Raw genomic sequence first — 56,646 nt, 5'->3', positions numbered from 1 at the left:
CCGGACGGCGGAGAGCGGCGAGGTACAGCTCGTACTCCAGCTCCACGCCGGTGCGTTCGCCGCCGAGCCACTCCCCGGTGAGCCGGGCGAGCTCCGCGGCGAGGTCGGCCCCGGGGTCGGTGAGCGCGCCGCTGGTGCGGACGGCGGCGGCGAAGTTCTCGCCGGTGCGGCGCAGCGCGGCGACGAGCAGTTCGTCGAGGGAGGCGAAGTGGTACGTCGTGGAGCCGAGCGGCACGTCCGCCTCCGCGGCCACCGTGCGGTGGCTGAGCCCGGCGATGCCGCCGCGTCCGACGACCCGGATCGCGGCGTCGATGATGCGGTCGCGCCGGCCAGGGTCGTAGCGGCGCGGCGCCATCAGTGGGCTCCGCCGATGTTGAGGACGACGACCCCGGCGATGACCAGGAGGATGCCGGCGATCTTGACGAGGCTGGTCGACTCGTCGAGGAAGACCATTCCGATGGCGGCGACGGCCGCCGTGCCCGCGCCGGCCCAGATCGCGTAGGCGGTGCCGACGGAGAGCGTCTTCAGTGTCTGCGCGAGGAGGGTGAAGGCGAGCAGGTAGCCCGCGACGGTGATGAGCGAGGGCCAGAGCCGGGTGAAGCCCTCGCTGTACTTCATGGCGGTCGTCCCGGCGACCTCCGCCACGATCGCCGCGGTGAGCAGTCCGTATCCCATGTGTACGAGTGTACGCATCGAAGCCGGATAACGTGTCCACGTCAGGAGTCACACACCAGTACGAGGGGGACGGGCACGCATGTCGCAGCACACCGGGTGGGGGCCGCCGACGGGACCACCGCCGGGACCGCCGGGAGGGCCGTACGGCTGGGGCGGCGGCTGGGCACCTCCGCCTCCGCCCAAGCCGGGGGTGATCCCGCTCGGGCCGCTGGGCGTCGCGGAGGTGCTCGGGGGCGCGTTCGCCACCCTGGGCCGGCACTGGAAGCAGTTCCTCGGCATCGCGCTCGCCGCCTACGCCGCCGCGCTCGTCCTCTTCGGCGGGGTGCTGCTCCTCGCATACCTGGCCACCCGGGAGGACATCGACCGCCTCGTGGACGGGTCGCCGCGCGACTTCAGCGGGCCCGACGCGTACCTGCCGCTCCTGGCGACGTTCGTCGGCGTCTACCTGTTCGGCATGCTCGTCCTGCTGCTGGCCAACGCGGTCGTCTGCGCGAGCTGCCCGGCCGTCCTCCAGGACGCCGTCCTCGGCCGGCCCGTGACCATCGGCACGGTGTGGCGCCGGGCCCGGTCGCGGTTGGGCGCCGTGCTCGGCAGCCTCCTGCTCGTGTGGCTGATCGCGGCCGTGCCGATGCTGCTGATGCTGGTGGCGCTCGTGACCTCGATGGTGTCGCTGTTCGCCGTGGCCGTGGGTGAGAGCAGCGGTATGGGGTGGCTGCTGGTGCTGTCCGCACTCGGCGTGCTGGCGACCGCCCCGGTGGCGGTCTGGCTGTGGGTGCGGTTCAGCTTCGCGCCCGCCGTCGCGGTGTTCGAGGGCCGGGGCGCCCTCGACTCCATGGCGCGGTCGGCGCAGCTGGTGCGCGGCGACTGGTGGCGCGTCCTCGGCATCTCGCTGCTCGGTTCCCTGATCGCGTGGATGGCGAGTTACGCGATCCAGATGCCGTTCTCCTTCGTGCAGCGGTTCGCCGGGGACGGGTTCGGCGAGGGCGCCCCCAGCGCCGAGGCCGCGGTGGCGATCGTCGTGACGTCCCTGGCGTTCGGTGTGATCGCCCAGATCGTCGCCCAGGTCTTCACGGCCGCCTTCCCGCAGCTGGTCGTCGCCCTGCTCTACGTCGACCAGCGCATCCGGCGGGAGAACCTGGCCGCGACCCTCGCCGCGGCCGCGAACGCTCCGCGGCAGGAGCGACCCCTCGGGACGTGAGTAAACGGCCATGCCCTCCCCGCCGCTCCGAAGAGCAGGGGGAGGGCATGGCCGTCGCAGCCCGCGCGGGGCGAGGCGTCAGACGTTGAAGCCGAGCGCGCGGAGCTGCTCCCGGCCGTCGTCCGTGATCTTGTCCGGGCCCCACGGCGGCATCCAGACCCAGTTGATCTTCAGCTCGTTGACGATGCCGTCCGTCGCGGCCTTCGCCTGGTCCTCGATCACGTCGGTCAGCGGGCAGGCCGCCGACGTCAGCGTCATGTCGAGGGTGGCGACGTTGGAGTCGTCGATGTGGATGCCGTAGATGAGGCCGAGGTTGACCACGTCGATGCCCAGCTCGGGGTCGACGACGTCGTACAGCGCCTCGCGGACCTCCTCCTCGGAGGCCGGCTTCGTCCCGGTGGCCGCACCGCCGGGCGCCGCGGCGACCGGAGCGGCCCCGTCGGTCCCGGCGCCGGCTGCCGGCTGCGTCTCCACGGACTCGGCGGTCTCGCCGCCGGCCGCCAGTTTCCCGGCCGTGTCGTTCTCAGTCATGCCGTGTTCCTCTCCGCGCCGTCGCCCATCGCCTGGGCGGTCGCGTCCTTCCAGGCCATCCAGCTCAGCAGGGCGCACTTCACCCGGGCCGGGTACTTGGAGACACCGGCGAACGCCACCGCGTCCTCCAGCACCTCCTCCATCGCGTCATCGGGCTCGACCTTGCCCTTGGACTGCATCAGCTCCAGGAAGGTGGCCTGGATCGCCTGCGCCTCGGCGAGTTCCTTGCCGACGAGGAGTTCGTTCAGCACGGAGGCGGACGCCTGGCTGATCGAGCAGCCCTGGCCCTCGTACGACACGTCCGCGATGCGCGTCCCGTCGTACTTCACGCGCAGCGTGATCTCGTCGCCGCACGTCGGGTTGACGTGGTGCACCTCGGCGTCGCCGTCCCGCAAGCCCCGCCCGTGCGGGTTCTTGTAGTGGTCCAGGATGACGTCCTGGTACATCGAATCCAGCTTCACACCCGCTCCTAGCCGAAGAAGTTCCGGACGTGCTCCAGCCCGTCGACCAAGGCGTCCACCTCGGCCGGCGTGGAGTACAGATAGAACGACGCCCGCGTGGTCGCAGGAATTCCGTACCGGAGGCACACCGGCCGTGCGCAGTGGTGGCCCACCCGCACGGCGATGCCCTGCTCGTCGAGGACCTGGCCCACGTCGTGCGGGTGGATGTCGCCCAGGACGAACGAGATCGCCGCACCGCGGTCCTCGGCCGTCACCGGGCCGATGATCCGCAGGTCGGGGACCTCCTGGAGGCGGCGGACCGCGTACTCCGTGATCGCGTGCTCATGCGCGGCGATCTTGTCCATGCCGATCGACGACAGGTAGTCCACCGCCGCGCCGAGGCCGACGGCCTGCGCGATCGGGGGCGTACCCGCCTCGAACTTGTGCGGCGCCGGGGCGTACGTCGACGAGCTCATCGACACGGTCTCGATCATCTCGCCGCCGCCGAGGAACGGCGGGAGGTCCTCCAGCAGCTCCTGGCGGCCCCACAGCACGCCGATGCCGGTCGGGCCGCACATCTTGTGGCCGGTGAAGGCGACGAAGTCGGCCTGGAGGGCCTGCACGTCCAGCGGCATGTGCGGGGCGGCCTGCGAGGCGTCGAGCAGCACGAGGGCGCCGACGTCCTGGGCGCGGCGCACTATCGCCTCGACCGGGTTGACGGTGCCCATGATGTTGGAGACCAGCGTGAAGGAGACGATCTTCGTCTTCTCGGTGATGACCTCGTCGATGTTCGACAGGTCGAGGCGGCCGTCGTCGGTGAGGCCGAACCACTTCAGCTTCGCGCCGGTGCGCTGCGAGAGCAGCTGCCACGGGACGATGTTGGAGTGGTGCTCCATCTCCGTGATGACGATCTCGGTCTCGCTGTCGACGCGGTAGGGCTCGTCGGCCCAGCCCAGCATGTTGGCGACGAGGTTGAGCGACTCCGAGGCGTTCTTGGTGAAGATCACCTCGTCCCGGCTGGGCGCGTTGATGAAGGCGGCGACCTTGTCACGCGCCCCCTCGTACAGCGCCGTGGCCTCCTCGGCCAGCACATGCACGCCGCGGTGCACGTTGGCGTTGTGCCGCTCGTAGTACTCACTGACGGCGTCGATGACCTGGCGCGGCGTCTGCGAGGTCGCCGCGTTGTCCAGGTACACGAGCTTCTTGCCGTCGTGCAGCACCCGGTCGAGGATCGGGAAGTCCTTGCGGAGCGCCTCGGTGTCGAGGAGGCCCGGCAGCTGTGTCACACTGTGCCCCTTTCGTGAGCTTCTCCGCCCGCGAGGCGCACCTGCGAGTCGCAGGTCGTCTGCGGGCCGGTGGCCTCGCGCGCGTCGCTCACTGGGATGCGCCACCCTTCGTGTCGTCGCGGTTCGTGTACGACGCGTAGCCCTCGGCCTCGAGCTTGTCGGCCAGCTCGGGGCCGCCCGACTCGACGATGCGGCCGCCGGCGAAGACGTGGACGTGGTCCGGCTTGATGTAGCGCAGGATGCGCGTGTAGTGCGTGATCAGCAGGGTGCCGACCTCGCCGGTCTCGCGGACGCGGTTGACGCCCTCGGAGACGATGCGCAGCGCGTCGACGTCCAGGCCGGAGTCGGTCTCGTCGAGGATCGCGATCTTCGGGCGGAGGAGCTCCAGCTGGAGGATCTCGTGGCGCTTCTTCTCACCGCCGGAGAAGCCCTCGTTGACGTTCCGCTCGGCGAAGGAGGGGTCCATGTTGAGGCGCTGCATGGCCTCCTTGACCTCCTTCACCCAGGTGCGGAGCTTGGGGGCCTCGCCGCGGACGGCGGTGGCGGAGGTGCGCAGGAAGTTGCTGACGGAGACGCCGGGGACCTCGACCGGGTACTGCATGGCGAGGAAGACGCCGGCGCGGGCGCGCTCGTCGACGGACATCTCCAGGACGTCCTCGCCGTCGATGGTGACGGTGCCGCCGGTGATCGTGTACTTGGGGTGGCCGGCCAGCGAGTAGGCGAGCGTGGACTTGCCGGAGCCGTTGGGGCCCATGATGGCGTGGGTCTCGCCCTGCTTCACGGTCAGGTCGACGCCCTTGAGGATCTCCTTGGTGGCGTTGTCGGCCTCGACGGAGACGTGCAGGTCGCGGATTTCAAGCGTTGCCATGGGTGACTCAGGACTCCTGGGTGACGGAGACGAGCACATCGTCCCCTTCGATCTTGACGGGGTATACGGGGACGGGGCGCGTCGCGGGAAGGCCGGACGGCTTGCCGGTGCGCAGGTCGAAGGCGGACCCGTGCAGCCAGCACTCGATCTGGCAGTCCTCGACCTCGCCCTCCGACAACGAGACGTTCGCGTGCGAGCAGATGTCGTGGATCGCGAACACCTCGCCCTCGGTCTGGACGACGGAGATGGGCGTGCCGTCGAGTTCCACCCGCTTCGGGGTGTCCTCCTCCAGCTCGCTCAGCCCGCAGGCTCGGACGAAAGGCATCAGACGGACGCCTCCAGCTCGGCCTCGATCTTGGCCATGAGGCGCTCCTCGACGTCGGGGAGCCCGATCTGCTGGACCAGTTCGGCGAAGAAGCCGCGGACGACGAGGCGGCGGGCCTCGGTCTCCGGGATGCCGCGGGCCATCAGGTAGAAGAGCTGCTCGTCGTCGAAGCGGCCGGTGGCGGAGGCGTGACCGGCGCCGGCGATCTCGCCGGTCTCGATCTCCAGGTTGGGCACGGAGTCGACGCGGGCGCCGTCGGTCAGAACCAGGTTGCGGTTCATCTCGTACGTGTCGGTGCCCTCGGCGGCGGCCTGGATGAGCACGTCACCGATCCACACGGCGTGGGCGTTGTCGCCCTGGAGCGCGCCCTTGTAGGCGACGTTCGACTTGCAGTGCGGGGTGTTGTGGTCGACGAGGAGGCGGTGCTCCTGGTGCTGGCCCTTCTCGGTGAAGTACAGGCCGAACAGCTCGGCCTCGCCGCCGGTGGCGGCGTACGTCACGCGCGGGTGCAGGCGGACGAGGTCACCGCCGAAGGTGACGACGACCGACTTGAAGGAGGCGTCGCGGCCGACCAGCGCGTTGTGCTGGCCGACGTGGACGGCCTTCTCGTCCCAGTCCTGGATGGAGACGACGGTGAGCTTGGCGCCGTCGCCGAGGACGTAGTCGACGTTGGCGGCGAGCACGGCGTCACCGGTGTGGTCGATGACCACGACGGCCTCGGCGAACGCGCCGAGTTCGATCAGCTGGTGGCCGAAGGCGGTGCCGCCCTGGCCGTACACGGAGATGCGGACCGGCTCGGTGAGCACGGTCTCCTTGGGCACGGTGACGACCGAGGCCTTCTCGAAGGCGGAGTACGCCTGGGCGGCGACCCGGTCCACCGGCGTGCCGGCCCGGCCGAGCCGCTCGTCGTCGCGGCCGACGGTCTCGACGGTGACGCCCTCGGGCGCCTCCACGTCGACGCGCACGCCGTCGCCGGTGGCGATCGCGGTGCCGTCGTGCAGGCCCCGCAGCCGCTCCAGCGGCGTGAACCGCCACTCCTCCTCACGACCGTGCGGGACGGGGAAGTCCGCGACGTCGAAGGACGGGGGGGCGCTCATGCGGGTCGCGACGGTGGACTCGGCGGCCACCGCGATGGAGCCGGCGGTGGTGGAGCCCGCCGGGAGATTCTGAGCCTCAGCCATGGCTGTCGGTCTGCTCGCTTTCTGCGTTCGGTGCGTTCGCCGCGCGGGGCGGGTCCGGCCGGGGCCGGTCGCCCCGCGGGCGGCTCGCTGGACTCACCCGGTCTCACACCTGGTGGGCCCGGGGACGTGATCGACGGTGCCGGGGGGCGGTCAGCCCACCGCGCCTTCCATCTGCAGCTCGATCAGCCGGTTGAGCTCGAGCGCGTACTCCATGGGCAGCTCCTTGGCGATCGGCTCGACGAAGCCGCGCACGATCATGGCCATGGCCTCGTCCTCCGACAGGCCGCGGCTCATCAGGTAGAAGAGCTGGTCCTCGGAGACCTTGGAGACGGTCGCCTCGTGGCCCATGGACACGTCGTCCTCGCGGACGTCGACGTACGGGTACGTGTCCGAGCGGGAGATCGTGTCGACGAGCAGCGCGTCGCACAGCACGTTCGACTTGGAGCCCGGGGCGCCCTCGCCGATCTCGATGAGACCGCGGTAGGAGGTGCGGCCGCCGCCTCGCGCCACCGACTTGGAGACGATGTTGGAGGAGGTGTTCGGGGCCATGTGGACCATCTTGGCGCCGGCGTCCTGGTGCTGGCCCTCGCCCGCGAAGGCGATGGACAGGGTCTCGCCCTTGGCGTGCTCGCCCATCAGGTAGACGGCCGGGTACTTCATGGTCACCTTGGAGCCGATGTTGCCGTCGACCCACTCCATGGTCGCGCCCTCGTAGGCCACGGCGCGCTTGGTGACCAGGTTGTAGACGTTGTTCGACCAGTTCTGGATCGTCGTGTAGCGGCAGCGGCCGCCCTTCTTCACGATGATCTCGACGACGGCGCTGTGCAGCGAGTCCGAGGAGTAGATCGGGGCGGTGCAGCCCTCGACGTAGTGGACGTAGGCGTCCTCGTCGACGATGATCAGCGTCCGCTCGAACTGGCCCATGTTCTCGGTGTTGATGCGGAAGTAGGCCTGGAGCGGGATCTCGACGTGCACGCCCTTGGGGACGTAGATGAACGAGCCGCCGGACCACACCGCGGTGTTCAGCGACGCGAACTTGTTGTCGCCGACCGGGATGACCGTGCCGAAGTACTCCTGGAAGAGCTCCGGGTGCTCCTTGAGCGCGGTGTCGGTGTCCAGGAAGATGACGCCCTGCTCCTCCAGGTCCTCGCGGATCTGGTGGTAGACGACCTCGGACTCGTACTGGGCCGCGACACCGGCGACGAGGCGCTGCTTCTCCGCCTCGGGGATGCCGAGCTTGTCGTACGTGTTCTTGATGTCCTCGGGCAGGTCCTCCCAGGAACCGGCCTGCTTCTCGGTGGAGCGGACGAAGTACTTGATGTTGTCGAAGTCGATGCCCGACAGGTCGGAGCCCCAGTTCGGCATGGGCTTCTTGTCGAAGAGGCGCAGACCCTTCAGCCGCAGCTTCAGCATCCACTCGGGCTCGTTCTTCTTCGCGGAGATGTCGCGGACGACAGCCTCGGAGAGACCGCGCTTGGCGGCGGCACCGGCCGCGTCCGAGTCGGCCCAGCCGTACTCGTACCGACCCAGGCCCTCAAGCTCGGGGTGGCTGATCTCGGTGGTCATGCGGGGTTCCTCCCGGCCGTGCTTGCGGATGCTGATGGTGTGGTGTGCGGGATGTACGTCGTGCAGACCCCGTCGCCGTGGGCGATCGTCGCCAGTCGTTGCACGTGGGTGCCGAGCAGGCGGCTGAAGACCTCGGTCTCCGCCTCGCACAGCTGCGGGTACCGCTCGGCCACATGGGCGACCGGGCAGTGGTGCTGGCACAGCTGCTGTCCGACCGGCGCGTTGCGCGCCGTGGCAGCGTACCCGTCCGCGCTGAGGGCCTTGGCGAGCGCCTCGGCGCGGTCCTCCGGCGCCGCCGCCTCGACCGCCTCGCGGTAGGCCTCCGCCTGGGTCTCGATCCGGTCGCGCGCGAAGGCGGCGACGGCCGCCTCCCCGCCGGCGTTCTCCTCGATCCAGCGGAGGGCGTCCACGGCGAGCGAGTCGTACGACTGGTCGAAGGCGTCCCGGCCGCAGTCGGTCAGGGCGAACACCTTGGCCGGGCGGCCACGGGTGCGGGCCCCGTACACGCGCTGTTCGCGGGCGGCGACGACGTCGTCGGAGACCAGGGCGTCGAGGTGCCGGCGTACGGCGGCCTGCGTGAGTCCGAGCCGCTTGGCGAGCTCGGCCACGGTGGACGGGCCGTGATCCAGGATGGACCGCGCGACCCGGTTGCGCGTGGAGCGCTCCCCGGTCGCGAGTTCCTCCGCTGGAGCCGCGGGAGCCTCACCGACGTTTTTCACAACGCCATTGTTGCGTAATTCCTCAGAGCCTGACAAGCGAGGTCCGACGCGCGGACGGTGCCGTACATCACTAAGGGAAACCTAACCTGACCTGCGGAAACGATCAGGGCCGACGGCACCGTGAACGGCCCGCACCCCCGCCTGACCTGCCCGTTTTGCCCGTTCGCGGTCTCCGTCCCGCTCCGGTGGCGTCCTTCCTGACGATCTTGCCGGCCGCCCTTCCCGCGCCTCCGCGGATCTCCGGATCGCACCCGCCGAACGGGGTGCGCCGCGCGGCTCTCTAGACTTCGTTGCCATGCGATACGAGTCCGTCGTCCAGGTCCGGGGCCTGGTCAAGCGGTACGGGACCAAGACCGCGGTGGACGGCCTCGACCTCGACGTCCGGGCGGGCACCGTGACCGCCGTCCTGGGACCCAACGGGGCCGGCAAGACCACCACCGTCGAGACCTGCGAGGGCTACCGCCGCCCCGACGCCGGCAGCGTCCGCGTCCTGGGCCTCGACCCGGTCGCCGACGCGGCCCGCCTCCGCCCCAGGATCGGCGTGATGCTCCAGTCCGGCGGCGTCTACTCCGGCGCCCGCGCCGGCGAGATGCTCCGCCACATGGCGAGGCTGCACGCCCACCCCCTCGACGTGGACGCCCTGATCGAGCGCCTCGGGCTCGGGTCCTGCGGCCGGACGACCTACCGGAGGCTCTCCGGCGGCCAGCAGCAGCGCCTGGCGCTCGCCCTGGCCGTGGTCGGCCGGCCCGAGCTGGTCTTCCTGGACGAGCCGACCGCGGGCCTCGACCCGCAGGCCCGCCGCGCCACCTGGGAGTTGATCCGCGAGCTGCGCGCCGACGGGGTCACCACCGTCCTGACCACCCACTTCATGGACGAGGCCGAGGAGCTGGCCGACGACGTCGCGATCATCGACGCCGGGCGGGTGGCCGTCCAGGGCAGCCCCGAGCAGCTGTGCCGGGGCGGCGCCGAGAACACCCTGCGCTTCACCGGGCGGCCCGGTCTCGACCTCGGCTCGCTGCTCAAGGCGCTGCCCGACGGGACGGCCGCCGCCGAGCTGACGCCAGGCGCGTACCGCATCAGCGGCACGGTCGACCCCCAGCTGCTGGCGACGGTCACCACCTGGTGCGCGCAAGCCGGTGTGATGCCCGACGGCATAGCGGTCGAGCGGCACACCCTCGAGGACGTCTTCCTGGAACTGACCGGCAAGGAGCTGCGTTCATGAGCGCCGGGACCCACACGCCCCAGCCCGGTGCGGCGCCGCTCGGGCGGATGATCGCCGCGCAGGCCGCGTTCGAGACGCGGATGCTGCTGCGCAACGGGGAGCAGCTGCTGCTCACCGTGATCATCCCGTCGCTGCTGCTCGTGCTGTTCTCGACGGTCGACATCGTCGACACCGGCGACGGCAGGGCCGTCGACTTCCTGGCCCCGGGTGTCCTCGCGCTCGCCGTGATGTCGACGGCCTTCACCGGCCAGGCGATCGGGACCGGCTTCGAGCGGCGGTACGGGGTGCTCAAGCGGCTCGGCGCGTCCCCGCTGCCCCGCTGGGCGCTGATGACGGCGAAGACCCTCTCGGTCCTGGTCACCGAGGTGCTCCAGGTGGCCCTGCTGACGGTGATCGCGCTGGCGCTGGGCTGGTCGCCGCGGGGGAACCCCTTCTCCGTGCTCCTGCTGCTCCTGCTCGGCACCGCGGCCTTCTCCGGGCTCGGACTGCTGATGGCCGGCACCCTGCGGGCCGAGGCGACGCTGGCCGCCGCGAACCTGGTGTTCCTGCTGCTCCTGGTGGGCGGCGGGGTGATCGTGCCGCTGGAGCGGTTCCCCGGCGCGGCGCGCGCGGCGCTTGAGCTGCTGCCGATCTCGGCGCTGTCGGACGGCCTGCGGGACGTGCTCCAGGGCGGGGCGTCCCTGCCGTGGGGCGCGGCGGCGGTCCTGGCGGTGTGGGCGGTGCTCGGACTGGGTGCGGCGGCCCGCTTCTTCCGCTGGGAGTAGCCCCGGGGCGCCCGGCGGGGGGCCTCGTGAATCGGTGCACAAGCGGACGCTTACGATGGTGTCCGTGTTGACCCCCCTCGCCTACATCGCCCAGCGCTGGACCCCCTCCCCCAAGACGGTCCGGCGCGCCGCGCTCTCCGCCGTGGTGATGACCGTCGTCATCATCGTGACGGGCGGCGCCGTCCGGCTGACCGGTTCCGGCCTCGGCTGCGACACCTGGCCCAAGTGCACGGACGACAGTCTGTTCACCACGTCCGAGCAGGGCATCCACGGCGCCATCGAGTTCGGCAACCGGATGCTGACGTATGTGGTGTCGGCGGCCGTGGGCTGGTTCATCGTGGCGGCCCGGGCGGCGAAGCCGCGGCTACGCGGGCTGAGCCGGCTGGGCTGGCTCCAGTTCTGGATCGTGGCGCTCAACGCCGTCATCGGCGGCATCACGGTCCGCCTGGAACTGAACCCGTGGACCGTGGCCGTCCACTTCCTCGCCGCCAACGCGCTGCTGACGGTGACCACCGTCAGCTGGCTGCGCACCCGGGAGGGCGACGGCGCCCCGCGCCCGCGCGTCCCGGGGCCGGTGCGGAAGCTGGGCTGGACGCTGGTCGTCGTCGCCGGGCTGCTGGTCGCGGCGGGCACGACGGTGACGGGTTCCGGTGAGCACGCGGGCGACAGCAGTGACGTGCCGCGCATGCCGTTCGACTACGCCTCGGTCGCCCAGATCCACGCGCTCTTCGCGTGGGCGGTGTGCGCCCTGGCGCTGGCCATGTTCTTCGTACTGCGCGTGGTGGACGCCCCGGACGACGTCCGGGCGCGCGCCCGCGACCTGCTGCTGGTGCTGCTGGCGCAGGGCGCGATCGGGTACGTGCAGTACTTCACGGGCGTGCCGGAGGTCCTGGTGGGCCTGCACATGCTGGGCTCGTCGCTGATGTGGATCGCGGTGCTGCGGCTGGCCCTGAGCCTGCGCGAGCGGCCGCTCGCGGAGCCGGGCGCCGGGATCCCGGCGCAGTCCCCGGAGGCGGCGGCGGTCCCCACGGCGTAGGTCAGGCGCCCTCGGCCAGCCGGTAGACCCGCCGGGCGTTGCCCGCCGCGATCATCCCGGCCACGCGCTGGGCGTCGGGGCGGGACCAGGAGCCGTCGCCCACCCAGTCGGCCAGCACGCGGCCGAGCGCCTCGCGGAACACGGTCGCGCCCACCACGTGCAGTTCGGGCAGCCCGCGCGCGCCGCTGGAGAACAGCAGCTTTCCGAACGGGGCCAGCTCCAGGGTCTCGGCCAGGACGGCCGCCGCCCGCGCGCCCGTCCGCGCGAGCGCGGGGCCCAGGTCGGCGTAGACGTGGGGGAAGACGCTCGTCAGGTGCGCGGCCTGCCGGTGGTACGGGTAGCCGTGCAGCAGCACCAGGTCGGTGCCGAGTCCCGCGGTGGCCGCCGCGAAGTCGCCGAGCGTGGTGGGGTCGTCGTCGCCGAGGTGCAGCTGGAGCGGGCGCCCCGACGAGACGGCGATCCACAGCAGGTGCCGCAGCAGGACCGGGTCGGTGAGCGCCCCGCCCGTCCGGCGCCCGGCGAGCCAGCGCCCCGCCGCGCCCCGCACCTCGCCGGGTCCGGGCGGCTCGGGGGCCAGGGCGAGCCCGTGGCGTACCGCTGCCACGGAGGTGAAGGCGACGGCGGAGACGGCCGCCCCGTGCACGGCTTCGGCGAGGTTGGCGAGCAGGGCGTCGACGGTGCCGGACGTGTCGGCGACCTGCTGCGCGAGCAGTTCCAGGCGGGCGATCTCGTGGGCGCCGGCGCCGCCGGCCGCGGCGAGTTCGACCGGGCCGGTGAGGTCGCCGGGCAGGCCGGTCTCGACCAGGTAGGTGGAGATCCCGGTGGCGCGCAGCAGCCGGCGGCCCGCTTCCAGGACGCCCAGCTCGCGGCGGCGGGCCAGGTAGCGGGCCGGCGGGCAGTGCGGTTCGAGCCCGAGCAGGGGCGGGCACCAGCGCCGTACGGCGAAGCCGGTCTGGGTGTCGAAGAACGTCGTCCCGGCGGCGGGTGGCCCGCCGGTGCGGCCGAGGAGGGTCTCGAAGGTGCCCAGGCCCAGCTCGGTGCGGAGCACCCCGTGGCAGTACTGGTCCACCAGCGTCGGGGTGTCGATCATGAAGGGGCTCCCTGCGATGGACGAACCGTCACAGGTCCTAACGGGTGAACCCCTCCCAAGGTGTTGCCTCAGTCGTTCGAGGGGCCGCCGACCTGGATGCCCGCCATGCGGGTCCACTCGTAGGGGCCGGTGCGGACCTTGGCGGCGAAGTCGCCGTCGAACTCCTCGTGGAGGGTGAGGCCCGCCTTCTCCGCGGCGCTCTTGGCGACCGCGTGCGTGGGTGCGACGAGGTCGCCCCAGCCGCCGTCCTCGCCGACGAGCACGATGCGGGTGCCCATCTGGCCGATGTAGGCGAGCTGGCCCTCGGCGCCGCCGTGCTCCTTGGAGAACGCCTGGATCTGCTTGGCGAGCTTCGCGACCCTGCGCTCGTCCTGCTGGGTGCCGCCCTGCGTGGTGTCTGCCATGAACAGGATGCTACCCACCAGTAGTAAAACTCGCCAGAGTCGGCCTACCGCAGGAAGGGATCCACCGCGACGGCCACGAACAGCAGCGACACATAGGTGATCGACCAGTGGAACAGCCGCATCTCCTTCAGCTTGCCGCCCGTCTCGCCCGCCTTGGCGCGGTTCTGGAGGGCGTGCGCCTCCCACAGCCACCAGCCGCCGGTGGCCAGCGCCACGGCCGTGTAGAACCAGCCGGTGTAGCCGAGCGGCGTCAGCAGCAGGGAGACGGCGACCATCACCCAGCTGTAGAGGACGATCTGGCGGGCCACCACCTTGTTGGAGGCGACCACGGGCAGCATGGGCACGCCCACGCGCGCGTAGTCCTCCTTCACCTTCATCGACAGCGGCCAGTAGTGCGGCGGCGTCCAGAAGAAGATGACGAGGAAGAGGATGACCGCGGCCCACGACATCGAGTTCGTCACCGCGGACCAGCCGATGAGCACCGGCATGCAGCCGGCGATGCCGCCCCAGACGATGTTCTGCGCGGTACGCCGCTTGAGGATCATCGTGTAGACGACGACGTAGAAGAGGAGCGCGCCGAGCGACAGCCAGGCGGACAGCCAGTTGACGAGCAGTCCGAACCAGAGCGTGGAGACGACGGCGAGGGTGAGGCCGAAGACCAGGCCCTCGCGCGGCGAGACCATGCCGGTGACCAGCGGCCGCTGGGACGTACGGTCCATCAGGGCGTCGATGTCGCGATCGATGTACATGTTCAGCGCGTTCGCGCCGCCGGCCGACAGGTAGCCGCCCAGGCAGGTGGCGAGCACCAGCCACAGGTCGGGAACTCCCTGCTCGGCCAGGAACATCACGGGGACCGTGGTGATCAGGAGCAGTTCGATGATCCGCGGCTTGGTCAGCGCCACGAACGCCTTGACGCGGGCCCCGAATGGCCGCTTCCCCGTGCTCGCCCCGAGCACACCCGCCGGACGGGATTCGACGGCCGTCACGCACACCCCTGACAGAGACTCCCAGCGAGTCGCACCCGGACATGGGGCCTGGTGGCCGTGAAGGCCCGGTAAAGACTCGCGCGTACCACGCCACTCTAGACGTTGCCCATACCTCGCCCTCCCCGGGGGTGGGTCGTGTTGGAGAGGGCACCGCAAAGGGTGGTTTCCACGCTCGGATGAGCGATCGGATGAGCGCCTCCGTATTCACTTGCCAAAGGCCGTGGAGCCCAGTCAGGAGGCGGATCCCGACGGATCCCGGCACTCTGGAATGACTCGAAAAATTGCACGTTCTCACGGGGGTAGGCTCAACAACGGCCGGTGGGATCTACGCCACCGGCATTCGACATGTGGAGAGGAGCCCTGACCCAGGGTGAGCACCAAGCCGACCACCACAGACCTCGAGTGGACCGAGTTGGACCAGCGGGCCGTCGACACCGCCCGCATCCTGGCCGCCGATGCCGTACAGAAGGTCGGCAACGGCCATCCCGGTACGGCGATGAGCCTGGCCCCGGCCGCGTACACCCTCTTCCAGAAGGTGATGCGGCACGACCCGGCGGACGCCGACTGGACCGGGCGCGACCGTTTCGTGCTGTCCGCCGGCCACTCGTCCCTGACGCTGTACACACAGCTGTACCTGGCCGGCTTCGGCCTGGAGCTGGACGACCTGAAGGCCTTCCGGACCTGGGGCTCGAAGACCCCGGGCCACCCGGAGTACGGCCACACGGTCGGCGTCGAGACGACGACCGGACCGCTGGGCCAGGGTGTCGCCAACGCCGTGGGCATGGCGATGGCCGCCCGTTACGAGCGGGGCCTGTTCGACCCGGAGGCCGCTCCCGGCACTTCGCCGTTCGACCACTTCGTCTACTGCATCGCCGGTGACGGCTGCCTCCAGGAGGGCATCTCCGCCGAGGCGTCCTCGACGGCCGGCCACCAGAAGCTCGGCAACCTGATCCTGCTGTGGGACGACAACCACATCTCGATCGAGGGCGACACCGAGACGGCCGTCTCCGAAGACACGATGCAGCGGTACGAGGCGTACGGCTGGCACGTGCAGCGCGTGGAGCCCAAGGAGAACGGCGACCTCGACCCCGAGGCCCTCTTCCGTGCCCTCCAGGCCGCCAAGGCCGAGACCTCGCGCCCGTCGTTCATCGCGATGCGCTCGATCATCGCCTGGCCGGCGCCGAACGCGCAGAACACCGAGGCCGCGCACGGCTCGGCGCTGGGCGACGACGAGGTGGCGGCGACCAAGCGCGTCCTGGGCTTCGACCCCGGGAAGTCGTTCGAGGTTTCGGACGAGGTGATCGGCCACACGCGCCAGGCCCTCGACCGCGGCCGCGAGGCGCGCGCCGAGTGGGAGAAGCGGTTCCAGGAGTGGCGTACGGCCAACCCGGAGCGCGCCGCCGAGTTCGACCGCGTCGCCGCGGGCGAGCTGCCCACCGGCTGGGAGGAGAAGCTCCCGGTCTTCGAGCCCGGCAAGGGCGTCGCGACCCGCGCCGCCTCGGGCAAGGTGCTCCAGGCGCTGGGCGCGGTCATCCCCGAGCTGTGGGGCGGCTCCGCCGACCTCGCGGGCTCGAACAACACGACGATCGACAAGACGTCGTCGTTCCTGCCCGTGGGCAACCCGCTGCCGGAGGCCGACCCGTACGGCCGCACCATCCACTTCGGCATCCGTGAGCACGCGATGGCCGCGGAGATGAACGGCATCGCGCTGCACGGCAACACCCGCATCTTCGGCGGCACCTTCCTGGTGTTCTCCGACTACATGCGCAACGCGGTGCGCCTCTCCGCGCTGATGCACCTGCCGGTGACGTACGTGTGGACGCACGACTCCATCGGCCTGGGCGAGGACGGCCCGACGCACCAGCCGGTCGAGCACCTGGCCTCGCTGCGCGCCATCCCGGGCCTGAACGTGGTCCGCCCGGCCGACGCCAACGAGACGGCGATCGCCTGGCGCGAGGTCCTGCGCCGCTGGACCAAGGAGTTCGGCAAGGGCGCCCCGACGGGCCTGGCGCTGACCCGCCAGGGCGTGCCGACCTACGAGTGGAACGACGACGCCGCCCGCGGCGGGTACGTGCTGTTCGACGCGCAGGGGGCCGACGGGCAGGACGCCGAGCCGCAGGTCGTGCTGATCGGCACGGGCTCCGAGGTCCACGTGGCCGTCGAGGCGCGTGAGCAGCTCCAGGCCGCCGGTGTTCCGACCCGTGTGGTGTCGATGCCGTGCGTGGAGTGGTTCGAGCAGCAGGACCAGGGGTACCGGGATGCGGTGCTGCCGCCGTCGGTGAAGGCGCGCGTCGCGGTCGAGGCCGGCATCGGGCTCACCTGGCACCGGTACGTCGGTGACGCGGGCCGCATCGTTTCGCTGGAGCACTTCGGCGCTTCGGCCGACGGCAAGGTCCTCTTCCGGGAGTTCGGCTTCACTCCGGAGGCGGTCGCCGCCGCCGCCCGGGAATCCCTCGAAGCCGCAGCGCGCTGACGCCGGTATACGAACAAGTAGGAGATGCATTTCTCATGACAGACGCACTCAAGCGCCTCTCCGACGAAGGCGTCGCGATCTGGCTGGACGACCTGTCCCGCAAGCGGATCACTTCCGGCAATCTCGCCGAGCTGATCGACCAGCAGCACGTGGTGGGTGTCACCACCAACCCGTCGATCTTCCAGAAGGCGATCTCGCAGGGCGACGGCTACGACCAGCAGCTGTCGGACCTGGCCGCCCGTGAGGTGACGGTCGAGGAAGCCATCCGCATGATCACGACGGCCGACGTCCGGGACGCCGCCGACATCCTGCGCCCGGTGTTCGACGCGACCGAGGGCCAGGACGGCCGGGTCTCGATCGAGGTCGACCCGCGCCTGGCGCACAACACCAAGGCGACCGTCGCCGAGGCCAAGCAGCTGGCGTGGCTGGTGGACCGGCCGAACACGCTCATCAAGATCCCGGCCACTGAGGCGGGTCTGCCGGCGATCGCCGAGGTCATCGGCCTCGGGATCAGCGTCAACGTGACGCTGATCTTCTCGCTGGAGCGCTACCGCCGGGTGATGGAGGCCTACCTCACCGGCCTGGAGAAGGCCAAGGAGCGGGGCCTGGACCTGTCGAAGATCCACTCCGTGGCGTCGTTCTTCGTGTCCCGGGTGGACACCGAGATCGACAAGCGGCTGGACGGCATCGGCACCGACGAGGCCAAGGCGCTGCGCGGCAAGGCCGCCCTCGCCAACGCCCGGCTGGCGTACGAGGCGTACGAGGAGGTCTTCTCCTCCGACCGCTGGGCGGCCCTGGACCGGGCGCAGGCCAACAAGCAGCGTCCGCTGTGGGCCTCGACGGGCGTGAAGGACCCTGCGTACAAGGACACGCTGTACGTCGACGAGCTGGTCGCGCCGGGCACGGTGAACACCATGCCGGAGGCCACCCTGGAGGCGACCGGCGACCACGGTGCGATCACCGGCAACACCATCGCCGGTACGTACGACCAGGCGCGGGCCGACCTCGCGGCCCTGGAGAAGCTGGGCATCGGCTACGACGAGGTCGTGCAGCTGCTGGAGGACGAGGGCGTCGACAAGTTCGAGGCGTCCTGGAACGACCTGCTCAAGTCGACCGAGGCGGAGCTCAAGCGCCTCGCCCCTTCGGAGGCGTAAACCTTGAACGCAGTTCATGGAGCGAATCCGCTCCGTGACGCCGCAGACCGACGGCTCCCGCGCATCGCGGGGCCGTCGGGCCTGGTGATCTTCGGCGTTACGGGCGATTTGTCCCGGAAAAAGCTGATGCCCGCCGTCTATGACCTCGCCAACCGGGGCCTGCTGCCGCCGGGCTTCTCGCTGATCGGGTTCGCCCGGCGCGAGTGGCAGGACGAGGACTTCGCCGACGAGGTGTACCAGGCCGTCAAGCAGCACGCCCGCACGCCCTTCCGGGAGGAGGTGTGGCAGCAGCTCAGCCAGGGGATGCGGTTCGTCCAGGGCAACTTCGACGACAACGAGGCGTTCGAGACCCTGAAGAAGACGATGGAGGAGCTGGACCAGGCGCAGGGCACCGGCGGCAACTTCGCCTTCTACCTCTCCGTGCCGCCCAAGTTCTTCCCCCTCGTCGTCCAGCAGCTCAAGAAGCACGGGCTGGCCGACGAGAAGGGCGACGCCTGGCGGCGCGCGGTCATCGAGAAGCCGTTCGGGCACGACCTGACCTCCGCCAAGGAGCTCAACGAGATCGTCCACGAGGTCTTCTCGCCCGACCAGGTCTTCCGCATCGACCACTACCTGGGCAAGGAGACCGTCCAGAACATCCTGGCGCTGCGCTTCGCCAACACGCTCTTCGAACCGATCTGGAACCGGTCCTACGTGGACCACGTGCAGATCACCATGGCCGAGGACATCGGCATCGGCGGGCGCGCCGGGTACTACGACGGCATCGGCGCCGCCCGTGACGTCATCCAGAACCACCTCCTCCAGCTGCTCGCGCTGACCGCGATGGAGGAGCCGGCCTCCTTCGACGCGGACGCGCTCGCGGCCGAGAAGACCAAGGTGCTGGGCGCGGTGAGGCTGCCCAAGGACCTCGGCAAGTCCACCGTGCGCGGCCAGTACGCGGCCGGGTGGCAGGGCGGCGCGAAGGCCGTCGGCTACCTGGAGGAGGACGGCATCGACCCGCAGTCGAAGACCGACACCTACGCCGCGATCAAGCTGGGGATCGACAACCGCCGCTGGGCGGGCGTCCCCTTCTACCTGCGCACCGGCAAGCGGCTGGGCCGCCGCGTCACCGAGATCGCGGTCGTCTTCCAGCGCGCCCCGCACTCCCCCTTCGACCACACGGCGACCGAGGAACTGGGCCAGAACGCGCTGGTCATCCGGGTCCAGCCGGACGAGGGCGTGACGCTGCGGTTCGGCTCCAAGGTGCCCGGCACCTCGATGGAGGTCCGGGACGTCTCGATGGACTTCGCGTACGGCGAGTCCTTCACGGAGTCCAGCCCCGAGGCGTACGAGCGGCTGATCCTCGACGTCCTGCTCGGGGACGCCAACCTCTTCCCCCGCACGGAGGAGGTCGAGCTGTCCTGGCAGATCCTGGACCCGATCGAGCAGTTCTGGGACCGGCACGGCAAGCCCGCGCAGTACGAGTCCGGGACCTGGGGTCCGGTCGAGGCGGACGAGATGCTCGCACGAGACGGACGGAGCTGGCGCCGGCCATGAAGACCGACCTGACGGACACCACGTCCAGCAAGATCAACAAAGCCCTGGTGCTGGGGCGCCGCGCCATCGGCACACCCGCCATCGGCATGGTCCTCACCCTGGTCATCGTCACCGACGAGGAGAACGCCTACGACGCGCTGAAGGCCGCCAACGAGGCGTCCCGCGAGCACCCCTCGCGCACCCTGGTGGTCATCAAGCGCCCCTCGCGTTCGCCGCGCGACCGGGCCAACGCCCGCCTGGACGCCGAGGTGCGCCTCGGCGCCGACGCCTCGACCGGCGAGACGGTCGTGCTGCGGCTGTACGGCGAGGTCATCGACCACGCCCAGTCGGTGGTCCTGCCGCTGCTCCTCCCCGACGCCCCGGTGGTCGTCTGGTGGCCGGTGCAGGGCCCGACCGACCCGGCCAACGACCCGCTGGGCGCCCTCGGGCAGCGGCGCGTCACCGACAGTTACGCCTCCGAGCACCCGGTGCGGGACCTGACCGCGCGCGCCGCCGCCTACACGCCCGGCGACACCGACCTGTCCTGGACCCGGATCACCCCGTGGCGCTCGATGCTCGCGGCGGCCCTGGACCAGGTCACGTGCGAGGTCACCGCGGCCGAGGTGGAGGGCGAGGAGTTCAACCCGAGCGTCGAGCTGCTGGCCATGTGGCTGGCGGACCGGCTGAAGATCCCGGTCAAGCGCTCGGCCTCCGCGGGCCCCGGCCTGACCGCCGTACGCATGGAGACCACCTGCGGGCCCATCGTGCTGCACCGGCCGGACGCCACCCTGGCCACCCTGTGCATCGAGGGCCAGCCGGACCGGTCGGTCGCGCTCAAGCGCCGGGAGACCTCGGAGCTGATCGCCGAGGAGCTGCGGCGGCTCGACCCGGACGACACCTACGCCTCGGCGCTGCGCTACGGCGTGGACCGGCTCGGCGAGGCGGCACGGCCCGCCGGCGGCGGTGCGGCGGAACCGGACGAGCGGTCCGGCGAGGACCGGTCCGCCGAGGAGAAGCCGGCGGCGAAGAAGGCCGCGACAAAGTCCCCGGCCAAGAAGGCGGCGGCCAAGTGACCGGACCGGAGCTCGTCGTCCACCGCGACAAGGAGCTGATGGCCCGGGCCACCTCGGCCCGGCTGATCACGGCGATCGTGGACGCCCAGGCCGCGCGCGGCACCGCCTCGGTCGTCCTCACCGGCGGTCGCAACGGCAACGGCCTGCTGGCCGCGCTGGCTTCGGCGCCGGCCCGGGACGCGGTCGACTGGTCGCGCCTGGACCTGTGGTGGGGCGACGAGCGGTTCCTCCCGGAGGGCGACCCCGACCGGAACGACACCCAGGCGCGGGCGGCACTGCTCGACGGCGTTCCGCTCGACCCGGCGCGGGTGCACACCATGCCGGTGCTCGACGGCAGACACGGCAAGGACGTGGACGCCGCGGCCGACGCGTACGCGGCCGAACTGGCCGCCGCCGCGGGGCCGGACGACGAGGGCCCCGTCCCCGCGTTCGACGTCCTGATGCTGGGCGTCGGCCCGGACACGCACGTCGCCTCCCTGTTCCCGGAGCTTCCGGCGGTACGGGAGACGGAGCGCACGGTGGTCGGTGTGCACGGTGCGCCCAAGCCGCCGCCGACGCGGATCTCGCTGACGCTCCCGGCGATCCGGGCGGCGCGCGAGGTGTGGCTGCTCGCGGCGGGCGAGGACAAGGCACAGGCGGTGGCGGTCGCCCTGTCGGGCGCGGGCGAGATGCAGGCCCCGGCCGCCGGCGCGTACGGCACGTCGCGGACGCTGTGGCTGCTGGACGAGGCGGCCGCGGCGCGGCTGCCGGCCGCTCAGGAACGGCCGTCGGTTTCCTGACGCTTCGTCACGTCACGTTGTGGAGGGCCCGGTTCACCCGCTGACGCGGGGGTGCCGGGCCCTCGGCGCGTTCGGTCGGTGCCCGGTGCGTCGTCCGGTACCGAACCGGGGGCGCGCTCCAGGAACGGCTCCAGGAGCCCCGGTACGGCCGCCGCGGCGAACGTGAGCCCTTCGGACCGGTCCGCGTCGTGGACGTGGTACGCGCCCGCGCCCGCCGCCGTCGTGGCCGTCAGCGTCACGAGGCCCGCGCGGCGCTGGAAGTACGACTGCCGCACCGTCCAGCCGATGACGCCACCCCGCTGGAGGGCGACCGTGGCGCGGCGTACGGTGCCGGAGCGGGCGACCACGTAGTCACCGCTGGTCCCGTGGCCCAGGCTGCGGTAGGCGTCGAGGGCGAGGAGCACCGCGAGCGGCGGCAGCAGCAGGGCGCAGGCCACGGCGGCGTGGAGCAGCACTGTGCTGAGGGCGGCGCCGAGGACGGCGAGGACCAGGACCGGCACCGTCGCGGCGCCCACGGCCCACCTCAGCCGCCGGGCCCGGGCCGCGCGGGGGTGGGCGGTGAGCGGCGCGCCGGTCGGGGGGCCCGCCTCCCGGAGGACCTGTGCGGCGACGGCGTCCGCCAGCGGGCGGGGCGCGGGGGGCAGCAGCGTCTTGTGGTCGGCGTGCCGGTCGTCGCCCGCCGCGGCGAGCCCGGTGGCCACGGCGTCCACCCGGGCCGCGCCGCAGAGCCGCACGCCGAGCGGTTCGACCAGCTCCACTCCGCGCAGGCGCCGCTCCTCGATGGAGACGGAACGGGTGGTGAGCAGACCGCGCCGCACCCGGAGGGTGCCGCCGGGCTCGCGCTCCAGCCGGTAGTTCCACCACATCTCGACCCACAGGCCGAGGGCGCCGACGACGCCGGCGAGCAGGGCGGCGGCCGCGAGCGCGAGGACGACCCCTAGGACGGGGGTGTCCCGGAACCGGTCACCCACCCAGTCGATCACGTCGTCCTGGGCGCCGAACCACTCGCTGACCTGCATCAGACCGCCCGCCGCCGCGCCTCCGAGCAGCGGGGCGACGAACGACAGGGGCGCGTACCGGATCCAGCGGGGGTCCAGGGCGGCCAGCTCGCCGTCCGGGTGGGCGCGCCGGGCGGGCTCCGGGGGCCGGGCGAGCAGTTCACGCCGGAGCCGTTCGCCCTCCGCCCTGCTGACCGGGTGGAGCTCCAGCGTGGACTCGCCGCCCCCGGTGTGCTCGCCGGTGCCTATCCGGACCTTGACCAGGCCGAGGACGCGCAGCAGCGGGTGGGCCGTCAGGTCGACGCTGCGGATGCGTTCCCGCGCCAGCGACCGGCGCTTGACCAGCAGCAGTCCGCTGTGGAGCTCGGCACGCTCGGGCCCGATGCGGTACCGGGTGCGGGTCCAGCGGACGTACTCCAGCGCGGCGCCGCCCAGCACGAAGACCACCGCCGCGGCGAGCAGCAGCAGGGCGCGGGCGCCCCGCAGCGGCCCCTCCCGGAGCCAGGTGCCGCCGCTGAGGCCGAGCAGCACCGGCACACAGACGCCCCAGGCGACTCCGGCGGCGACGAGGGCGGTCACCAGGACGGCCCGCTTGTCGAGCCGCAGCCACCCGTCGTTGTGGGTGGTGTGCGTGGTGGTGCCGGGGGTGTCGGCGTCCCCGGCGCGGGGACCGGAGCCGCTGCTCACGTCGCGTCCCCGGGCGTGTCCCGGGTGATGCGGGTCAGCCGTTCGGCCAGGTCCGCGGCCAGCTCGTGGTCGAGGCCCTCGATGCGGACGGCGCCCTTGGAGGACGCGGTGGTCACGGTGACCGTGGCGAGGCGGAACGCCTGCTCCAGCGGCCCGCGCACGGTGTCGACCGTCTGGATCCGGGACATCGGCGCGATACGCCACTCCTGCCAGAACGCCCCCGTCCGGACGTAGACCGCCTCGTCGGTGACCTCCCACCGGTGGACCCTGAACCACCAGCGGGGGAGGAACGCGGCGCAGCCGAGCCCGGTCACGGCCAGGGCCGCGGCGGGCCCCCACAGCCAGGGCCTGGCCGGCTCGAGCAGCGCGCCGAGCACAGCCGGCACGAGCACGGGCACCCCGGTCAGCAGCAGCAGCCGCGTACGCCACCAGCCGACGGCCCGCTCGTTGAGCGCCCGGTCCGGCGGCCGCAGCCGCACCGCGTCCTCCCCCGTCATCCGGTCACCTGCCCCGGAGGGTCCGGTACCGGTCAGCCAGTGCGGCGGTCGAGCTGTCGAGCTGGTCGCCGCCCTCGCCCCGGGTCAGGACGGGCTCGATCTTCTTGGCGAGCACCTTGCCGAGTTCGACGCCCCACTGGTCGAAGGAGTCGATGTTCCAGACGGCGCCCTGGACGAACACCTTGTGCTCGTACAGCGCGATGAGCTGGCCGAGGACGGCAGGGGTCAGCTCGTCGGCGAGGATCGTGGTGGTGGGGTGGTTGCCGCGGAAGGTCTTGTGCGGCACCAGCTCCTCCGCCACACCCTCGGCACGGACCTCGTCGGGCGTCTTGCCGAAGGCCAGCGCCTGGGTCTGGGCGAAGAAGTTCGCCATCAGCAGGTCGTGCTGGGCGACCAGGCCGGGCCGCAGGTCGTCGACCGGCTTCGCGAAGCCGATGAAGTCGGCCGGGATGAGCTTGGTGCCCTGGTGGATCAACTGGTAGTACGCGTGCTGCCCGTTGGTGCCCGGCGTGCCCCAGACGACGGGGCCGGTCTGCCAGTCGACCGGGTTGCCGTCGCGGTCGACGGACTTGCCGTTGGACTCCATGTCGAGCTGCTGGAGGTAGGCGGTGAACTTCGACAGGTAGTGGCTGTAGGGCAGGACGGCGTGGGACTGGGCGTCGAAGAACGCCCCGTACCAGACGCCCAGCAGACCCAGCAGCAGTGGCGCGTTCTCCTCCGGCGGGGCCGTGCGGAAGTGCTCATCGACCAGGTGGAAGCCGTCGAGCATCTCCCGGAACCGCTCCGGCCCGATGGCGATCATCAGGGAGAGGCCGATGGCGGAGTCGTAGGAGTAGCGGCCGCCCACCCAGTCCCAGAACTCGAACATGTTGGCCGTGTCGATGCCGAAGTCCTCGACCTTGCCGGCGTTGGTCGACAGGGCGACGAAGTGCTTGGCGACGGCTTCCTGACCGGCCCTCAGCTCGGTGAGGAGCCAGTCGCGGGCGGAAGTGGCGTTGGTGATGGTCTCGATGGTGGTGAACGTCTTGGACGCGATGATGAACAGCGTCTCGGCCGCGTCCAGGTCGTGGATCGCCTCGTGCAGGTCGGCGCCGTCCACGTTGGAGACGAACCGGAAGGTCAGGTCCCGCCGGGTGTAGGCGCGCAGCGCCTCGTACGCCATCGCCGGGCCCAGATCGGAGCCGCCGATGCCGATGTTGACGACGTTCTTGATGGGACGGCCGGTGTGGCCGGTCCACTCGCCGGAGCGGATCCGCTCCGAGAACGCGGCCATCTTGTCGAGCACCGCGTGCACACCCGGCACCACGTTCTCGCCGTCGACCTCGACCACGGCCTCGCGGGGGGCGCGCAGCGCCGTGTGGAGGACCGCCCGGTTCTCGGTGGTGTTGATCTTGTCTCCGCGGAACATGGCGTCCCGCAGCTCCGCCACTCCGGTCGCGGCGGCCAGCTCGCGCAGCAGCCGCAGCGTCTCGTCCGTGACGAGTTGCTTGGAGTAGTCCAGATACAGGTCGCCGACCCGCAGCGTGTACGCGGTGCCGCGCGCCGGGTCGGCCGCGAACAGTTCACGCAAGTGCGTCTGCCCCAACTGCTCCCGGTGCTTGCCGAGCGCCGTCCACTCGGGCATCCGGTTGAGCCTGGTGCGGCTTGCTGCGTTCATCTCGGACATCAGCCCACTTTCTCGTGCCTGCCTGCTTGCCCCGCTGCCCTTCCAACCTAATTGATCTGCGGCGCCGGGGTGGCGAAGGCAAGCGCGGACCGAGCATCGGCGATGCCGCGCACAACACAGCGGGCCCTGCCGGTGGATTCCACCTACAGGGCCCTCGGTCGCTCAGATCTCGCCGCGGAGTTTGGCCAGCGCCTCGGCCAGGATCGCCTCGCCGTCCGCGTCGCTGCGCCGCTCCCGTACGTACGCGAGGTGCGTCTTGTACGGCTCGGTGCGCGGCGGGTCCGGCGGGTTGTCCCGGTCCTGGCCGGCCGGGAACCCGCACCGCGGGCAGTCCCAGGTGTCGGGGACCTGCGCGTCACTCGCGAAGCTCGGCTGCGTCTCGTGCCCGTTCGAGCACCAGAAGGAGATGCGGAGTCGCGGCGCGGACTCGCCCCGCTCGGCCTCCCCCATCGGCCCCGCGCCGACCCGGCTTCCCCGGATCGCGTTGCCACTTGCCACGGTTGTAACTCCCTGCGTGATGGTGCTCGAAGATGCCCCAGTCTACGTAAGGCCCAACGCGCGTCCAGTGATTGGAGTTACACCCCTTCCCGGGACGCGGAACCGAGACGTCAGTTGTCCAGCTTGATCAGGAGAGCAAGTACGACAATGCACGCGAACCACAGCAAACCGACGACCACGGTGATGCGGTCCAGGTTGCGCTCGGCGACGGAGGACCCGCCGACGGACGACTGCATGCCGCCACCGAACATGTCGGAGAGGCCGCCGCCCTTCCCCTTGTGCATCAGCACCAGCAGCATCAGCAGCGCGCTGAAGACGATGAGGGCGATCGAGAACCCCATAACCACGGCTGGACCCTACTTCCTGGCAATTCTCGGACTACACGGACTGTCGACACGACTGTCGGACGTCGGACGTCTGCGGACGACGGGGGCCCAGGCTCGCTCCTGGGGAAAGAGCCTCGGCCCCCGCAAGGGTACGACGATTCCGCCCTACCGCATACTCACCGGCAGGGGGACCCTACTCACTGGTCGCGGAACCGGACGATCTTGACGAACTCGTCCGCGTCCAGCGCCGCGCCGCCCACCAGGGCGCCGTCCACGTCGGGCTGCGCCATGATCGCGGCCACGTTCGAGGACTTCACGGAGCCGCCGTACTGGATGCGGACCTTGTCGGCCAGCTCCTTGGAGTACAGCTCGGCGAGCCGCCCGCGGATGGCCCCGCAGACCTCCTGGGCGTCCTCGGGTGTGGCGACCTCGCCGGTGCCGATGGCCCACACCGGCTCGTAGGCGATGACGATGGTCTCGGCCTCCTCGGCCGGGACGTCCTTCAGGCCGCCGTCGAGCTGGGCGAGCGTGTGGGAGACCTGCTCACCGGCCTTGCGGACGTCCAGGCCCTCGCCGACGCAGAGGATCGGGACCAGGCCGTTGCGGAAGGCCGCCTTCACCTTGGCGTTGCAGACCTCGTCGGACTCGCCGTGGTACTGCCGTCGCTCGGAGTGGCCGACGGCCACGTACGCGCACTTCAGCTTGGCCAGCATCACGCCGGAGATCTCACCGGTGTACGCGCCGGAGTCGTGCGCCGAGATGTCCTGGGCGCCGTACTTGATCTTCAGCTTGTCGCCGTCGACCAGGGTCTGGACGGACCGCAGGTCGGTGAAGGGTGCGAGGACGGCCACCTCGACGGCCTCGTAGTCCTTGTCGGTCAGGGCGAAGGCGAGCTTCTGGACGTGGGCGATGGCCTCGAGGTGGTTGAGGTTCATCTTCCAGTTGCCCGCCATCAGCGGGGTGCGGACGGTCATTGAGGGTCAGTCCTCCAGTGCGGCGAGGCCGGGAAGCGTCTTGCCTTCGAGGTACTCGAGGCTCGCGCCGCCGCCGGTCGAGATGTGGCCGAATGCGTTCTCGTCGAAGCCCAGGGTCCGGACGGCCGCGGCGGAGTCGCCACCGCCGACGACCGTGAAGGCCGGGGAGTCGACGAGCGCCTGGGCGACGGCCTTGGTGCCCTCGGCGTAGTCGGGGTGCTCGAAGACGCCCATGGGGCCGTTCCAGAAGACGGTGGCCGCGTCGGCGAGCTTCGATGCGTACAGCTTGCGGGTCTCGGGACCGATGTCCAGACCCTCCTGGTCGGCCGGGATCGCGTCGGCGGCGACCAGCGTCGGGTTGGCCGGGGCCTTCGTCTTCAGGTCCGGGAACTCGGCCGAGACCAGCACGTCGACGGGGAGCACGAACTCCACGCCCTTGGCCTCGGCGCGCGCCAGGTACTCCAGGCAGGCCGGGACCTGGTCCTCCTGGAGCAGCGAGATGCCGACCTCGTGGCCCTTGGCCTTGAGGAAGGTGTACGCCATGCCGCCGCCGATGAGGATGCGGTCGGCCTTGTCCAGCAGGTGGTCGATGACGCCGAGCTTGTCGGAGACCTTGGCTCCGCCGAGGACGACGACGTAGGGGCGCTTGACGTCGTCGGTGAGCTTCCTCAGGACGCCGACCTCGGTGGCGATGAGGTATCCGGCGTAGGCCGGCAGCAGGCGCGGCAGGTCGTACACGGAGGCGTGACCGCGGTGCACGGCACCGAAGCCGTCACCCACGTACACGTCGGCGAGGGCGGCGAGGCGGGCGGCGAACTCGGCGCGCTCGGCGTCGTCCTTCGACGTCTCGCCGGCGTTGAAGCGGAGGTTCTCCAGGACGGCGACCTGACCGTCGGCCAGGCCCTCGACGGCCGCGTGGGCCTCGGAGCCGATGGTGTCGCCGGCGAACGAGACGGGGCGGCCGAGCAGCTCGCCGAGGCGCGCGGCGGCGAACCGCAGCGTGAAGGCCGGGTCCGGGGCGCCCTTGGGGCGGCCGAGGTGCGAGGCCACGACGACCTTGGCACCGGCTTCGGTCAGCGCCTTGACGGTGGGCAGGACGGCGCGGATGCGGCCGTCGTCGGTGATGGTGGTGCCTTCCTGCGGCACGTTGAGGTCGGCGCGGACGAACACCCGCTTGCCTTCGACCCCTTGACGCAGAAGCTCGTCGATCGTCTTCATCTGTCCTCTTACTCCGTACTCCTTGGAAGATCGACGCAAGCGTCAGGGCCCGTGCAGCGCGGCGTTGCGCTGCCCGAGCCCTGCGCTCACATCGAAGTGCCTGCCCTGCTGCCCGGTTTCTTAGAGCTGGCCGCCGACGAAGACGGTGAGGTCGACGAGGCGGTTGGAGTAGCCCCACTCGTTGTCGTACCAGCCGACGACCTTGACCTGCTTGCCCTGGACCATCGTCAGCTGGGAGTCGAAGGTGCAGGAGGCCGGCCAGTTGACGATGTCCGAGGAGACGATCGGGTCCTCGGTGTACTCGAGGATGCCCTTGAGCTGGCCCTCGGCGGCCTTCTGGAAGGCGGTGTTGATCTCGTCCCTGGTGACCTCGCGGTCGAGCTCCAGGACCAGGTCGGTGACCGAGCCGGTCGGGACCGGGACGCGCATGGCGATGCCGTCGAGCTTGCCCTTGAGCTGCGGCAGGACCAGGGCGGTGGCCTTCGCGGCGCCCGTCGAGGTCGGGATGATGTTCTCCGCGGCGGCGCGGGCGCGGCGGAGGTCCTTGTGCGGGAAGTCCAGGATGCGCTGGTCGTTGGTGTACGCGTGGACCGTCGTCATCATGCCCTTGACGATGCCGAAGTTCTCGTCGAGGACCTTGGCCATCGGCGCCACGCAGTTGGTGGTGCAGGAGGCGTTGGAGATGACGTGGTGGTTGGCCGCGTCGTACTTGTCCTGGTTGACGCCCATGACGATGGTGATGTCCTCGTCGGTGGCCGGAGCCGAGATGAGGACCTTCTTGGCGCCACCGGCGATGTGCTTCTCGGCGTCGGCCTTCTTGGTGAAGATGCCGGTCGACTCGATGACGATGTCGACGCCCAGCTGACCCCACGGGATGTCGGCCGGGTTGCGCTCGGAGAGCACCTTGATGGTGTGGCCGTCGACCGTGATGGTGTCGGCGGTGTGGGTCACCTCGGCCTTGAGGCGGCCCAGGATGGTGTCGTACTTCAGCAGGTGGGCCGTGGTCGCAGTGTCACCCAGGTCGTTGACAGCCACGATCTCGATGTCTGCACCCTGCTCCAGCAGCGCGCGGAAGTAGTTACGACCGATGCGGCCAAAGCCGTTGATGCCTACGCGGATCGTCACGAACCGATCTCCTCGTTAGGTACGCCGGGTTTCGACGCCCGGCGAGTTGCTATTTGGGATGTCCCCGACCGCTTACGACCCTACCTCCCTCCAGGCGGCGGAGTGACATCTAGCGCACCCGGACGCGCCCGGTGGACCGGAACCCTGCCCTACTGGACAGTACGGTCCCCCGGGGCGTCCGGGCGGCTACCGAGCGTCAGCGGTGGTGTGCTCTTCGGAGCGGGCGTGCGCTCGTCAGCGCCTGGTCGCGGCCAGCGCCCCGCCCAGCAGCCGGCCGCGCTGCACCGGGTCGGTCACGTGCTCCAGTCCGAACCCGAGCAGCACGGTGTCGCGGGTGGTGACGGCCGCGTGGGAGCGGAACAGGGCGGGTGACCGGGCCCAGTCGCCGGCGTTGCCCGGGCTGCCCGCGGGCGGGCCGGGGACGGACCAGGTGCCGAGGGAGGTCTCGAACCCCTCGGTGTCCCGGACGGCACCGCCGACGACCAGTTCGGTGCCGTCGACGAAGGCGCCGGTCTCACCGGTCCCGGGGTCGGACACGTACGAGACGGACAGCTCGACCCGCTTGCCGGCGTAGGCGCTCAGGTCGAGCGACACCGGCTGCCAGCCACCCGAGGTGCCGGTGAAGGCGTGCCAGGCGCCGGTGGTGCCGGTGGCGGTGCAGCCGTCCTCGCCGAGCGTCAGGTAGTGCGCGAGGAAGGGGTGGCCGGCGAGGTAGTAGCCCTCGGCGCAGTCGGCCGGGACCGCGCTGGACGAGCGGCCCCCGGTGTCGGGCAGGGTCGTCCAGTCGTCCTGGCCGACGGTGCGGGCCTCGACGATCACGTGGTCGTACCCGGGCTCGGTGTCGTGGCTGAGCCGGAACGTCAGGGTGGGCCTCTCCGCCGCGGCGGTGCCGGCCAGGTCGACGGTCCGGGTCAGCCGCATCCAGGCGTTGTCGGCGTGCCGGGCGGCGGCGAAGGTCTCGCCCTCGTACGGCTCGAAGGGGGCCCGGACGCCGGGGTAGTCGCCCGCGGCGGCGCTGCGGAACTGCGGGAACGTGTCCGGGTCGAGGGTGTCGGAGGTGACGGTGTAGGCGCCGGCGCCGTCGAGCGGGTTGCCGGCCGCGTCCCCGAGGGGGGCGGCCGTGCCGGCGAAGCGGCCGGTGCCGCGGAAGGCGTCGGGGGACGCCATCCCGGAGCGGCGGTGGGCGCCGAGGTAGTACTGGGCGAAGTCGTTGGAGTCGGCGCGGCCGATGTCGACGAGTCCGCCGGACTGCTCACCGGCGTTGATCAGTTTGCCGCCCTCGTTGAGGTGGTCGCGCACGGCGAGCATGGTGGGGCCGGAGGGCCGTTCGGCGCCGGTGTACCAGACGACCGTGCGGAAGTGGCCGAGCACGCCGAGCGGGTGGGGCGTGCCCTGGGTGGCGACGTCCCACACGACTCCCCTGCGGCCGTTGTCCTTCAGCGCCTTGGTGTACGTGGCGCCGTGCCGGGCCGGTGCGGTGCCGCCCTCCTCGGCGAGCACCAGGACGTCGCCGCGGGGCCGCTCGGCGATGGTGTAGGTGAAGGGGGTGGACGTGACGCGCTTGCCGTCGCGGGTGCGGCCGGTGAACCAGACCTCGACGGTGTCGCCGGGTTCGCCGTCCTGGACCTCGGCGCGGTACTCGTCGTAGTAGAGGTTGTCCTCGCCGCCGTACGTCTCGCCGCCCTTCCAGGCCCTGAGGCGCTGGTCGTGGGTGCGGCCGCCGTTGACGCGGTACTTGAGCTCCTTGTCGCGCAGCGACTTGCGGGCGGTGACGGCGACTTCCTGGTCGGCGCCGTCGTACGCGTAGGAGGTGGTGAAGGCGTCGGGTACGAAGGCGGGGGCGGCGTTGCCCACGGGTGAGACCGGGTCGTCGGGGCGGGCGGCGGACTCGGCGACGGCGAGGGCGAACGGGACGTTCTTGGCGAACTCCTGCTGGATCAGCTTCTCGTCGTCGGGGAAGGTGAAGACGGACGCGCAGTCGGCCGGCTCCCAGGCGTCGTTCGGGTCGACGCGGGAGGCGGTGGCGCAGGTGGACATCTCCGGGGTGAACATCTGCATGCCGTTGACGTTCGCCGCGTGTCCGTCGGCCTCGCCGTTGGTGGTGTAGAGCTCGGAGGACACCTGCGGGCGGTAGCCGGGGACCGCGGACTTCTCGGGGGTGCCGGCCAGCGCCTTGAGGGCGACGTCGTCGGGGGTGTCGGTGGCGACCTGCCAGCCCACGCCGTACAGCAGGAGCTGGGCGGCGGAGTGGTAGTTGATCCCGTACTGGAAGCCGATCCGCTTCTGGAAGGCGTCGAGCGCCTTCGTCTCGGGCTCGGACATGGGGCCGGTGCCGCGGTAGGTCTCGTCGGCCGGGTCGGGCGACGAACCCTCGTCGTCGTAGCCCCACTTGTAGGAGAAGTTGCGGTTGAGGTCGACGCCGTCGCCGGGGGCGGTCCTCCCGTCGCCGTTGTTGTCGCGGAGGTTCTTGCGCCACTGGCGGTTGGCCGGGGAGGCGTGGGTGTGGTCGTAGCCGTCGGGGTTGGCGGAGAGGACGAACCACAGCTCGGTGGTGTCGACGATCTTCGTGATGCGGGGGTCCTGGCCGTACCCGGCGAGGTAGTGGTGGAGCAGGCGCCGGTTCATCTCGGGCGTGATCCACTCGCGGGCGTGCTGGTTGGAGACGTAGAGGGTGGCGGGCCTGGCGCCGTCCCTGGTCCGCTTGGCGTTCTTGCTGAGCTTGAGGGCGAGGATGTCCTGGCCCTTGACCGTCTTGCCGATGCTGACGACCTTGGTGAGGGCCGGGTGGGCCCGGGCGGTCGCCAGGATCTCCTCCTTGAGCCCGCCCTTGCCGCCGTACGGCCGGAACACGCCGTCGCCGGCGGCGGCGACGCGCTTCTCGGCGGCCCGGGTGAGATCGTGCCCGGTGACGCCGACGCCCCGGTCGCGCAGGGTCTCGGCCTGCCGTTCGGTGAGGTACAGCTCGACGGTGGCGGTGCCCTTCTCGGGCACCTGTTCGCTCAGCTCGTGGCCGTCGGCGCCCGCGTCGAGCAGGAGCGGGACCTGCTCCTTGGTCACCTCTGCGCGCCATACGGACAGGGTGCCGCCGCCTTCACCGGACCCGTCGTCCCGCTGCTCCGCCCCGGCGACGGGTGCCGCCACCAACCCGGTCATCAGCAGTGAAGCCGCGGCGAGGATCGATCTCGCTCTGCGTCTCATGTGCCCCCCTTGCTGTTGTCTGCCACGGAAGTGGACAGGCGCCAGGCTCGTGACACCTCATGATCATGTCAATACCGCCTCGGGCGGCCCGGCCGGACTCCGCCGCCGCCCGGGGCGGGGCGGCGGCGGGCACGACGAGAGGCCTCAGCCGACGAGGCCGTCGGCCATCTCCTCCGTCAGGTTGGACTCCGTGCCGGGGATCCCCAGGTCCTGGGCCCGCTTGTCGGCCATCGCCAGCAGGCGGCGGATACGGCCCGCGACCGCGTCCTTGGTCAGCGGCGGGTCGGCGAGCGCGCCCAGCTCCTCCAGGGACGCCTGCTTGTGCTCCATGCGCAGCCGGCCGGCCGCCGCCAGGTGCTCAGGCACCTCCTCGCCGAGGATCTCCAGGGCGCGCTGCACCCGGGCGCCGGCCGCCACCGCGGCCCGGGCCGACCGGCGGAGGTTGGCGTCGTCGAAGTTGGCCAGCCGGTTGGCCGTGGCACGGACCTCGCGGCGCATCCGCCGCTCCTCCCAGGCCAGCACCGAGTCGTGCGCGCCGAGCCGGGTCAGCAGGGCACCGATCGCGTCCCCGTCCCGCACCACCACGCGGTCCACGCCCCGGACCTCGCGGGCCTTGGCGGGGATGGAGAGCCGGCGGGCGGCGCCGACCAGCGCGAGCGCGGCCTCCGGGCCCGGGCAGGTGACCTCCAGGGACGAGGACCGGCCCGGCTCGGTCAGCGAACCGTGCGCCAGGAAGGCACCGCGCCAGGCGGCCTCCGCGTCACAGGTGGCCCCCGAGACGACCTGCGGCGGCAGGCCCCGGATGGGGCGGCCGCGGCCGTCCACCAGCCCGGTCTGGCGGGCCAGCTGGTCGCCGCCCGCCACCACCCGCACCACGAACCGCGAGCCGCGCCGCAGCCCGCCCGGCGCCATCACGATCAGCTCGGAACCGTGCCCGAAGATCTCCGCGATGTCCCGCTTCAGGCGGCGCGCCGCCATCGCGGTGTCCAGCTCCGCCTCGATCACGATCCGCCCGCTGACCAGGTGCAGCCCGCCGGCGAACCGCAGGATCGACGAGACCTCCGCCTTTCTGCAGCAGGTCCGGGTGACGGGAAGCCGGGAGATCTCGTCCTTCACCGCTGCCGTCATCGCCATGGGCCGATCCTTCCATGCATCCGAAAAATACGGTCGTACGCGGCGGCCAGCAGCTCCGGGTCGTGCTTCGGCGAGCCGTCCTTCCTGGCCACCGGGGCCAGCTCGACCGCGGCGCCGAGCCGCTTGGCGGCTTCTGCGAGGGACTCGCGGTCGGGCACGGCGGCCTCGTCGGCCAGCACCACGTCCAGGGCGAGTTTAGGGGCGTGTCGTCCCAAAACCTCCAAATGACGCTGCGGAGAGAACCCCTCGGTTTCTCCCGGCTGCGGCGCGAGGTTCAGCGACAGGACCCGGCGCGCCTTGGTCTCGACGAGCGCCTCCAGCAGCTCCGGCACCAGCAGGTGCGGGATCACCGAGGAGAACCACGAGCCGGGGCCCAGCACCACCCAGTCCGCGTCGAGCACGGCCTCGACCGCCTCGGGCACGGCGGGCGGGTCGTTCGGCACCAGGTGCACCGACTGCACCTCGCCCGGGGTGAGCGCCACGGTCGCCTGCCCGCGGACGGTGTCCACGTCCTCGGGCCGCTCCGGGTCGTGGCCCTTGACCAGGGCCTGGAGCTCCAGCGGCACGGCCGACATGGGCAGCACCCGGCCGTGCGCGCCGAGCAGCCTGCCCACCAGGTCCAGCGCCTGGACGTGGTCGCCGAGCTGCTCCCACAGCGCGACGATCAGCAGGTTGCCGACCGCGTGCTCGTGCAGGTCGCCCTTGGACTGGAACCGGTGCTGGATGACCCGGGACCAGGTCTGCCCCCAGTCGTCGTCGCCGCACAGCGCCGCCAGCGCCTTGCGCAGGTCGCCCGGCGGCAGCACGCCCAGCTCCTCGCGGAGCCGGCCGCTGGACCCGCCGTCGTCGGCGACGGTGACCACCGCGGTCAGGTCACCGGTGATACGGCGCAGCGCGGCCAGGGACGCCGACAGGCCCATGCCGCCGCCCAGGGCCACCACCTTGGGCTGGGTGCCGCGCCTGCGGAGCGTACGAACCGACAGGGAGCTCGAACGCCGACGGTACTGCTTCACTCGCGCCCCATGTCCCGGTGGACGACGACGGTCTCGACCCCTTCCGAGGCGAGCCGGGCGGCGAGCTTCTCGGACATGGCGACCGAGCGGTGCTTGCCGCCCGTGCAGCCGACCGCGATGGTCACGTACCGCTTGCCCTCGCGCCGGTAGCCGGTGGAGACCAGCTGGAGCAGCTCGGTGTACCGGTCGAGGAACTCCTTGGCGCCCGGCTGGTTGAAGACGTACCCCGACACCTCCTCGTTGAGGCCGGTGAACGGGCGCAGCTCCGGCACCCAGTGCGGGTTGGGCAGGAAGCGGCAGTCCACCACCAGGTCGGCGTCGACGGGCAGGCCGTACTTGTACCCGAACGACATGACCGTGGCCCGCAGCTCCGGCTCCTCGTCGCCGGCGAACTGGGCGTCCATCTTGGCGCGCAGCTCGTGGACGTTGAGGCTGGAGGTGTCGATCACCAGGTCGGCGTCGCCGCGCAGCTCGCGCAGCAGGTCGCGCTCGGCGGCGATGCCGTCGACGATCCGGCCGTCGCCCTGGAGCGGGTGCGGGCGGCGCACCGACTCGAAGCGGCGGACCAGGGCGTCGTCGGACGACTCCAGGAAGACGATCCGGCGGGTGACCTGCTTGGCGTCGAGGACCGCGAGCGACTCGCGGAGGCTCTCGAAGAACTGGCGGCCGCGGACGTCGACGACCACGGCGATGCGCGCCACGTTCCCCTGGGAGCGGGCGCCGAGCTCCACCATGGTGGGGATCAGCGCGGGCGGCAGGTTGTCGACGACGAACCAGCCGAGGTCCTCCAGGCACTTGGCGGCGGTACTGCGCCCGGCGCCGGACATGCCGGAGATGATCACCAGCTCGGGGATGGCCGCCTCGGCGGCCTCTCCGGCCTCGATCGTCGTGCCCGTACTCACGTGTGCTGCTCCGTCTTCTCGTGCTGTCGGCTCGGATTGCGAGGCCGTGTCGTGCTCAGACATGTCCGGTTCCCCCGTCGTCCTCTTCCATGATCTCTCCTGTGGCCGTGTTCACGGCGGGGGCGGCCGGAGCCGCCTGGGCGAGGGCCACGGCCACGGCTTCGGCGGTCTTCCGGCCGAACCCCGGCACCTCGCAGATCTGCTCGATTGTCGCCTGCCGCAGCCGCTTCACCGAGCCGAAGTACTTGATCAACGCCTGTTTGCGGGCGTCCCCGAGACCCGGGACCGCGTCCAGCGGGCCGGTCCGTATCCGCTTGTGGCGCTTGGTGCGCTGATAACGGATGGCGAAGTCGTGAGCCGTGTCACGGACGCGCTGGAGCAGGTAGAGGCCCTCGCTGGAGCGGGGCAGCACGACCGGGTCGTCGTCGTCCGGCAGCCAGACCTCCTCCAGGCGCTTGGCGAGGCCGCAGACGGCGACGTCGTCGATGCCCAGCTCGTCCAGGGCCCGCCGGGCCGCGGCGACCTGCGGTTTTCCGCCGTCGACCACCACGAGCTGCGGCGGGTAGGCGAACTTCTTCGGCCGGCCGTCGTCCTCGGACAGCTCCGCCGGGACCTCGCCGTCCTCGGCCACCCACTCGCCGGTCCGCTCCTTCTCGATGAGGTACCGCCGGAACCGGCGGCTGATCACCTCGTGCATGGAGCGGACGTCGTCCTGGCCCTCGCCGTGCCAGACCTGGGTGTCCCCGACCCGGCCCTTGATCTGGAAGCGGCGGTACTCGCTCTTGCGCGGCAGGCCGTCCTCGAACACGACCATGGACGCGACGACGTCCTCCCCCTGGAGGTGGGAGATGTCGAAGCACTCGATGCGCAGCGGCGCCGTCTCCAGGTCCAGCGCCTCGGCGATCTCCTCCAGCGCCCGCGAGCGGGTGGTGAGGTCGCTGGCGCGCTTGGTCTTGTGCAGCACGAGCGCCTGCTGGGCGTTGCGGCCCACGGTCTCCATCAGCGCCTTCTTGTCGCCGCGCTGCGGGATGCGCAGGGACACCTGGGAGCCGCGGCGGGCGCCGAGCCACTGGGTGACGGCGTCCAGGTCCTCGGGGAGGGCCGGGACGAGGACCTCCTTGGGGACGGCGTCGCCGCTCTCCTCCCCGTACAGCTGCTGGAGGGCGTGCTCGACGAGGCCCGCCGTGTCGACCGCCTCCACCTTGTCGGTGACCCAGCCGCGCTGGCCGCGCACCCGGCCGCCCCGGACGTGGAAGATCTGCACGGCCGCTTCCAGCTCGTCCTCGGCCACGGCGATCAGGTCGGCGTCGGTGGCGTCGGCGAGGACGACGGCGCTCTTCTCCATGGCCCGCCTGAGGGCCTCTATGTCGTCCCGGAGCCGGGCCGCCTTCTCGTACTCCATGTCCTCGGCCGCCAGCACCATGTCCTTCTCCAGGCGGCGGATGTAGGTGCCGGTACGACCGGCCATGAAGTCGCAGAACTCCTCGGCCAGTTCCCGGTGCTCCTCCGGGTCCACCCGGCCCACGCACGGCGCCGAGCACTTGCCGATGTACCCGAGCAGGCAGGGGCGGCCGGTGCGCTCGGCGTTCTTGAACACACCCGCCGAGCACGTCCGCACGGGGAAGACCCGCAGCAGCAGGTCGACCGTGTCGCGGATGGCCCAGGCGTGGCTGTACGGGCCGAAGTACCGCACGCCCTTCTTCTTCTGGCCGCGCATGACCTGCACGCGGGGGAAGTCCTCGTTGAGGGTGACCGCCAGGTACGGATAGCTCTTGTCGTCCCGGTACTTGACGTTGAACCGCGGGTCGAACTCCTTGATCCACGAGTACTCCAGCTGGAGCGCCTCGACCTCGGTGGAGACGACGGTCCACTCGACGGAGGCGGCCGTGGTGACCATGGTGCGGGTGCGCGGGTGGAGGCCCGCCAGGTCCTGGAAGTAGCTGGCGAGCCGCTGGCGCAGGGACTTCGCCTTCCCGACGTAGATCACCCGGCGGTGCTCGTCACGGAATTTGTAGACCCCCGGCGAGTCGGGGATCTGTCCCGGCTTGGGGCGGTAGCTGGAGGGGTCTGCCATGCCTCACACCCTACTGGCGTCCACTGACACCACGGGTGTCCCCGAGGTGTCCGCCGGGCGGCCGTGGAGCACGGCCGTGGAGCGCCTCCGGTGGGGTCGGGGGCGCTCCACGGGGTGGGCGGGGGCGGGGCCCGGGGAGGGCGCCGCCCGAGGGGCGGGTGGTCAGCGGCGGCGCACCCTCCTGGCGACGACCAGGGCGGCGGTCAGTACGGCGGTCAGGGCGGCGGCGGCCCAGGCGGTGGGGCCGGCCGGAGCTTCCCCGGACGCCGTGCCGGGGGCGGTACCGGGCGCGGTACCGGGCGCTGCGTCGGGCGCCGTGCCGGGCGCGGTGCCGGCGGGCCCTCCGTACCCGCCGGCGGCGCCCCGGCGCGCGTACGCCGAGCCGGGGAGCTTGTCCCCGTACGCGGCCGCGACCCGTTCCCGGTAGGCGGCGAGCGTGGTCCCGCCCGCTCCCACGGCGCGCACCGCGTCCTCGTCGAGCGGGAGCACCTCGGCGCCCCGCCGGACGTACCAGGCGTCGATCTGGGGCTCGCGGAACACCGTCCCGCCCGGGAGCCGGCGGGCGCCCTCCTTCGCGTACCGGATCTCGTCGTCCCCGGTCGCGATGTTCACCACCTGCCAGCCTCCGGCACCCCGGCGGGCGGTCCACACGGACGCCTTCCGCCCGTCCGCGGAGACCGCCATGGCGGCGTGGAACTCGACGCGCGCCACCGGCGCCCCGGCCCGGCCGGCCACGAAGTCCGGTGACAGGACGCGCACGGGGACCGCGGGGCCCTCGATCCGGGGCCGGGCGGCGGGCCTCACCGCGCCGTCGCGGGCGAAGAACCGGGAGAGCGTGTCGAGGGTGGCGGGAGCCCCGACCGCGGCGTCCGGCGTGCCGGCGGCGACGGCGGAGGGCGCAGAGAGCAGCATCAGCACGGGGGCGAGGGCGGTCGTCGCCACCACGGCCGGGAACGTGCGACGGCGTGACGTCATGGGTCTCACGCCCCCGTCCGGTAGAGGGAGTGGGTCCAGGAGAAGGAGCCGTTGCCGGTGTACCAGGCGTGCGAGGCCCAGTTGTAGCGGTCGCTGGAGGGCCAGGGATCGCCCCAGTAGACCCAGCTGTTGGTGTCGTCGTACCCGTACACCACGTGCATGTGGCCGCCGCCGCTCGCCCACTGGATACGCGTCTCGACGGGGCGGCCGGCGGCGATCTCGGTCCGGACGGTGGAGTAGCGCAACCAGCCGTCGACGTACGAACCGGGGTTGACGCCGGCCCAGCGCAGCCCGGTCTGGACGTTGCCGAGGGTGGCCTGCCAGTTGGGGCAGTCGGAACCCTGCTGGCGGTTGAACGCGGCGTTGCAGAACTGGTTCTGGGAGTGGGAGCGGCCGAACCAGGTGGCGATGGTGTTGCCGCCCGCGGCCCAGCACCAGTTCGTCTTCAGCTGTGCCTGCATGGTGATGTCGAGGCGCTTGGCGGCGGGCGCCGCGGTGGCGCGCTCCCCGGCGGTGGCGGCGGGCACCGGGAGGAGCAGGGTGGTCGTGGCGGCGAGGAGCACCGCGAGGATGGACTGTCTGGCCGTTCCTGGGGATGGGCGCATCGCGTTCCTCCTGGGGATGTGGGGAGGGAGGATCGCGTCCGGACGCTGCTGGGAGCATCGAGCGTTGTCGGGGGCAGGTCAACACGCTTCAATGCGGGGTGACGCCGCGCTGTGAACGTAACTGGTTGACGAGTGAACGGATCCCCGCCCCCACCTGCCCGACCGTCGCCACCGGCCCGGAGTCGCCCGCCCCGTCGTGAACGTTCACCGAGGACTCCCATGGGACACACCGAGACCGATCTGGCGCAGATCCTGCAGACCGGCCCGTTCCACCTGGCGCTGCGCGCGGCGCTGGCGGTGCGCGGGCTGCCGCTTCAGCGGGTGCAGCACCATCTCGCGCACCGCGGCATCAAGGTCGGCGTGACCAGCCTCTGTTACTGGCAGCAGGGCGCCCGGCGTCCGCAGCGGCCGGAGTCGCTGAAGGCGGTACGGGCCCTGGAGGAGCTGCTCCAGCTGCCCGGTGAGTCCCTGCTGCGGCTGCTCGGCGACCCCGCGCCGGGCGCGGAGGGGTCCGGGGGCCGGCCCCGGCCGGCGGCCCGTTCGTACCGCTCGCTGCTGGAGGCCTCCGGCGCGGTGGAGGCACTGATCGCGGAGCTGGAGTCCCCCGTCGACGGCGGGCTGCACACCGTCGGGCACCAGGAGCGGGTCCGAATCGGGCCCGGGCGGGAGCTGGTCGGCCGGGACTCGCAGCAGGTGGTACGCGCCCACCGGGACGGCGTCGACCGCTACCTGGCCATCCACCGCGGGGACGACGGCTGTGACGCGGAGCGGGTGGTGGTGCGGGCGGGCGAGAACTGTCGCACGGGGCGGGTGCGGCGGCACCGCGGGACCGGGGTGGTGGTCGCGGAGCTGCTGTTCGACGCGCGGCTGCGGGCGGGCGACACGTACCTCTTCGGGTACGGCTTCGAGGACGGTACGGGCGGGGTGAGCGGCGAGTACGTACGCGGCTTCAGCTTCGCGGGCGGGCAGTACGTCCTCCAGGTCCGGTTCCACGAGGACGCCCTGCCGGTGCGGTGCCGGCGCTTCGCGCAGTCGGCGGCGGGCGCGCCGCGCGGGGCCCGCGGCGATCTGACGCTGAGCGGGCACCGCACGGTCCACTTCGTGGAGCAGGGGGTGCGCCCGGGGATCCTGGGGATCGACTGGGACTGGGACTGAGCCCGGCGGGGGGCCGGCGGCGGGGCGGCGGGCCGGCGGGCCGGCGGGCCGGAAACCTACGCGTCGGGGCCGGCGACCAGCTTGCCGCCGGTGACCTTGACCGGGACCTCGGGCAGGGCGGCGGTCGCCGGGCCCTTGAGCGGCTGACCGGTGGTGACGTCGAAGCGGCTGCCGTGGCAGGGGCAGTTGCCCTCGGTGCCCTCGACCTTGTCGAAGACGCAGCCCGCGTGGGTGCACTGGGCGCTGAACGCCTTGTACTGGCCCTTGGCCGGGCAGCTCACCACGAGACGCTGCTCGCGGTAGAGCTTGGCGCCGCCGACGGGCACCGCGTCCGCCGCGCCCAGGTCGACGGGAGCGGTCGGGGTCGGGACCGCGGCGTGGCCGACCTTCGACTCGGTGGAGCAGGCAGCGGCGCCGAGCCCGGCGGCACCGGCGAGGGCGGCGCCTTTCAGCACGGTACGGCGGGCGGGCGGCTGGCCGGGCATGGGGGCTCCACGGTGGGCTGGGGGGCGTGGTGACGGACCCGACGATACCGGGGTAGATGGGTGGCCCAACGGCCGGGTTCCGGGCTGTCGGCCGCGGGGCTGATGGGTTACGTTCGGGCGCGTGATCGTCGCCGCCGGAGAGTCCCTGATCGACCTCGTTCCCGGTGCCCCGCCGGGGTCGCCGCGCGAGGGGGAGCCGGGGCCGGAGCCCTTGTCGGGGCCGGAGCCGCCGGGTGGGCCGGGGGCGTTGCCGGTCCTGGTGCCGCGGCGGGGCGGCGGTCCCTACAACACGGCGGTGGCGCTGGGCCGGCTCGGCGCCGATGCCGCGTTCTGCTCCCGGGTCTCCACGGACACGTTCGGCGAGGCGCTCCTGGCCGGGCTGCGGGAGGCGGGGGTCGCGACCGGGCTCGTACAGCGCGGTCCGGAGCCGACGACGCTGGCGGTGGCCTCGGTCGGGGCGGACGGCTCCGCGGGGTACTCGTTCTACGCCGAGGGCACCGCCGACCGGCTCTTCGAGCTGCCCGGCGAGCTGCCCGAGACGGTACGGGCCGTCGCCTTCGGGACGTGCTCGCTGGTCCTGGAGCCGGGCGCGAGCGCGTACGACGCGCTGCTGCGGCGGGAGGCGGGGCGCGGGGTGCTCACGCTGCTGGACCCGAACGTCCGGCCGGGGCTGGTCGCGGACGCGGACGGCCACCGTGAGCGGTTCGTGGAGCGCCTGCCGTACGTGTCGCTGCTGAAGCTGTCCGAGGAGGACGCGCGGTGGCTGGGCGGTTCGCCGGAGGAGTGGCTGGCGAAGGGGCCGTCCGCGGTGGTGCTGACCCAGGGCGCGGGCGGGCTGACGGTGTTCACCGGCGGGCTGACCGTGTCGGTGCCGGCGGTTCCGGTGGCGGTGGCCGACACCATCGGCGCGGGTGACACGGTGAACGCGGCGCTGCTGCACGGCCTGGGGTCGCGCCCGGTGGCCGCGCTGGACGCCGCCGCCTGGGCGGACCTGCTGTCCTTCGCGGCCCGCGCGTCGGCCGTCACCTGCTCCCGTCCGGGCGCGGAGCCGCCGTACGCGGCGGAGCTGGTGACGGCCGACGCGGTGCTGCCGCTGCACGGTGTGCCCGCGCTGGTCTGCGCGCCCGGCGGCCCGCCGCTGGCCGGCCGGCGGGGCGCCCTCGACCTCATCGGGCGCGCGATGGCCGGCGGCGCGGGGCTGGTCGTCGTGCCGGTGGACCGGCTCGGCGAGGACTTCTTCTCGCTCCGGACGGGCGTCGCCGCCGGGATCGCCGGCACGTTCGCCGATCAGGGCGTACGGCTGGCGATCGTCGGCGACGTCTCGCCGCGCCTGGCGGCGAGCACGTCCCTGCGGGACTTCGTCGAGGCGGCGGATCACGAGGGCCGGATCGTGTGCGCCGGCTCGTTCCCGACGCTGGCGGCCCGCCTCACCCCGCTGCCCTGACGGGGCGGCGACGGACGGGACGGCCCGCCGTGTGGGCGGCGGGCCGTCACCGTGGAGTGGTCAGACCTTGGCCGACCGGCTCGCCGTCTGCTTCTTCGGCTTGACCGCCTTGGTGGTCTTCGCCGTCTTCGCCGAGGCGGTCTTGCGGGTCGCGCCGTCCACCGCCGCGACCGTCTTCTTGGCCGTCGCCCGCTTCCGCGCCGCCGGTACCGCCGGGGCGGCGTCGCTGACCCGGTCGGCGCCCAGGATGTCCCGGAGGAACTTGCCGGTGTGGCTGGCCGGGACGGCCGCGACCTGCTCGGGGGTGCCCTCGGCGACGACCAGGCCGCCACCGCTGCCGCCCTCGGGACCCATGTCCACGACCCAGTCGGCCGTCTTGATGACGTCCAGGTTGTGCTCGATGACGATCACCGAGTTGCCCTTGTCGACCAGGTTGGACAGGACCGTGATCAGCTTCGAGATGTCCTCGAAGTGCAGACCGGTGGTCGGCTCGTCCAGGACGTACACCGTGCGGCCCGTCGACCGCTTCTGGAGCTCGGACGCCAGCTTCACGCGCTGCGCCTCACCGCCGGAGAGCGTCGGGGCGGGCTGGCCGAGGCGGACGTACCCGAGGCCGACCTCGGTGAGGGTGCGCAGGTGACGCGAGATGGTCGGGACCGCCTCGAAGAAGTCCAGGGCCTCCTCGATCGGCATGTCCAGCACCTCGGCGATGGACTTGCCTTTGTAGTGGACGTCCAGGGTTTCCCGGTTGTACCGCGCTCCGTGGCAGACCTCGCAGGGGACGTACACGTCCGGGAGGAAGTTCATCTCGATCTTGATGGTGCCGTCACCGGCGCAGTTCTCGCAGCGGCCGCCCTTGACGTTGAAGGAGAACCGGCCCGGCAGGTAGCCGCGGACCTTCGCCTCCATCGTCTCGGCGAACAGCTTGCGGACGTGGTCGAAGACTCCGGTGTACGTCGCCGGGTTGGACCGCGGCGTCCGCCCGATGGGCGACTGGTCGACGTGGACGACCTTGTCGACCAGCTCGTCGCCGTTCACGCGCGTGTGCCGGCCGGGCACCGACTTGGCGCCGTTGAGCTCGCGCGCCAGGTGGGTGTACAGGATGTCGTTGACCAGCGTCGACTTGCCGGAGCCCGAGACGCCCGTGACGGCCGTCAGCACGCCCAGCGGGAAGGAGACGTCGATGTCCCGCAGGTTGTTCTCGCGGGCGCCGTGCACGGTCAGGCGCCGCGCCGGGTCCACCGGGCGCCTGATGTCGGGGGTCGGGATGGACCGCTTCCCGGCGAGGTACTGGCCGGTCATGGAGTCCTTGTTGGCCAGCAGCTGCTTCAACGGGCCGGAGTGGACGACCTTGCCGCCGTGCTCGCCGGCGCCGGGGCCGATGTCGACGACCCAGTCGGCCACCTTGATGGTGTCCTCGTCGTGCTCGACGACGATGAGCGTGTTGCCCATGTCGCGCAGCCGGACCAGGGTCTCGATCAGCCGGTGGTTGTCGCGCTGGTGCAGGCCGATGGACGGCTCGTCGAGCACGTAGAGCACGCCGACCAGGCCGGAGCCGATCTGGGTGGCGAGCCGGATGCGCTGGGCCTCGCCGCCGGACAGGGTGCCGGCCGCGCGGTTCAGCGAGAGGTAGTCCAGGCCGACGTCGACCAGGAAGCGCAGCCGCTCGTTGACCTCCTTGAGCACCCGCTCGGCGATCTTCTTGTCGCGGGCGTTGAGCTTCAGCTCGCCGAGGAAGTCGGCGCACTCGCTGATGGACATCGCGGAGACCTCCGCGATGGACTTCTCCATCACCGTGACCGCGAGGACGATCGGCTTGAGGCGGGTGCCCTCGCAGGTGGGGCAGGGCACCTCGCGCATGTAGCCCTCGAAGCGCTCCCGGCTGGAGTCGCTCTCGGCCTCGCTGTGGCGGCGCTTCACGAAGGAGACGGCGCCTTCGAAGGCGGGCGTGGTGTACGCCCGCTCCCGGCCGTAGCGGTTGCGGTAGCGGACCTCGACCTGGGTCTTGTGGCCGTACAGCAGGGCCTTCCTGGCGCGGGCGGGCAGCCCGGCCCAGGGGATGTCCGTACGGAAGCCGAGGGCCTGGGAGAGACCGCCGATCAGCCGGCCGAAGTACTCCTTGGTGTGGCCGTGGGACCAGGGGTGGATCGCGCCCTCGTCCAGGGACCGGTCCTCGTCGGGGACGACCAGCTCGGGGTCGACCTCCATGCGCGTGCCGATGCCGGTGCAGTCGGGGCACGCGCCGAAGGGCGAGTTGAAGGAGAAGGAGCGGGGCTCCAGCTCCTCGAAGGACAGGTCGTCGTACGGGCAGTACAGGTGCTCGGAGTACATCCGCTCGCGCTCGGGGTCGTCCTCGGGGAGGTCGACGAAGTCGAGCACGACCATGCCGCCGGACAGGCCCAGCGCGGTCTCGACGGAGTCGGTCAGCCGGCGCTTGGCGCTGTCCTTGACCGTGAGGCGGTCGACGACCACCTCGATGGTGTGCTTCTCCTGCTTCTTCAGCGTGGGCGGCTCGGCGAGCTGGATGGTGGTGCCGTCCACCCGGGCCCGGCTGTAGCCCTTGGTCTGGAGGTCGGCGAAGAGGTCGACGAACTCGCCCTTGCGCTCGCGGACCAGCGGCGACAGCACCTGGAAGCGGCTGCCCTCCGGCAGCTCCAGCACCTTGTCGACGATGGCCTGCGGCGACTGCCGGGAGATCGGCCTGCCGCACTCCGGGCAGTGCGGCTTGCCGATGCGCGCGAAGAGCAGGCGCAGGTAGTCGTACACCTCGGTGATGGTGCCGACCGTGGAGCGCGGGTTGCGCGAGGTCGACTTCTGGTCGATCGAGACGGCCGGGGAGAGGCCCTCGATGAAGTCGACGTCCGGCTTGTCCATCTGGCCGAGGAACTGCCGGGCGTAGGAGGAGAGCGACTCGACGTACCGGCGCTGCCCCTCGGCGAAGATCGTGTCGAACGCGAGGGAGGACTTGCCCGACCCGGAGAGCCCGGTGAAGACGATGAGGGAGTCACGAGGGAGGTCGAGCGAGACGTTCTTCAGATTGTGCTCGCGCGCGCCACGGACGATGAGACGGTCGGCCACGCCGGTCCGCACCTTTCTTGAGAGAAGCGGGGGCACAGCCCCCGTCCCAGACTTTTCAAGCCTACGGGGGGCCGCCAAATGGATGCCTGACTTTCAAGGATGCCTCCACCGAGCGTATAGCACGTGCATTCGATTTCCGGCCTCGAGCTGCCACCTTCACCCGATCGTGTGGCGGCGCTAGGGTCGGCGGCATGATCGACCATGTGCGTGACCTGGCCTCTGTACGTGAGGCGACCGAACGGCTGCTCACCGCTGCCGCCAAGCTCGACGACGCCGCCATGGCCGCGCCGTCCCGTCTGCCGGGCTGGTCCCGGGGCCACGTGCTGGCCCACCTCTCACGTAACGCCGACGCCCTCGTAAATGTTCTCCAGGGGCGTCCGATGTACGTCAGCGCCGAGGCGCGCGACGCCGACATCGAGCGCGACGCGCCCCGCCCCCCGGCCGTCCAGCTCGACGACGTGCGCGCCAGCGCCGCCCGGTTCCAGGCGGCGGGCGAGGTTCCGGCCGACTGGGACCGCACGGTGGAGCTGCGCAACGGCGTGACCGACCGGGCCGCCCGCGTGCCCTTCCGCCGTCTCGTCGAGGTGGAGCTGCACCACGTGGACCTGGGCGTCGGGTACGAGCTGGAGGACCTGCCGCAGGACTTCACCGAGCGCGAGATCGCGTTCCTCGCGGACCGCTTCACCGGTCACCCCACCGTGCCTCCCACCCGCCTGCTCGCCGTCGGTGCCGGCGAGGGCGCTGGCGAGGGCGCCGGCGGGGGCGAGTGGCGCACGGGCGGTGACGCGGGCGGTGACACGGGCTCCGCGGTGACCGTCTCCGGCGCGGCCGCCGACCTCCTCGGCTGGCTCGCGGGCCGCCGCGACGGCGCGGCGCTGGAGGTCTCCGGCGGCGCCCTTCCCGTTCTGCCGCCGCTATAGGCTGGTTCCATGACCTACAGCGGAGCGGTGAAGGTGGGCGGGGCCGCCGACGTGCACGAGCTGACGGACCTGATGGTCTCGAAGGTCGCGGTCGGGCCGATGGACAACAACTCCTACCTGCTGCGCTGTCGCGCCACCGGTGAGCAGCTGCTGATCGACGCGGCGAGCGAGCCCGCGACGCTGCTCCGGCTGATCGGTGACGACGGCATCGTGTCCGTCGTCACCACGCACCGGCACCGCGACCACTGGGACGCGCTGGGCGAGGTGGTGGCGGCCACCGGCGCGCGGACGTACGCCGGGCGGTACGACGCCGAGGGCATCGAGGTCACCACGGACGTCCCCGTCGACGACGGCGACACGATCCGGGTCGGCCGGGTGGAGCTCACCGCCCGCCGGGTGGTGGGGCACACCCCCGGCTCGATCGTGCTCGTCTACGACGACCCGCACGGCCATCCGCACGTCTTCACCGGTGACTGCCTCTTCCCTGGCGGGGTCGGCAACACCTGGAAGGATCCCGAGGCCTTCGCCAGCCTGATCCTCGACGTCGAGACCAAGCTGTTCGACGTGCTGCCCGACGAGACCTGGGTCTACCCCGGCCACGGCAAGGACACCACGCTGGGTCAGGAGCGCCCGAAGCTGCCGGAGTGGCGCGAGCGCGGCTGGTAGACGCTCCCGTACGCCTCCCCCGCGCCCCCGTAACCCGGGGGCGTGCCGGGTAGTTGGCGCGACATGCGCCAGAGTCATAATCCGGGTGCGCCCGCGCGTACCCCCTCCATGGTGCGGCTCGCCGCCGCATCGCTCGCCGGAACGGCCGTCGAGTTCTACGACTTCTTCGTCTACGGGACGGCCGCCGCGCTGGTCCTGGGACCGCTGTTCTTCCCCACCTTCTCGCCGGTCGCCGGAACGCTGGCCGCTTTCGGCACCTTCGCGATCGGCTTCGTCTCGCGCCCGCTCGGTTCCGCCCTCTTCGGGCACATCGGCGACCGGTACGGGCGGCGCCCGGTGATGTTCGCGTCCCTGGTGCTGACGGGCGCGGCCACCGTCGCGGTGGGCTGCGTGCCCTCGTACGCGACGCTCGGGGTGGCCGCTCCGGTGTTGCTGCTGGTCCTGCGGTTCCTCCAGGGGCTGGGGCTCGGCGGCGAGTGGGGCGGGGCGGTGCTGCTCACGGCGGAACACGCCCCCGAGCGGCGGCGGGCGCTGTGGGCGAGCTTCCCGCAGGTCGGTCCGGCGGTCGGGTTCCTGCTGGCGAACGGGGTGATGCTGGGGCTGTCGGCGGGGCTGAGCGAAGCCCAGTTCCGGGAGTGGGGCTGGCGCGTGCCGTTCTGGGCGGCGGGCCTGCTGGCGGTCGGCGGCCTGCTGCTGCGTACGTCCCTGGCGGAGACGCCCCAGTTCCGGGAGCTGGCGGAGACCGGCCGTCGGGCGGACGCCCCGCTGGTGGAGGTGGCCCGCCGGCACTGGCGGCTGGTGCTGCTGACGGCCGGTGCGCTGGCGGTCGGTTACGCGATCTTCTACGCGGTGTCCACGTGGGCGCTGTCGTACGGGACCGAGCAGCTCGGCGTGAGCCGCACGGTGATGCTCGTGTGCATCATGGCGGCGGTGGCGATCAAGGGGGTGGCGACGCCGTTCGTCGCGATGCTGGGCGACCGCTTCGGCCGGCGGCCGATGTGCCTGGCCGGTTGTGCCGCCGCCGCGCTGTGGATGTTCCCCATGGTGGGTCTGCTGCACACCGGGCGTCCGCTGCTGATGTTCCTGGGGTTCACGGTCGCGCTGCTGGCGTTCATCACCATGTTCGCCGTGGTCGCCGCGTACCTGCCGGAGCTGTACGAGCCGAGGGTGCGCTGCACCGGCGCGGCCGTCGGCTACAACCTGGCGGGCGTCCTGGGCGGGGCGCTGACCCCGATGGTGGCGACGGCTTCGGCGGGCGGTTCGGGCCCGCCGTGGGCGGTGGCCGCGTACCTGACGGCGATCGCCCTGCTCAGTCTGGGCTGCTTCGCCCTGCTGCCGGAGACGCTGCCCAAACGGGCGCCGGAGCCCGTGATGCAGTCGGCCGCCGCCTAGGGCGTGTTTCGTAAGTAGCGTCGTCCGCCCGGAGGGCGGGGCTGGGGGCGTCTGGTGCGTGCGATCGCAAGGCGGAGGTCGGAGAGCGCAGCGGGCTGCGCCGACGGCCGACAACGCCGCGAGGGTGCGTGCCAGGCGTTCCCGGCCAGACGGGACTTTCGAAACACGCCCTAGGCCGCCTGGTCACCGGTCCCAGGGCGGCCGGTCCCAGGGCGACCCTCGGGCGGTCCCGGGGCGGACCCGGGCGGAACGGGCGCCGGCCGGAGCCGCCCGCGCGATGCGGGCCGCTCCGGCCGGTGCCGTGATGCGGTGGTGCGGTGTGCCGGGCTCGGCCGGGCCGGGCCGGCCGGGGCGGTCGACCGTCAGGCCTCGACCGTCAGGCCTCGACGCTGTCCTTCGCGGACTTCTCGGCGCCCTCGGCCGCCTCGCGCTCCGCCTGCTTCTTGGAGGCGATCAGGCTGGTGATCGTGGTGATCACCAGGACACCGCAGATGACGGCCAGCGAGACCGGGATGGAGATCTCCGGCACGTGCACCCCGGACTCGTGCAGCGCGTGCAGCACGAGCTTGACGCCGATGAAGCCGAGGATCACCGACAGGCCGTAGCTCAGGTGGACCAGCTTCTTCAGCAGGCCGCCGATCAGGAAGTACAGCTGTCGCAGACCCATCAGGGCGAAGGCGTTGGCAGTGAAGACGATGTACGGGTCCTGGGTCAGGCCGAAGATCGCGGGGATCGAGTCCAGCGCGAACAGGACGTCCGTGGTGCCGATGGCGAGCATGACGACCATCAGGGGCGTCATCACGCGCTTGCCGTTGTTGCGGATGAAGAGCTTGGTGCCGTGGTACTTGTCGGCGACACCGAAGCGGTTCTCGATGGACTTGAGGAGGCGGTTCTCCTCGAACTCGTCCTCCTCGTCGTCCGAGCGCGCCTCCTGGATGAGCTTCCAGGCGGTGTAGATCAGGAACGCGCCGAAGATGTAGAAGACCCACGAGAAGCTCGCGATGATCGCGGCGCCGGCGGCGATGAAGATCGCGCGCAGGACGAGGGCGATCAGCACACCGATCAGCAGCACCCGCTGCTGGAGGTGGGACGGCACCGCGAACTTCGCCATGATCAGGACGAAGACGAAGAGGTTGTCGACGCTGAGCGACTTCTCGGTGATGAAGCCCGCGAAGAACTCGCCGGATGCCTGGCTCTCCCCGAAGACCAGCAGGCCCAGGCCGAAGAGCGCGGCGAGGACGATCCAGACGACCGTCCAGATTCCCGCTTCCTTGACCGACACGTCATGGGGCTTGCGCCCGATGAAGAAGTCGACCGCGATCAGGGCGGACAGACCAAGAATGGTCGCCACCCACATGCCCATTGAAACGTCCACTGCGCCTCCGGCGTCGTACGGCTACTGATCAGCGTCGTCGCTGCCGGAGGTCTCTTCCACCCGGGCGCTTCCGGTGTCCACCGGTCACACCACGGGCCGGCGCCCCGGGACCGGTCTCATGTCCGACCGTCCGTACTGACGGGCACGCCGCGCACGGGAGTACTCCCCTCCGCACCAAGAACGTTACCCCAAAGACCAAAGAAAGGTAAAGGGAAAAGTAAAAGGACCCCCAAAAGTGCAGGTCAGCGGCGCCAGTTGGTCCGGGCGTCGACCGCCCGGGCGAGGACGTCGCCGAGGATGCCGCTGCCCGGCGGAAGCCGGGGCGGTTCGTACGTCCAGGCGTGGCCCACCCACGGGTCGGCGAGGTGGTCGTCCGGGACGGGCGTCAGGCGCAGCAGCGACCGCCACAGCGGGTCGAGCACCGGCCCGTACGCACGGGCGTCCTCCCGGTCGGCCACCAGCAACAGGTGCACCCCGACCGACGGCCCCTCGTCCGCCAGGTAACGCAGCTGAGTCACAGCCCGGTCGTCGAAGCCGTGCGGGAAGTCGTTGACGATCAGCAGTTGCCCGGCGGTGTCCAGGCCGGGCGGGAGGGCGTCGGTGGCGCCACCGCTGACGGCCATCCGCACCAGCTCCACGCGCTCGGTGAGGCGGGTGAGGACCGAGGCCACTCCCCCGGGCCCGGTCGCGGGCGGTGCGGCCGGCGCACCGGAGGCGGTCAGCGGGGCGAGCGACGCGGCGGCCGAACCCGCCGGGTCGATGACGTGGACGGCGTACTCCCCCGCCGGGTGCACCGCGATCAGCCGGGCCGCGTGCAGGACGGCCGTGTCCATCGCCAGCCGGCGCAGCTGGGCGTCGTCCATCGCGAGGGCGGCCTCGGAGCCGGAGCGGCCGCTGTCCACCCACAGGCCGCGCTCCAGCGGCAGGCGCACCAGCATGGGGATGCGCAGGCCGGGGCTCTCGGGGAGGTGGAGGTCGCCGAGGCGCACCGCCATCGGGGCCTCGCGCGGTACCCGGTAGCCGTGCCAGACCGGGTTGTCCCAGCCGGCGTAGGCCACCGGGAGCGCGGGCTCCACGACCTCCGACTCCGCGGTGAGCTGCGCGAGGTCCCGGTCGAGCGCCTCGCGCGCCCGGGCGGTCAGCTCGTCGCGCCTGGCCCGGGCCGTGGCACGGGCCGTGTCCCCGGCGGAGCCGATCCGGCTGCGGGGGTCGGACAGGACGCGGTCGAGCTCCTGGTCCATGCGGGACTCGGCGAAGTCGACGGCGCTGCGGTAGGCGGCGGTGGTCCGGGCCAGGTCCTCGAACATGCCCCAGACCTGGTTGTACAGGCGCTCGTCCATGGACCAGCCGGTCGCGTCGCCGGCGACGGGAGCGGCGGGCCGGCCGGGCTCGGCCGGGTGGGCCGGCTCGGGTCGCGCGGCCGGGCCGGCGTCGGTACCGGCCGGAGGCGGCGGGGTGGCCGAGGCGGCCCGGCGCGGGTGGGCGTAGCTGATGGGGCCGGTGGGCGCGGGCGGTACGGGCGTTGTTGGCGCGGGTGAGGGTGCGGGTGTGGCGGCGGGGGCGGTCGGGCTGGTGTCGCCGGGCGCCCCGGAGGCGGTCAGTGCGGCGCCGTGCCGGGCCCGGTCGCCCTCGGCGGTACGGGCCGGGGGCGCGGCGACCGTCCGGCTCGCCCCGCTCGCGACCGCTTCCAGGATGGTGGCCGCCAGTTCGGCGGGGCGGGCGACGCCCTGGTCGGCGAGCATCTCGGCGAGCCCGCCCGCGTACCCCTGGCCGACGGCGCGCACCTTCCAGGCGCCCTGACGGCGGTACAGCTCCAGGGCGGCGACGGCCGACTCGGTGTCCAGCCCGGTGATGGTGTAGCCGGCGACCCCGGTGCCGTCGAGGGCGGTGACCGCGACGAACGGTGCGGGGAGGGCGCCGAACCGGGTCGCGCCGCCCGCGCCGCCCGGCAGGGCGAGGAGCACGGTCACCCGGTGGACGGTCCCGGGCAGGGCGTCGAGGTCCACGGCGAGCCGGTGGTCCGCCGCCGCCTGACGCGACACTTCGAGGCCCGGCAGCGCGGGCGAGCCCGGGTGCGCGATCCGGTCGGGGCCGGCGACCGTGCCGTCCTCGTCGCCGAGGGTCGCCCCGGCGACGACCGGCTCACCGGCCGACACCCGGATCTCCAGTCGGGTGTGGGGCAAGGGATGGTTCTGCCCCCGGACCAGCTCGGCCGTCATGCCTGTGTCCCCCTGGCTGTCTCAGCGTCTCGGTGCCGCGCTACCGCTGTGTCTCGTCTGTTCGGGTGTGAACCGCAGCTCCCGGCGGTCTCGCCTCCGGGAGCTGCGGGTGGTGTGTGCGGCCGGACGCGGTACGCCTCCGGCCGTGCGCCTACAGGTGCGGCAGGATCGACGGCATCAGGTCCTGGAACGTCCGGCCGACGGCCGGGCTGCCCAGGGCCGTCATCTGCCAGCCGGCCCCGGCGCGGTGCACCTTGGCCATGATCTGCGCGGTGTACTGACCGCCACCGTCCAGCGTGTAGCGCGCGAGCTCCTGGCCGTTCGTCTCGTCGACGATGCGGCAGAACGCGTTCTGGACCTCCTGGAACGTCTGGCCGGTGAAGGAGTTCACCGTGAAGACGATCTGATCGATGTGGACCGGGACCCGCTGGAGGTCGACGAGGATCGCCTCGTCGTCGCCGCCCTGCCCAGCGCCGCCGACCAGGTTGTCGCCGGTGTGGCGGACGGATCCGTCGTCGCTGACCAGGTGGCGGAAGAAGACGACGTCCACCGGCTGCTTCTCGGCGAAGAGCACCGCCGAGGCGTCGAGGTCGACCTCACGGGTGCGTGAGCCGAACAGACCGCGGCGCGGCGCCGCCTGCCAGCCGAGCCCCATCCGCACCGCGGTGAGAGTACCCCCGTCGCTCTTCTGCAGGCTGATGGCCTGACCCTTGGTCATGTTGACCGTCACGCGCTGTCCCCTCTCGTTGCGTCCCCCGCGACCGTTGAAGAGTGCGGTTGGGCAGCACCCTACGCAGCGGCCGCGGGGCGGCATCAGATCAGGTCCGCTTTTGTGGCGGTGTTGCAACACACCGGACCCGTCGTGTCGCCGGGGTGTCAGGCGATGCCCGCCTCCCTCATCTGCCGGAGTTCCTTCTTCAACTCGCTGACCTCGTCCCGGAGGCGGGCCGCCACCTCGAACTGCAGCTCCGCGGCCGCCGCCCGCATCCGCTCGGTCATCTCCTCGATGATTCCGGCCAGTTCGGCCGCCGGGCGGTCGCTGACCAGGGCGCCCGTGCCGCCCGCCTTGGCCGCCGCCTTGCCGCCGCCCTGTGCGGGCTTGGAGCCGAGCGAGGGGACGGGGGTCTTGGCGCCCTTGCCGTCCTTGGCCTGGCGGTAGCCCGTGCCGAGCAGCTGCTCGGTGTCGACCTCCTCGCGCGCGATGGTCGCGACGATGTCGTTGATCTTCTTGCGCAGCGGCTGGGGGTCGATGCCGTTGGCCGTGTTGTAGGCGACCTGCTTCTCCCGCCGGCGGTTGGTCTCGTCGATGGCCTTCGCCATGGCCGGGGTGACGGTGTCCGCGTACATGTGGACCTGGCCAGAGACGTTGCGCGCGGCGCGGCCGATCGTCTGGATCAGTGACGTGCCCGAGCGGAGGAAGCCCTGCTTGTCGGCATCCAGGATGGCCACGAGGGAGACCTCGGGGAGGTCGAGGCCCTCACGGAGCAGGTTGATGCCGACCAGGACGTCGTACTCACCGGCCCGCAGTTCGCGCAGCAGCTCGATCCGGCGCAGGGTGTCGACGTCGCTGTGCAGGTAGCGCACCTGGATGCCCAGTTCCAGGAAGTAGTCGGTGAGGTCCTCGGCCATCTTCTTGGTGAGGGTGGTGACCAGGACGCGCTCGTCCCGCTCGGTGCGCAGCCGGATCTCGTGCACCAGGTCGTCGATCTGGCCCTCGGTGGGCTTGACGACGACCTCGGGGTCGACGAGACCGGTGGGGCGGATGATCTGCTCGACGAAGCCGTCGCCCCGGGAGAGCTCGTACTGCCCCGGCGTCGCGGACAGGTAGACGGTCTGGCCGATCCGCTCCTGGAACTCCTCCCACTTGAGGGGGCGGTTGTCGAGGGCGGAGGGGAGCCGGAAGCCGTGGTCGACGAGGGTGCGCTTGCGGGAGGCGTCGCCCTCGTACATGGCGCCGATCTGCGGCACGGTGACGTGGGACTCGTCGATGACGAGCAGGAAGTCCTCGGGGAAGTAGTCGAGGAGGGTGTTGGGCGGGGAGCCCGGCTCACGGTCGTCGAAGTGCATCGAATAGTTCTCGATGCCGGAGCAGGAGCCGATCTGGCGCATCATCTCGATGTCGTACGTGGTGCGCATGCGCAGTCGCTGGGCCTCCAGCAGCTTGCCCTGCTTCTCCAGCTCGGCCAGGCGCACCTCCAGCTCCCGCTCGATGCCGTTGACCGCCCGCTCCATGCGCTCGGGTCCCGCCACGTAGTGGCTGGCCGGGAAGACGTACAGCTCCTGGTCGTCGCTGATGACCTCGCCGGTGAGGGGGTGGAGGGTGGACAGCGCCTCGATCTCGTCGCCGAACATCTCGATCCGGACGGCCAGCTCCTCGTAGACCGGGAAGATCTCGATGGTGTCGCCGCGCACGCGGAAGGTGCCGCGGGCGAAGGCCAGGTCGTTGCGGGTGTACTGGATGTCGACGAAGCGGCGCAGCAGCTGGTCCCGGTCGATCTCCTCGCCCACCTTGAGGGGCACCATCCGGTCCACGTACTCCTGTGGCGTGCCGAGGCCGTAGATGCAGGAGACGGAGGCCACCACGACGACGTCGCGGCGGGTCAGGAGCGAGTTCGTCGCCGAGTGGCGCAGCCGCTCCACCTCCTCGTTGATCGAGGAGTCCTTCTCGATGTAGGTGTCCGACTGCGGGACGTACGCCTCGGGCTGGTAGTAGTCGTAGTACGAGACGAAGTACTCGACCGCGTTGTTCGGCAGGAGCTCGCGGAACTCGTTGGCCAGCTGGGCGGCCAGCGTCTTGTTCGGCGCCATCACCAGGGTGGGGCGCTGGAGCTGTTCGATCATCCAGGCGGTCGTCGCCGACTTGCCGGTGCCGGTCGCGCCGAGGAGGACGACGTCCTTCTCGCCCGCGTTGATACGCCGGGCCAGGTCGGCGATGGCCGTCGGCTGGTCACCGCTGGGCTGGTAGGGACTGACGACCTCGAAGGGCGCCACCGAGCGTTCGATCTTGGAAACGGGCCGCATGAGACCACCGTACGACCCGGCACTGACAGTCGGGGGTCGAGCGGGCTGTCGCGTCAGCGCTCGCGGGCCGTCGGCGGTCGCGGGCCGTCAGCGGTCGCCGGTGCGGCGGGGGACCGCGAGCACGGGACGGCGCCGCCCGCCGTCGCCCGTGACCAGCATCGGGTCGACCATCACCACGTACCCGGCGAGCAGCAGGAACGCCACCGGTCCGACCAGCATCGGGGCGAGGAGCGTGATCGCGGTGTCGCCGCCGCCCGTCAGCGAGCCGTCGTCGTGCAGGTGCACGCTGACGGCGGACATGCCGGTGTAGTGCATGCCGGTGACCGCGGCGCCCATCCCCAGGCCGGCGCCGAGACTGGGCAGGAGCCCGCGCACCGAGACGGCCGCCCACAGCGCCGCGGTCGCCGCGACGACCGCGATCACGACCGAGAGGGCGACGGTGGGGGTGTCGTACTGGAGCCGGCCCGGGAGGCGCATTCCGGCCATGCCGAGGTAGTGCATGGTGGCGATCCCCAGGCCGGTGAGGGTGCCGCCGGTGACCAGGGCCATCGCGGTGGCACCCCGGTGTCCGACGACGAAGAGGCCGATGCCGACCATCACGATCGCCACGGCCAGGCTGGCGAACGTGGTGACGGGGTCGTAGCCGATCGGCGTCTCCTCGACGGTGAAGCCGGTCATGGCGATGAAGTGGGTGGTCCAGATGCCCGAGCCGATGGCGGTGGCACCGAGTACGAGGCAGCCGGGCCTGATACGACCGTGCTCGCGCAGCGACCTGCTCGTGCACCGCAGCCCCAGTGCGCCGCCCAGGCACGCCATGAGAAATGCGGCCACGGGCGTGACCACGCCGTAGCTGAAACCTTCGACCGTGCCCTGCATGCCGCGGTCCGCCCTTCGCTCCGTGTACCTCGCCGTCCGGAAGCCTCGCGACCGTGACGCGGCGCCGGTGGTGCCATGTGTACCCGCTGGTAGGGGGGCGAGGCTACGGCGCACGGGGGCCGGACCCGCACACGCAGGCGATTTGTCGATAATGGCCGGTTACGAGTCGGTGGGGTGCGGGCTCCGTGCGGTGCCGTCTTCTGGCGGCACGGCCGTCGAGGGTGGTCGGCGGGGGACGTCTGCGGGCGTTGTCAGTGGCCGGTCGTACGGTGGTCGACATGGACAGCAAGGGGCGGTTCGACGGGCAGGTCGTGGAGTGGGCCGTCGTCGGCAGCGACATCGGTCCGCTGTTGCTCGCCGCGACGGGCGAGGGACTGGTGAGCGTCGTGTTCCACGCCGACGACGCGGTGCGCGACCGGGCGCTGGAGCGGCTGGCGGGCCGGCTCGGCGCGGAGCTGGTGGAGAGCGCGGCGGGGCGGCTGGCCGAGCCGATACGCAGGCTGGACGCCTACTTCGCGGGCGCGCTGCGGGACTTCGGACTGCCGCTGGACTGGTCGCTGACGGCCGGGTTCAACCGGCAGGTGCTGCGCGAACTGGCCTCCGGTGTGCCGTACGGGACGGTCGTCGGGTACGGGGACCTGGCCGACCGGGTGGGGCAGCCGGGAGCGGCGCAGGCGGTGGGGACCGCGATGGGGTCGAATCCGCTGCCCCTGGTGGTGCCGTGCCATCGCGTGGTGGAGAGCGACGGGGGGATCGGCGGGTTCGGCGGGGGGCTGGAGACCAAGCGCCGGCTGCTCGCCCTGGAGGGAGTGCTGCCGCAGCCGCTGTTCTGAGCCTGTC

General features: G+C 71.8%; 50 protein-coding genes (1 of these 50 only partly in view). 15 read left to right on the top strand and 35 right to left on the bottom strand.

The features are described 5' to 3' along the window. Both EIZ62_RS25390 and EIZ62_RS25385 read right to left on the bottom strand, forming a co-directional pair. A protein-coding gene (locus EIZ62_RS25390; protein ID WP_156694996.1) for a TetR/AcrR family transcriptional regulator crosses the window boundary here: on the bottom strand, positions 1 to 355 show its 5' portion. It extends 185 nt beyond the left edge of the window; the window shows 355 of its 540 coding nt (coding positions 1-355); the start codon lies at positions 353 to 355; its stop codon lies beyond the left edge, outside the window. After that, complete coding sequence (locus EIZ62_RS25385) at positions 355 to 675, bottom strand: DMT family transporter (protein ID WP_156694995.1); 321 nt, start codon at positions 673 to 675, stop codon at positions 355 to 357. The genes EIZ62_RS25390 and EIZ62_RS25385 overlap by 1 nt, the downstream gene beginning before the upstream one ends. 79 nt (positions 676 to 754) lie before the next feature. Here EIZ62_RS25385 and EIZ62_RS25380 point away from each other — a divergent pair, with 79 nt between their 5' ends. After that, positions 755 to 1,873, top strand: coding sequence for a DUF7847 domain-containing protein (locus EIZ62_RS25380; protein ID WP_156694994.1), 1,119 nt, complete (start codon positions 755 to 757; stop codon positions 1,871 to 1,873). Positions 1,874 to 1,951: 78 nt separating this feature from the next. Here the strand turns inward: EIZ62_RS25380 and EIZ62_RS32565 are convergent, their stop codons facing one another. The 8 genes from EIZ62_RS32565 to EIZ62_RS25340 form a co-directional block, all read right to left on the bottom strand. Beyond that, positions 1,952 to 2,347, bottom strand: coding sequence for a metal-sulfur cluster assembly factor (locus EIZ62_RS32565; protein ID WP_425281888.1), 396 nt, complete (start codon positions 2,345 to 2,347; stop codon positions 1,952 to 1,954). Between the two features lie 53 nt (positions 2,348 to 2,400). Further along, positions 2,401 to 2,865: a Fe-S cluster assembly sulfur transfer protein SufU gene (gene sufU, locus EIZ62_RS25370; protein ID WP_156694992.1), complete on the bottom strand. Its 465-nt coding sequence runs from the start codon at positions 2,863 to 2,865 to the stop codon at positions 2,401 to 2,403. Positions 2,866 to 2,873: 8 nt separating this feature from the next. Next, on the bottom strand, positions 2,874 to 4,130 hold the full coding sequence (locus tag EIZ62_RS25365) for a cysteine desulfurase (protein ID WP_156694991.1): 1,257 nt from the start codon (positions 4,128 to 4,130) through the stop codon (positions 2,874 to 2,876). Positions 4,131 to 4,218: 88 nt separating this feature from the next. Next, the gene (gene sufC / locus EIZ62_RS25360) at positions 4,219 to 4,998 is read right to left on the bottom strand and encodes a Fe-S cluster assembly ATPase SufC (protein ID WP_156694990.1); all 780 of its coding nucleotides are present in this window, start codon (positions 4,996 to 4,998) and stop codon (positions 4,219 to 4,221) included. 7 nt (positions 4,999 to 5,005) lie between these two features. Next, entirely contained in the window at positions 5,006 to 5,323 is a 318-nt protein-coding gene (locus EIZ62_RS25355; protein WP_126883593.1) for a non-heme iron oxygenase ferredoxin subunit, read from the bottom strand. Then, the gene (gene sufD, locus EIZ62_RS25350; protein WP_156694989.1) at positions 5,323 to 6,504 is read right to left on the bottom strand and encodes a Fe-S cluster assembly protein SufD; all 1,182 of its coding nucleotides are present in this window, start codon (positions 6,502 to 6,504) and stop codon (positions 5,323 to 5,325) included. The genes EIZ62_RS25355 and sufD overlap by 1 nt, the downstream gene beginning before the upstream one ends. A gap of 150 nt (positions 6,505 to 6,654) precedes the next feature. Beyond that, positions 6,655 to 8,070 carry a Fe-S cluster assembly protein SufB gene (gene sufB / locus EIZ62_RS25345; protein WP_156694988.1) on the bottom strand — a complete coding sequence of 472 codons (1,416 nt, stop codon included), beginning with the start codon at positions 8,068 to 8,070 and terminating at the stop codon, positions 6,655 to 6,657. Then, positions 8,067 to 8,789: a helix-turn-helix transcriptional regulator gene (locus EIZ62_RS25340; RefSeq protein ID WP_156694987.1), complete on the bottom strand. Its 723-nt coding sequence runs from the start codon at positions 8,787 to 8,789 to the stop codon at positions 8,067 to 8,069. Before EIZ62_RS25340 ends, sufB begins: the two co-directional genes overlap by 4 nt. Before the next feature lie 295 nt (positions 8,790 to 9,084). On the opposite strand from EIZ62_RS25340, the gene EIZ62_RS25335 reads away from it, so the two are divergent. The 3 genes from EIZ62_RS25335 to EIZ62_RS25325 are packed head-to-tail and all read left to right on the top strand — an operon-like array spanning position 9,085 to position 11,811. Then, complete coding sequence (locus EIZ62_RS25335; RefSeq protein ID WP_156694986.1) at positions 9,085 to 10,011, top strand: ABC transporter ATP-binding protein; 927 nt, start codon at positions 9,085 to 9,087, stop codon at positions 10,009 to 10,011. After that, the gene (locus EIZ62_RS25330) at positions 10,008 to 10,775 is read left to right on the top strand and encodes an ABC transporter permease (protein ID WP_156694985.1); all 768 of its coding nucleotides are present in this window, start codon (positions 10,008 to 10,010) and stop codon (positions 10,773 to 10,775) included. Before EIZ62_RS25335 ends, EIZ62_RS25330 begins: the two co-directional genes overlap by 4 nt. Before the next feature lie 55 nt (positions 10,776 to 10,830). Further along, positions 10,831 to 11,811 carry a COX15/CtaA family protein gene (locus EIZ62_RS25325; RefSeq protein ID WP_156694984.1) on the top strand — a complete coding sequence of 327 codons (981 nt, stop codon included), beginning with the start codon at positions 10,831 to 10,833 and terminating at the stop codon, positions 11,809 to 11,811. Between the two features lies 1 nt (position 11,812). Here EIZ62_RS25325 and EIZ62_RS25320 read toward each other — a convergent pair whose 3' ends face one another. The 3 genes from EIZ62_RS25320 to EIZ62_RS25310 form a co-directional block, all read right to left on the bottom strand. After that, complete coding sequence (locus EIZ62_RS25320; protein ID WP_156694983.1) at positions 11,813 to 12,901, bottom strand: amidohydrolase family protein; 1,089 nt, start codon at positions 12,899 to 12,901, stop codon at positions 11,813 to 11,815. Between the two features lie 68 nt (positions 12,902 to 12,969). Beyond that, a complete protein-coding gene (locus EIZ62_RS25315) occupies positions 12,970 to 13,305 on the bottom strand; it encodes a hypothetical protein (RefSeq protein WP_156694982.1) in 336 nt (111 codons plus the stop codon). Between the two features lie 44 nt (positions 13,306 to 13,349). Continuing rightward, positions 13,350 to 14,291 carry a heme o synthase gene (locus EIZ62_RS25310; RefSeq protein WP_156694981.1) on the bottom strand — a complete coding sequence of 314 codons (942 nt, stop codon included), beginning with the start codon at positions 14,289 to 14,291 and terminating at the stop codon, positions 13,350 to 13,352. Between the two features lie 370 nt (positions 14,292 to 14,661). Between EIZ62_RS25310 and tkt the strand changes: the two genes are divergently transcribed. Genes tkt through pgl form a run of 5 tightly spaced genes read left to right on the top strand, consistent with a single transcriptional unit; the run spans position 14,662 to position 21,285 of the window. Next, on the top strand, positions 14,662 to 16,764 hold the full coding sequence (gene tkt / locus EIZ62_RS25305; protein ID WP_156694980.1) for a transketolase: 2,103 nt from the start codon (positions 14,662 to 14,664) through the stop codon (positions 16,762 to 16,764). Between the two features lie 35 nt (positions 16,765 to 16,799). After that, complete coding sequence (tal, locus tag EIZ62_RS25300) at positions 16,800 to 17,918, top strand: transaldolase (RefSeq protein ID WP_156694979.1); 1,119 nt, start codon at positions 16,800 to 16,802, stop codon at positions 17,916 to 17,918. Positions 17,919 to 17,921: 3 nt separating this feature from the next. Beyond that, positions 17,922 to 19,454 carry a glucose-6-phosphate dehydrogenase gene (gene zwf / locus EIZ62_RS25295; protein WP_156694978.1) on the top strand — a complete coding sequence of 511 codons (1,533 nt, stop codon included), beginning with the start codon at positions 17,922 to 17,924 and terminating at the stop codon, positions 19,452 to 19,454. Beyond that, entirely contained in the window at positions 19,451 to 20,506 is a 1,056-nt protein-coding gene (opcA, locus tag EIZ62_RS25290; RefSeq protein WP_156694977.1) for a glucose-6-phosphate dehydrogenase assembly protein OpcA, read from the top strand. The genes zwf and opcA overlap by 4 nt, the downstream gene beginning before the upstream one ends. Continuing rightward, the gene (pgl, locus tag EIZ62_RS25285) at positions 20,503 to 21,285 is read left to right on the top strand and encodes a 6-phosphogluconolactonase (protein WP_156694976.1); all 783 of its coding nucleotides are present in this window, start codon (positions 20,503 to 20,505) and stop codon (positions 21,283 to 21,285) included. Before opcA ends, pgl begins: the two co-directional genes overlap by 4 nt. Here pgl and EIZ62_RS25280 read toward each other — a convergent pair. From EIZ62_RS25280 to EIZ62_RS25210, 15 genes are all read right to left on the bottom strand, one after another. Next, on the bottom strand, positions 21,261 to 22,889 hold the full coding sequence (locus tag EIZ62_RS25280) for a PH domain-containing protein (protein WP_244376284.1): 1,629 nt from the start codon (positions 22,887 to 22,889) through the stop codon (positions 21,261 to 21,263). The genes pgl and EIZ62_RS25280 overlap by 25 nt on opposite strands. A gap of 77 nt (positions 22,890 to 22,966) precedes the next feature. Next, positions 22,967 to 23,467 (bottom strand): PH domain-containing protein, encoded by a 501-nt coding sequence (locus EIZ62_RS25275; protein WP_156694974.1) that lies wholly within the window; start codon positions 23,465 to 23,467, stop codon positions 22,967 to 22,969. Between the two features lie 4 nt (positions 23,468 to 23,471). Then, positions 23,472 to 25,124: a glucose-6-phosphate isomerase gene (gene pgi / locus EIZ62_RS25270; protein ID WP_156696594.1), complete on the bottom strand. Its 1,653-nt coding sequence runs from the start codon at positions 25,122 to 25,124 to the stop codon at positions 23,472 to 23,474. A 171-nt stretch (positions 25,125 to 25,295) separates the two neighbouring features. After that, on the bottom strand, positions 25,296 to 25,631 hold the full coding sequence (locus tag EIZ62_RS25265; protein ID WP_003957010.1) for an RNA polymerase-binding protein RbpA: 336 nt from the start codon (positions 25,629 to 25,631) through the stop codon (positions 25,296 to 25,298). Positions 25,632 to 25,741: 110 nt separating this feature from the next. Further along, positions 25,742 to 25,972, bottom strand: a complete 231-nt coding sequence (gene secG, locus EIZ62_RS25260; RefSeq protein WP_064073089.1) for a preprotein translocase subunit SecG — start codon at positions 25,970 to 25,972, stop codon at positions 25,742 to 25,744. Positions 25,973 to 26,154: 182 nt separating this feature from the next. Then, positions 26,155 to 26,931: a triose-phosphate isomerase gene (gene tpiA, locus EIZ62_RS25255; RefSeq protein ID WP_156694973.1), complete on the bottom strand. Its 777-nt coding sequence runs from the start codon at positions 26,929 to 26,931 to the stop codon at positions 26,155 to 26,157. A gap of 6 nt (positions 26,932 to 26,937) precedes the next feature. After that, positions 26,938 to 28,149, bottom strand: coding sequence for a phosphoglycerate kinase (locus EIZ62_RS25250; protein ID WP_156694972.1), 1,212 nt, complete (start codon positions 28,147 to 28,149; stop codon positions 26,938 to 26,940). Positions 28,150 to 28,269: 120 nt separating this feature from the next. Next, positions 28,270 to 29,274 carry a type I glyceraldehyde-3-phosphate dehydrogenase gene (gene gap, locus EIZ62_RS25245; RefSeq protein WP_156694971.1) on the bottom strand — a complete coding sequence of 335 codons (1,005 nt, stop codon included), beginning with the start codon at positions 29,272 to 29,274 and terminating at the stop codon, positions 28,270 to 28,272. 234 nt (positions 29,275 to 29,508) lie between these two features. Beyond that, positions 29,509 to 32,472, bottom strand: coding sequence for a M14 family metallopeptidase (locus EIZ62_RS25240; RefSeq protein ID WP_156694970.1), 2,964 nt, complete (start codon positions 32,470 to 32,472; stop codon positions 29,509 to 29,511). A 144-nt stretch (positions 32,473 to 32,616) separates the two neighbouring features. Beyond that, the gene (gene whiA / locus EIZ62_RS25235; RefSeq protein ID WP_084901626.1) at positions 32,617 to 33,606 is read right to left on the bottom strand and encodes a DNA-binding protein WhiA; all 990 of its coding nucleotides are present in this window, start codon (positions 33,604 to 33,606) and stop codon (positions 32,617 to 32,619) included. Continuing rightward, positions 33,597 to 34,619, bottom strand: coding sequence for a gluconeogenesis factor YvcK family protein (locus EIZ62_RS25230; RefSeq protein ID WP_156694969.1), 1,023 nt, complete (start codon positions 34,617 to 34,619; stop codon positions 33,597 to 33,599). The genes whiA and EIZ62_RS25230 overlap by 10 nt, the downstream gene beginning before the upstream one ends. Beyond that, complete coding sequence (gene rapZ, locus EIZ62_RS25225; protein WP_208828034.1) at positions 34,616 to 35,584, bottom strand: RNase adapter RapZ; 969 nt, start codon at positions 35,582 to 35,584, stop codon at positions 34,616 to 34,618. The genes EIZ62_RS25230 and rapZ overlap by 4 nt, the downstream gene beginning before the upstream one ends. Continuing rightward, complete coding sequence (gene uvrC, locus EIZ62_RS25220; protein WP_156694967.1) at positions 35,577 to 37,595, bottom strand: excinuclease ABC subunit UvrC; 2,019 nt, start codon at positions 37,593 to 37,595, stop codon at positions 35,577 to 35,579. The genes rapZ and uvrC overlap by 8 nt, the downstream gene beginning before the upstream one ends. A gap of 162 nt (positions 37,596 to 37,757) precedes the next feature. Then, the gene (locus EIZ62_RS25215) at positions 37,758 to 38,570 is read right to left on the bottom strand and encodes a hypothetical protein (RefSeq protein ID WP_156694966.1); all 813 of its coding nucleotides are present in this window, start codon (positions 38,568 to 38,570) and stop codon (positions 37,758 to 37,760) included. Positions 38,571 to 38,575: 5 nt separating this feature from the next. Further along, on the bottom strand, positions 38,576 to 39,175 hold the full coding sequence (locus EIZ62_RS25210; protein ID WP_156694965.1) for a papain-like cysteine protease family protein: 600 nt from the start codon (positions 39,173 to 39,175) through the stop codon (positions 38,576 to 38,578). Positions 39,176 to 39,394: 219 nt separating this feature from the next. Here EIZ62_RS25210 and EIZ62_RS25205 point away from each other — a divergent pair, with 219 nt between their 5' ends. After that, positions 39,395 to 40,330, top strand: coding sequence for a hypothetical protein (locus EIZ62_RS25205; RefSeq protein WP_156694964.1), 936 nt, complete (start codon positions 39,395 to 39,397; stop codon positions 40,328 to 40,330). Positions 40,331 to 40,386: 56 nt separating this feature from the next. Here the strand turns inward: EIZ62_RS25205 and EIZ62_RS25200 are convergent, their stop codons facing one another. Then, on the bottom strand, positions 40,387 to 40,815 hold the full coding sequence (locus EIZ62_RS25200; RefSeq protein WP_156694963.1) for a Rieske (2Fe-2S) protein: 429 nt from the start codon (positions 40,813 to 40,815) through the stop codon (positions 40,387 to 40,389). Positions 40,816 to 40,936: 121 nt separating this feature from the next. Between EIZ62_RS25200 and EIZ62_RS25195 the strand changes: the two genes are divergently transcribed. Continuing rightward, the gene (locus EIZ62_RS25195) at positions 40,937 to 42,259 is read left to right on the top strand and encodes a PfkB family carbohydrate kinase (protein WP_156694962.1); all 1,323 of its coding nucleotides are present in this window, start codon (positions 40,937 to 40,939) and stop codon (positions 42,257 to 42,259) included. A 60-nt stretch (positions 42,260 to 42,319) separates the two neighbouring features. Here EIZ62_RS25195 and uvrA read toward each other — a convergent pair whose 3' ends face one another. After that, positions 42,320 to 45,337: an excinuclease ABC subunit UvrA gene (gene uvrA, locus EIZ62_RS25190; RefSeq protein ID WP_156694961.1), complete on the bottom strand. Its 3,018-nt coding sequence runs from the start codon at positions 45,335 to 45,337 to the stop codon at positions 42,320 to 42,322. Positions 45,338 to 45,528: 191 nt separating this feature from the next. Here uvrA and EIZ62_RS25185 point away from each other — a divergent pair, with 191 nt between their 5' ends. The 3 genes from EIZ62_RS25185 to EIZ62_RS25175 all read left to right on the top strand — a co-directional run bounded on the left by EIZ62_RS25185 (position 45,529) and on the right by EIZ62_RS25175 (position 48,315). Continuing rightward, positions 45,529 to 46,257, top strand: a complete 729-nt coding sequence (locus EIZ62_RS25185) for a maleylpyruvate isomerase family mycothiol-dependent enzyme (RefSeq protein ID WP_156694960.1) — start codon at positions 45,529 to 45,531, stop codon at positions 46,255 to 46,257. Positions 46,258 to 46,266: 9 nt separating this feature from the next. Continuing rightward, a complete protein-coding gene (locus EIZ62_RS25180; protein ID WP_156694959.1) occupies positions 46,267 to 46,923 on the top strand; it encodes an MBL fold metallo-hydrolase in 657 nt (218 codons plus the stop codon). A 108-nt stretch (positions 46,924 to 47,031) separates the two neighbouring features. Next, positions 47,032 to 48,315, top strand: coding sequence for an MFS transporter (locus EIZ62_RS25175; RefSeq protein ID WP_156696593.1), 1,284 nt, complete (start codon positions 47,032 to 47,034; stop codon positions 48,313 to 48,315). A 376-nt stretch (positions 48,316 to 48,691) separates the two neighbouring features. Here the strand turns inward: EIZ62_RS25175 and EIZ62_RS25170 are convergent, their stop codons facing one another. The 5 genes from EIZ62_RS25170 to EIZ62_RS25150 form a co-directional block, all read right to left on the bottom strand. Continuing rightward, positions 48,692 to 49,672, bottom strand: coding sequence for a TerC/Alx family metal homeostasis membrane protein (locus EIZ62_RS25170; protein WP_425281887.1), 981 nt, complete (start codon positions 49,670 to 49,672; stop codon positions 48,692 to 48,694). A 260-nt stretch (positions 49,673 to 49,932) separates the two neighbouring features. After that, a complete protein-coding gene (locus tag EIZ62_RS25165) occupies positions 49,933 to 51,909 on the bottom strand; it encodes a TerD family protein (RefSeq protein WP_156694957.1) in 1,977 nt (658 codons plus the stop codon). A gap of 151 nt (positions 51,910 to 52,060) precedes the next feature. After that, positions 52,061 to 52,639: a TerD family protein gene (locus tag EIZ62_RS25160; RefSeq protein WP_156694956.1), complete on the bottom strand. Its 579-nt coding sequence runs from the start codon at positions 52,637 to 52,639 to the stop codon at positions 52,061 to 52,063. Positions 52,640 to 52,785: 146 nt separating this feature from the next. After that, positions 52,786 to 54,930, bottom strand: coding sequence for an excinuclease ABC subunit UvrB (gene uvrB / locus EIZ62_RS25155; protein ID WP_156694955.1), 2,145 nt, complete (start codon positions 54,928 to 54,930; stop codon positions 52,786 to 52,788). An 87-nt stretch (positions 54,931 to 55,017) separates the two neighbouring features. Beyond that, positions 55,018 to 55,806: an MHYT domain-containing protein gene (locus tag EIZ62_RS25150; RefSeq protein WP_156694954.1), complete on the bottom strand. Its 789-nt coding sequence runs from the start codon at positions 55,804 to 55,806 to the stop codon at positions 55,018 to 55,020. Positions 55,807 to 56,084: 278 nt separating this feature from the next. On the opposite strand from EIZ62_RS25150, the gene EIZ62_RS25145 reads away from it, so the two are divergent. Next, positions 56,085 to 56,639, top strand: coding sequence for a methylated-DNA--[protein]-cysteine S-methyltransferase (locus tag EIZ62_RS25145; protein ID WP_156694953.1), 555 nt, complete (start codon positions 56,085 to 56,087; stop codon positions 56,637 to 56,639). The last annotated feature ends 7 nt before the right edge of the window (positions 56,640 to 56,646 follow it).

The organism is Streptomyces ficellus, assembly GCF_009739905.1.
GTDB classification, from domain to species: Bacteria; Actinomycetota; Actinomycetes; order Streptomycetales; family Streptomycetaceae; genus Streptomyces; species Streptomyces ficellus_A.
This window is presented reverse-complemented; position numbering and strand designations above follow the sequence as displayed.

Coding starts and splice junctions, on each gene's coding strand:
- EIZ62_RS25315 (WP_156694982.1), bottom strand. CDS start 13,305: ATGGCAGACACCACGCAGGGCGGCACCCAGCAGGACGAGCGCAGGGTC.
- EIZ62_RS25275 (WP_156694974.1), bottom strand. CDS start 23,467: ATGACGGGGGAGGACGCGGTGCGGCTGCGGCCGCCGGACCGGGCGCTC.
- EIZ62_RS25320 (WP_156694983.1), bottom strand. CDS start 12,901: ATGATCGACACCCCGACGCTGGTGGACCAGTACTGCCACGGGGTGCTC.
- EIZ62_RS25385 (WP_156694995.1), bottom strand. CDS start 675: ATGGGATACGGACTGCTCACCGCGGCGATCGTGGCGGAGGTCGCCGGG.
- tal (WP_156694979.1), top strand. CDS start 16,800: ATGACAGACGCACTCAAGCGCCTCTCCGACGAAGGCGTCGCGATCTGG.
- EIZ62_RS25210 (WP_156694965.1), bottom strand. CDS start 39,175: ATGCGCCCATCCCCAGGAACGGCCAGACAGTCCATCCTCGCGGTGCTC.
- EIZ62_RS25250 (WP_156694972.1), bottom strand. CDS start 28,149: ATGAAGACGATCGACGAGCTTCTGCGTCAAGGGGTCGAAGGCAAGCGG.
- sufB (WP_156694988.1), bottom strand. CDS start 8,070: ATGACCACCGAGATCAGCCACCCCGAGCTTGAGGGCCTGGGTCGGTAC.
- uvrC (WP_156694967.1), bottom strand. CDS start 37,595: ATGGCAGACCCCTCCAGCTACCGCCCCAAGCCGGGACAGATCCCCGAC.
- EIZ62_RS25335 (WP_156694986.1), top strand. CDS start 9,085: ATGCGATACGAGTCCGTCGTCCAGGTCCGGGGCCTGGTCAAGCGGTAC.
- EIZ62_RS25330 (WP_156694985.1), top strand. CDS start 10,008: ATGAGCGCCGGGACCCACACGCCCCAGCCCGGTGCGGCGCCGCTCGGG.
- rapZ (WP_208828034.1), bottom strand. CDS start 35,584: ATGTCTGAGCACGACACGGCCTCGCAATCCGAGCCGACAGCACGAGAA.
- EIZ62_RS25240 (WP_156694970.1), bottom strand. CDS start 32,472: ATGAGACGCAGAGCGAGATCGATCCTCGCCGCGGCTTCACTGCTGATG.
- EIZ62_RS25355 (WP_126883593.1), bottom strand. CDS start 5,323: ATGCCTTTCGTCCGAGCCTGCGGGCTGAGCGAGCTGGAGGAGGACACC.
- EIZ62_RS25185 (WP_156694960.1), top strand. CDS start 45,529: ATGATCGACCATGTGCGTGACCTGGCCTCTGTACGTGAGGCGACCGAA.
- opcA (WP_156694977.1), top strand. CDS start 19,451: ATGAAGACCGACCTGACGGACACCACGTCCAGCAAGATCAACAAAGCC.
- sufC (WP_156694990.1), bottom strand. CDS start 4,998: ATGGCAACGCTTGAAATCCGCGACCTGCACGTCTCCGTCGAGGCCGAC.
- sufD (WP_156694989.1), bottom strand. CDS start 6,504: ATGGCTGAGGCTCAGAATCTCCCGGCGGGCTCCACCACCGCCGGCTCC.
- EIZ62_RS25150 (WP_156694954.1), bottom strand. CDS start 55,806: ATGCAGGGCACGGTCGAAGGTTTCAGCTACGGCGTGGTCACGCCCGTG.
- EIZ62_RS25170 (WP_425281887.1), bottom strand. CDS start 49,672: ATGTGGGTGGCGACCATTCTTGGTCTGTCCGCCCTGATCGCGGTCGAC.
- EIZ62_RS25200 (WP_156694963.1), bottom strand. CDS start 40,815: ATGCCCGGCCAGCCGCCCGCCCGCCGTACCGTGCTGAAAGGCGCCGCC.
- EIZ62_RS25205 (WP_156694964.1), top strand. CDS start 39,395: ATGGGACACACCGAGACCGATCTGGCGCAGATCCTGCAGACCGGCCCG.
- secG (WP_064073089.1), bottom strand. CDS start 25,972: ATGGGGTTCTCGATCGCCCTCATCGTCTTCAGCGCGCTGCTGATGCTG.
- whiA (WP_084901626.1), bottom strand. CDS start 33,606: ATGGCGATGACGGCAGCGGTGAAGGACGAGATCTCCCGGCTTCCCGTC.
- EIZ62_RS25180 (WP_156694959.1), top strand. CDS start 46,267: ATGACCTACAGCGGAGCGGTGAAGGTGGGCGGGGCCGCCGACGTGCAC.
- EIZ62_RS25215 (WP_156694966.1), bottom strand. CDS start 38,570: ATGACGTCACGCCGTCGCACGTTCCCGGCCGTGGTGGCGACGACCGCC.
- EIZ62_RS25325 (WP_156694984.1), top strand. CDS start 10,831: ATGGTGTCCGTGTTGACCCCCCTCGCCTACATCGCCCAGCGCTGGACC.
- uvrB (WP_156694955.1), bottom strand. CDS start 54,930: ATGCGGCCCGTTTCCAAGATCGAACGCTCGGTGGCGCCCTTCGAGGTC.
- tpiA (WP_156694973.1), bottom strand. CDS start 26,931: ATGACCGTCCGCACCCCGCTGATGGCGGGCAACTGGAAGATGAACCTC.
- EIZ62_RS25380 (WP_156694994.1), top strand. CDS start 755: ATGTCGCAGCACACCGGGTGGGGGCCGCCGACGGGACCACCGCCGGGA.
- EIZ62_RS25165 (WP_156694957.1), bottom strand. CDS start 51,909: ATGACGGCCGAGCTGGTCCGGGGGCAGAACCATCCCTTGCCCCACACC.
- pgi (WP_156696594.1), bottom strand. CDS start 25,124: ATGAACGCAGCAAGCCGCACCAGGCTCAACCGGATGCCCGAGTGGACG.
- EIZ62_RS25145 (WP_156694953.1), top strand. CDS start 56,085: ATGGACAGCAAGGGGCGGTTCGACGGGCAGGTCGTGGAGTGGGCCGTC.
- EIZ62_RS25175 (WP_156696593.1), top strand. CDS start 47,032: ATGGTGCGGCTCGCCGCCGCATCGCTCGCCGGAACGGCCGTCGAGTTC.